Raw genomic sequence first — 57,671 nt, 5'->3', positions numbered from 1 at the left:
CGTCGCCACGGCTGCCGATGCGCATGTCCTGGCGCACGGTCTGCGCGGCGAACTGTACGGGGGCCTCGGCGGTGCCATCCTTGCGGTCCGGTGCCGGCGAGGCGGTCCACGCGGTGACCCAGACCGGTGCGGCCAACGCGCCAGGCGCGGCCGCGGCGGAACAGATCGTCAATGAAAGCAGGAGCGTCCAGCGCTGCATGGTCAGGATTCCAGTCAGGAGAAGTAGGTGCCGCCGTTGACGTCCAGATTCGCACCGGTGATGAACGCCGCCGCATCCGAGGCCAGGAATACCGCAGCGTCGGCGGCTTCGTCCGGTGTCCCTTGGCGGCGCAGCGGGGTAGCGCCGGCAACGGCCGTGCGCACTTCCGGCTTGGTGAACTCATCATGGAAGCGGGTGGCGATCATGCCGCAGCACAGTGCATTCACGCGGATGCCCTTCGGCCCCAGCTCCTTGGCCATGGCACGGGTGAAGGTCATCACTGCCGCCTTGGCGGTGGCGTAGATCGATGCCCCCGGGCCGCCGCCATCACGACCTGCCTGCGAGGCGAAGTTGACGATGGCCGCGCCGTCACGCATGTGCGGCACCACCGCGTGCGTGGTCAGGTAGGTCGAGGTCAGATTCAGGTCCATCACGGCGTGGAAGAACGCCGGGTCGATGTCGGCCAGCGGCCGACGCTGCACCATGCCACCGGCCACGTTCACCAGCAGGTCGATACGCTCGCCGAACGCGGCCTGTACCGCAGCGACCAGGCTGGCCACGGCGGCGGCATCGGTGACGTCGGCGCGATGCACGATGGCCAGGCCACCGGCCGCCTGGATCTGTGCCAGCGTTTCCTGGGCACTGGCTTCATCATGGGCGTAGTTGATGCAGACGCGTGCACCGGCGGCAGCCAGTTTGATCGAAACGGCGCGGCCGATATCGCGGCCACCACCGGTGACAATGGCCACCTTGTCCTGGAACGACATGCGGAAAACTCCTTGGTTTGCGGGGGAATGGATGCACTTGGAAAAGAAGGAGACCCAGGCTCAGCCGCCGCGACGGTCGAGCTTCCGGATAGGTCCGGTCCACCACCACAGCGCAGCCAGCGACAGCGGCACCAGCGCGGCAACGAGGATGAAGATCGGGGCGTAGGAGTGGCGGGTCAGCACCGGCACCAGCCAGGTGGTGATCAAGGTGCCGGCGACCGCCGCCAGGCCACCCAGGCCTGCCAGCGTGCCCACCGAACGGCCGTCGAACAGGTCGCCGGGCAGGGTCTGGATGTTGCCGATGGCTACCTGGAAGCCGAACAGCACCGCAGCGATCGCCAGCACCGCCAGCAGCGGCTGGTTGGCCAGCACAGCACCCAGCAGGGCAGGGGCCATGATCACGCACCCCAGGGTGATGGCCAGCTTGCGGGCGCGGTCCACGCTGTGTCCGGCGCGGATCATGCGCCCCGACAGCCAGCCGCCACTGAGGCTGCCCAGCATCGCGCCGACGAAGGGTACCCAGGCGAAAAGGCCGATCTGCTTGATGTCGAAGCCGAAGGTTTCAGCGAGATAGATCGGCAGCCAGGACACGAACAGCCACCAGATAGGATCCAGCAGGAAGCGGCAGGCGAGCATGCCCCAGCTCTGGCGATGGGCCAGCAGCTCGCGCACGCTGGCTTTGGGCGCCGCCTCTGTCTGCTGCCCGGCCTGGTCTTGCTGGATCAGTCGGCGCTCGGCATCGCTCACCCACGGATGCTTGTCCGGCCCGGCGCGGTAGACAAACAGCCACGGCAGCAGCCACAGGAAGCCGATCGCACCGACCGGCACGAAGGTGCCGCGCCAGCCCAGCCAAAGGTAAAGGCCTGCGATGGCGGGTGCGGAGACGATCGCGCCGATCGACGCACCCGCGTTGAACACGCCCTGCGCCAACGCGCGTTCGCGCGCAGGGAACCACTCGGCATTGGCCTTGACCGCGCCGGGCCACGCACCCGCTTCGCTGATGCCGAGCATCGCCCTTACCAGGCTGAAGGAGAGCATCGAATGGGTGATCGAGTGCAGCGCGATCGAGATCGACCACACGCTGATCGACAGGGCGAACCCCAGGCGCGTGCCGATCATGTCGAACAGGCGCCCGAACAGGAACTGGCCGGCGGCGTAGAACAGCATGAACACCGTTACCAGCAGGGCATAGTCGTCCTTGGTCGCGCCTACTTCCCTGGCAATTTCCGGCCACATCACCGCCAGTGCATTGCGGTCGATGTAGTTGATGACCGTAGCGACGGCGATCAGGCCCACGATCAACCAGCGCACTGCTGAACGCACCGGCACCTTGCGCAGGTTGGCCACCACGGCAGGGCCGTTCATTTTCCGTCACCCTTGCTGCGGTCCATGCGTGCATGGCTGCCGCTCCAGCGGTAGGCATGGCCGTCCACGGTGACGCTGTGCTCGCCCTTGGCGCTGCTGTCGTCGGCCACGCCGAGGGCGATGCGTGCACCGCTGGCCAGGCGCAGTTCGATCACCTCTGCATCGCTGCCCCGGCTGCGCACGATGTCCTTGATGCGGCTGTCCGCACCGTGCACATACTCGGCGGTGCCGTTGTACTCGCCATGCGGCTCCAGCACGCTGAAGAAGGTCACGTCCTTCTGGCCTTCCACGCGCTGCAGCAGGGCCGGTTCACGGCGCAGGTTGAACTCCGGATCGTTGGCACCACTTTCCACCAGCAGCGCCTGTGCCGGCGCACTGCTGCCGAAGCGGTAGGTGTAGAAGCGCCCATCCAGCAGCCACGCCAGCGAGCGCGGTTCGCTGCCGGGCGTGCTGCGCGCATCCAGCCACAGGTGCTGGTAGCCGTTGTCCTTGCCCAGCACCGGGCGCTGGGTGGGGAAGTGTTCTGCCTCGAAGCCGGTGGTGACGATGTGGCCGTTGAAGTGCAGCGGCAGGTCGTAGCGCGCGGCCTTGTCGCCGTGTACCTGCAGCAGGTCCAGCACCACCGGCAGGCCCAGCCCGGGGTGGCGCAGCAGCGCCTGGGTGCGGGTGAACACCACGCCAGGGTAGGCATCGCGCATGGTCGCCGAGGCAACCTGGGTATCGGCATCGGCCTGGAAGAAGCGCACCTGCGGGGCATGCTCCTCGCCGCGCTTCCAGTCGCCCTTGAAGTGGCTCTGTTCGTCCACCACCAGAGTGTTGTGCGCCACGGTCTGTTTGGCCCAGCTGCGGTTCTCGGCCAGGTAAATGCCACCCCGCTTGGCTTCCACGTTGAGGAAGCGGGCAGCGCCGTAGTCGGTCACCACCGGATTGCCGTTGTCGTAGAACAGCCAGTTGAGTTTGTCGAAGTGGCCATGGCCCATGCCCTGCATCGTGTCCTTCTGCACCAGCGCCTGGCCGCGTTCGCCGTTCATGCGCAGGATCGCCAGGCCACCGCGGTCGCCGTCCGGGCCATCGCGCAGCAGCATCGGACGGTAATCGAAGGGCCTGGCCTTGTTGGCGGCCAGTGCTTGCGCAACCTGCAGTCCCTCGGGGGACAACAGCAGGCGTTTCTGCTGCTGGGCCACCGACAACAGGCGGTCGTCAGCGGTGCGCGCATAGGCGATGCCGATACCGGCCACCAGTTCCTCGGTATCGATGCCCTTGTCCAGGATGGCATCGTTGATCGGGAAGAACAGGCCGTCATAGCTGGACTGCACCAGCACATCCACGGCCTTCAGCAGCACGCCGTCGCGGCGCGCGAAGATCCTGCGCTGCGGCTCGTTGCGCTCGATGGCGTTGGCGAACAGCAGGAACGGCGCCAACGCATAGCGCTGGTAGTAGGGGCCTTCCTCGTAATAGCCATCGGGCGAGAACAGCAGGTCGATCTGGCGCAGGAAGCCGAACTGGTCGTTCTTCTGGCTGCCACGCAGGGATTTCTCCACCAGCTCCGGGTCGCGCAGCACGTAGCCGGTCATGCCGGTCGCAGCCACCGCCCAGGTCGCATGGTTGTGGATCTGGTCGTAGTTCTTCGGCTCGCTCACCAGGAACTCCGCCATCGGCCGGAACACCTTCGATTCGATGGTGTTGCGATCCTCGGCGGACAATGCATCACGGATCGCGTCGTAACCCTGGATGGCGTTGACCAGCCACACCGAATCGTTGAGCACCTGCCAGAAAACGCGGCCTGGAATCTGCCCGCGGCCTTCGGGGTGCGGGCCCAGGGTGGGGTAGAGCCTGGCATACTGCAGCAGCATGTCGCGCGTGTAGTCGGCATAGGCCTTGTCGCCGGTCAGCCGGTACAGGGTGCCGGCCGCCAGCAGGGCCTGGTAGTTGCGCTTGTGCTGTTCATGGGTGCGGCCGCCGCCCTTGTCCTTCGGTACCGGCACGTCGATGCCGGCCTTCATCATCTTCTTCAGCGATTTTTCCGTGCGCGCCTGTTCCTTGGCGAACCACGGGTAGCGGTCGCCTTCGCTGGCCATCCGCTGCCACTGCGCTGCGGTCACCAGCACCGGCGCGGTGTCGGCCTGCCTCGCTGCGGCAGCGGGGGCTGCGAACAGCGGCGCGGCCGGCAGCAGGGCAAAGGGGGTGGCGAGGGCCAGGGAGACGAACAGCGGCTGCAACCTCATCGATCAACTCCATTGCGGGTGCGTGACAGGGCAACTTCGCCCACCTTGGGATACCAGTCGACGCCGGTCGCCTCGCGCGCGGTCATCGCCAGGGCAGGATCGGCGCCCACGGCGGGCAGGGCAGGCGCGGCCACCCACAATCCGCTGGCAGCCTGCTGCAGGCCGACGCCACGCCCCTCTACGCCGCCCGGGAATACGGTGCTGGCTGCCGGTGACTGCACGTTGCCACTGAAGTCGATGCCGGCCAGCGAACTGGCGGCATTCGGCGGGTTCCTGCTGGTGCGGTTGACGATCAGGTTGGCGCTGAAGCGGCTGTTGCTGGCGGCGACCACGATGCCCTTGGCCTCATCATGGCCGACGCCGAAACTGATCTTCGCCACGTCCACGAAGGTATTGCGGCTGATCGTGGCGTTCACCACCGGCGCATAGCCGGACAGCGGCGGATCGGCCTGCGCGTCCATCATCGCCAGCGCGGAACGGTTGCTGGAGCCGGCCAGCCGTTCGAAGTAATTGTTGCTGACGGTCTGGTCGGCATTGATGATGCGCACGCCGCCGGTGCCGGCCTTGTCGTCGCCCAGGAACACGTTGTCGATCACCCGGTTGCCGTTGCCATGGCGTAGCGTGAGCGCGCCGGCCGAACGGTAGAACACGTTGCCGCGGTAGGTATTGCCGCCGGACTTGTTGCTGATGATCTCGGTCTCGCCGTCGCAGCCTTCGAACCAGTTGTTCTCCACCGTACTGTTGGAATCGCTCAACGAAGTGTCGCTGGTGCCGACGCGGAGGGTTTCGCCGCCGTTGACGCCCAGCGCCGGGCGCGGTCCGAACCAGTTGTGGTCGATGCGGTGCTGGTTGTCCAGGCCTTGGGTGGCATCGCGCACCACCACTACCGTGGGCCCGGCGTTGGTCTTGCCGCGCAGCTGGCTGTGATCCAACCGGTTGTTGCTGCCATACAGCGATACCCAGTAGTCCTGGTCGCTGGCATCGGGGTTGGTGTAGTCATCGATCACCAGGCCGGTCACCCGGCTGTGGCGGGCCACCGCCTTGCTGGATTCGCGGAACGCCACCACCGCATCACCCGGCGTATAGCCGTTGCGGAACACCAGGTTGGACACCTGCAGGTAGCTACCCGCCAGGCGCAGGTCCGAACGTCCGCTGAGGACGACCTTGCCGGCGGTCTGTGCGCGCAACACGATCGGCGCGGCTGCCGTGCCCTGGCCTTTCAGCAGCAACCGCGCGTCGGTCCAGGTGCCGTCAGCCAACACGATCTCATCGCCGGGCTGAAGCGCCGAGGCGGCGGTAGTGAACTCAGCGACATCGTGGACGAGCCAGCTGGCTGCACTTGCCGCTGAAGTGGTCAGGCACATGGCCAGACCAGTGGTCAGGCAAAACAGTGATGGATTGTTGAGCGGATGTCGAGCAAGCGGACGAATGCGCATGAAATCCTTCCAGACACGGCCGGGCCGTCGTTTCAGGGTGGGTCTGCATACCACTTCCGGGTCCGTTGTAAGCCAGCTTTCGCGCAAAGTCATGCTGCATGAGCACATTAAATTGCATTCAACTGGTATGGATGAAAGGCATTTGAACATTCGCATACCAATTGGTTGACATTTTCATTGCACCGTGCCGAAGCTGCGTCCCACGCCTGGCATGCAGGCGATCCTTTGGGAGGAGGAAACCATGCGGCGACCCGCCGGAGCAGTGCACAGCATCTCGTTGTCCCCTACGCCCCTGATCGTGGCGCTGCTGGCCGTGCTGGCGGGCATGCCCGCGGCCCAGGCGCAGTCCAGCAAGGACGCGTCAGGGCAGGATCCCACCACGCTGGACCAGGTGCAGGTCACCGGCATCCGCGAATCAATGCAGAGTTCGATCAACAAGAAGCGCGACGACACGGTCATCGCCGACGTGCTCTCGGCTGATGACATCGGCGACCTGCCGGCACCGTCGCTGGCCGATGCGATCGAGACCTTGACCGGCGCCGCCTCGACCCGCGACAAGACCGGCGCCTCGGAGATCTCGATCCGTGGCCTGGGCGCCTTTCTCAGCAGCACCAACTTCAACGGCCGCGAGATCACCAACGGCAGCGGCGACCGCTCGGTGAACTTCAACATGTTCCCGGCCGAGCTGATCAACACGGTGGCCATCTACAAGACCCAGCGCGCCGACATCATCGAAGGCGGCGTGGCCGGCACCATCGGCCTGGAAACAGTGCGCCCACTGGAGTACGGCAAGCGTGCAGCGCAGCTGGACCTGCGCGGCAGCTGGGCGGAGTACGACAGCAAGTACCGTGACAAGGACGGCATCGGCTATCGCGGCACCGCCAGCTACATCGATCAGTTCGAGTTCGGCAACGGGCAGAAGCTGGGCATCTCACTGGGCTTCCAGCGCCTGGACGGCACCGATCCGGAAGAGAGCATTACCAGCGGTTCCACCTGGTATGCCTGCGATGGCACGCAGAACGTGGGCAATGCCAACTGCAACGAAGTGTCCGCGCAGGCCATCGCCAACGGTGCGCGGTACTACCTGGTGCCGAGCAGCCGCATCTACCGGCTCAAGCAGGAGCGCAACGACCGGCAGAGCGAGTTCGCCGCGCTGCAGTGGCGGCCAAATGATGTGGTTGAAGTGAACCTCGATTTCGAGCACACCGAGCGCAACTGGTATGAGAACCGCAGCGATCTGAGCCTGTCCAACGCACGACGCGGCATCACCCAGCGCGAGGTTGACGAAGACGGTATCGTGCGCCACCTGCACGGCAGCACCTCGATTGATTCCACCTCCAACCGCTACTGGCGTGGCGAGGAATACACCGGGGGTGGCCTGAACCTGATCCTGCGCCCGACCCCGGCCTGGGAGCTGTCTACCGATCTTTCCTACTCGCACACCAATCGCCTCGACAGCGAGCGCATGACGCGCCTGCGCGCCAACCAGCGCGACGTCAACAATGCCGTCGTGCCCGGTATCAGTAGTGGTGCCACCGGCTACGTGGACTATGACTGGGACTGGCACGGCGAAGTGCCCAGTGTTGCCCTGGCGCCGAACTTCGACCCCAACAACTGGGACGCCTATACGGGGGCGGCGCGGGTGACCTCCAGCGCCACCGAGAATGACCACAGGATCAAGGCCGGCCGCTTCGATGCCAGCTTCATGCCGGAGTCCGGTTTCTTCACCCGCATCAAGGGCGGCGTGCGCGCCAGCCAGGCCGACTACCGCCTGCGCGACAACACCCTGGTAACCGACTACGACCAGCGCGTGGCGGCCGACAAAGCGAAGATCATCGCCGCCAACCAGGCCTGCCGTGCACCCTTCCCGCAGGATGACTTCATGGATGCCGCCAGCGGAAACACGATCTCCTCGTGGGCGTACTTCGATCCGAACTGCCTGTACCAGTCGTTCCGCGGCAGCCTCGACAGCGGGCTGGATCCGGGTTTCCAGGATCCGAACAATGTCGATATCACCGAGAAGACACGCGCGCTCTATCTGATGGGTGAGTTCAGCAGCACCCTGTTCGGCTTGCCGGTGACCGGCAACCTCGGACTGCGCTGGGTCAAGACCGATGTTCGTTCTGAAGGCGTGCGTACCGGGCTGCGCATCGAGGACAACGGTGACGGGACGATCCGCCTGCAACCCACCGGCGAGTACAGCACGCAGGTGTTCAAGGCGGGCAACGACAAGCTGCTGCCCAGCCTCAACGCGGCCTTCGAGCTGCGCCCGGACGTGTTGCTGCGGGTCGGTGCATATCGCGCGATGTCACGGCCGGACATTGCCGCGCTGGGTGCCGGGCGCACCATCAACGTGAGCAGTGATGCCACCTACGGCAACCTGGCCGCAGCGCTGGATGACATCAGCGCCAGCGGCAACCCCGCCGCGCAGCCGCTGATGTCCTGGAACGGCGACCTTTCCCTGGAGTGGTACCCGAACCCGGACACGATGCTGGCCGGCGCGGTGTACTGGAAGCAGTTCAACGGCGGCACCGCCACTGCGCTGGTGCCGGAGACCTACACCATCGACGGCCAGAGCGTGACCGTACCGGTGCGGCAACAGGTAACCACCGACGAGAACAGCACGCTGACCGGCTTCGAGCTGACCGCCACCCATCGACTGTCGTACCTGCCCAAGCCGTTCGACGGGCTGGGTTTCAAGCTGAGCTACAACTACGCCGATGCCGACTATCAGACCCAGGACTCGCGACTGGGCGAGCAGCTGGCCAGCGATGGCACAATCATTCCGGCCATCGTGCCACCGGCTGGCCTGAGTGGTTTCTCGCGGCACGTGCTGTCCGGCTCGATCTACTGGGACGTCGGGCGCTTCAACATCCAGGCCATCGGCAAGTTCCGCTCGCACTACTACCAGGACTTCACCGGCAACACCGCGCAGCAGAACCGCTACTACGATGACAACACCAGCGTGGACCTGCGCCTGCGCTACCGGGTGAACAAGCAGTTGTCGCTGTCGCTGGAGCTGATGAACCTGACCAACGAGCCGCGCGTGGCCTACCAGCCGCTTTATGGGAACTTCCGCGAAGTGGTGACCTACGGGCGGCGTGCGTATTTCGGTGTACGATACAAGTTCTGAACAGGGCGGCGCGGCCAGTGGTCGCGCCGTCGCTCCAACCGGACCCTTGCCGGCCGCGGTGGCAGGGCAGGGACCCGGAAGGAATCGCCAAGGGTCAGCCGCATGTCCGCCAACCGCCTTTACCAGACCATCGCTGCCAAGCTCCGCAAGCTGATCGAGGACGGCGAATTTCCGCCGGGCTCGCGGCTGCCGGGCGAGCGTGAGCTGGCCGAACGGTTCGGTGTCAGCCGGGTCACCATCCGCGAAGCCGAGATCGCACTGGAAGCGCAGGGCTGGATCGCCATCCGCATCGGCTCGGGCGTGCATGTGAAACCGCGCCCGACGCAGGCGTCCGGCGGGCTGCCGGATGTCAGCGCCTTCGACCTCACCGCCGCCCGCGCGGTATTCGAGGCCGAGGCCGCCGCTCTGGCTGCCAGCAATCTGGATGATGCCGGCATTGCCGAGCTGCAGGCGTTGGCCGAAGCGCTGTGCCGTCGCGACCTGAGTGACGCGGAAGCCGGCGAGTACGACCGCCGTTTCCACCTGGCCATCGCACGGCTTTCCGGCAACCCGGTGGTGGAATTCTTCGTGCAGCAGATCTGGCGCATGCGCAGCGAACTGCCGCGGGTGACCGAGGTCTATGCCCGGGTCTGCCATGATGATGGCGCGAGCCGTGCGGACGAGCACATGGCGATCTTCGAAGCACTGCGCGCGCGTGATCCGGTGGCCGCGCGCAATGCGATGCGCCTTCACTTCCAGCGCCTGTTCGAAGCCATGCTGCAGGCGACCGAAAGCCAGGCGCTGGAGGAGATCCGCCGCCGCACGCAGCAGGACCGCGAACGGTTCATGGCAACGACGCGGATCTAAGCGCCGCGTTCAACACAATCGGCGCTGCGACCTTCAGCAGGGCAGCTCGCGCTCGAAGCCTGATGGATATGAGAAATGGGCATGACTGCGCCGATGCCCAGCCTGTCCGCAATGCCTATACTGCCCGCGGGTCATAGACGGCCCGTTGAGAAAGCTGCATACACACAAGGAGCAGGGTATGAAGTTCTCGCTGTTGGGCGCGGCGCTGCCATTGGTGCTGGCACTGAGTGGAGTCCCCGGTGGAAGCGTCAATGCAGGACCGATCGCGGGCACCGCGACCGCCACTGTAGTTGCGAAGGCCACGTACGCGTCGGATTCGCTGGAAGCCGGCTACATCGTCGATTGGATCAAACGGAATTCGCCCGCCTACGCGCCGGCGTTGCAGACGGGCGAACTGGCCATCTCGCACAGCTATCAGTCTGCTGGCAGCCTGAAGCCGGCCGGTGCAGCGGGCCCGCCTGTTCCATTGCCTGCACGTGGTGTGGAGGGCGAGGTCATCTCGATCTCCAATACCTTGCCGAGCGGTGCTTCCGAGTCGTGGACATACCGGTGGTCGAGTGGGGCGTGGAAGCTGATCAAGTACAGCTTTGATGCATGCCAGGGCCCCGCCGCCATTGGTGCGAAGGGATCCGGCACGGAGATCGCTGCGAAGGGACCCTGCATCGACTGAGGGTGACCGGTCCTGGCAGAACTGAACCAGGTCTGCTGCAGAGCAGTGGTGCCCCGGGAGATCATCGTCCCGGGGCGCCGCTTCATGCCTCGCCGTGCGAACACTGACCTCGGCGATCAAGCGGAGATCACCCACGGCCCGAGCCAGTCGCTGGGTCATGCAACCCACGCAGCTTCTTCTTGTTGATCTTGCCCACGCTGGTCCGCTCGATCGATTCCACGAAACTGACCCGTTCCGGAATCGCATACCGTGAGATGTCCCCCGAGCGGCTTCGCGCAGCGACCAGTTCTATGATCTCCGCTTCGGTCACCTCACTGCCCGGCTGCCTGACCACCAGCGGCAACGGCCGCTCGCCCCATTTCGTGTCGGCGATGCCGATCACCGCGACTTCGCTGACCGCCGGATGCAGGGCGATGATGTCCTCCAGGGCGAGCGAGGAGATCCACTCACCGCCGGTCTTGATCACATCCTTGATACGGTCGGTCACCTTCAGGTAGCCGCATTCATCGATGTTGCCGATGTCCCCGGTATGCAGATAGCCCCCCGCCCACAGTGCTGCAGATGCATCCGGATTGTGCAGATAGCCCTGGGTGAGCCAGGGTGCGCGCACGACGACCTCTCCGGTGGCGATGCCGTCGTGGGCGACATCCTTCATGCCCGGGTCGACGATGCGCAGGTCCACCAGCGGTACCGGTATGCCGGCCTTGGTGCGCAGCGACAGCACCTCATCGGCATCGGTCACGCTGTCCACGTCGATCTGGGCGATGGTGAGCAGAGGGCAGGTCTCGGACATGCCATAGCCGCCGAAGATGTCGATGCCCCGCGCCAGTGCACGCTGCGCCAGCGCACGCGGCAGGGCGGCACCGCCGATGATCACCTTCCAGCCCTCCAGGTCGGTCTGCGCCGCGTCCGGATGCTCCAGCAGCATGTGCAGGATGGTTGGCACGCAGTGCGAGAAGGTCACCTTCTCACGGGCGATCAATGCCAGCAGCGTCGCAGGCAGGTAGCGCCCCGGATAGACCTGCCTGATGCCCATCGCCGTAGCCACGTAGGGCAGGCCCCACGCGTGCACATGGAACATCGGGGTCATGGGCATGTAGACATCGTCACGATGCAGGCGGCCTTGACGGGGTGCACCGCCAAGCGCGGCCATCGCCGCCAGCGAATGCAACACCAGCTGCCGGTGGCTGAAATACACGCCCTTGGGCAACCCGGTGGTTCCAGTGGTGTAGAACACCGTGGCACGGGCGTTCTCGTCGAAGTCCGGGAAGCGGACGATCGGCGTGGCATCGCGCAACCCCGCTTCGTACTCGGTGGCGAAGCCTGGCGGCAGCGGTCCGCCTGCATCGTCCAGCAGGATGCGCGTGCGCAGGTCCGGCAGCTGCTCGTCGATGGCGTCCAGCAGCGGCAGGAACTCGCGGTTGGCCAGGATCACCCGCGCCCCGCTGTGGTTCAGCGTGTAGGCGATCTGCTCTGGGGCCAGGCGCACGTTCACCATCATCAGCACCGCACCGATCATCGGCACGGCGAAGTAGGCCTCCAGGTAGCGGTTGCTGTCCCAGTCCATCACCGCCACCGTGTCGCCGTGGCCGACTCCCAGCGAGGTCAACAGGCCGCCCAGCTGGCCGATGCGCGCCTGCAGGGTGCGGTAGTCGAATCGGACCTGGTCGCCGTAGACGATTTCCTGTTCAGGGCTCACCGCCAGCGGCATCAGCAGCAGCTGCTTGATCAGCAGTGGATAGGCAGGGGCATCGGGAGTGGGGGCGGATGACATGGCATTTCCTCGTGGGCGGCGTTGCGGTCGCCGGCCTTCTCCGCACCACACTAGCAAGCCCTTCCTGCTGCACCAGCGTACCTAGGTACCTGTTCCCGCGCGCACCCGATTTGATAATCTCGCCAGGACATGCCCACCCTGCTCATCGCCGACGATCACCCCTTGTTCCGCGCGGCACTGCATCGCGCGGCGGAAGAGGCGGTCGCCGATCTGCAGATCAGCGAAGCTGATTCGCTGGACAGCGTGCTGGAGGTGATCGAGAACCAGTCGATCGATCTGATGCTGCTGGACCTGCACATGCCGGGCAACCACGGACTGGCCGGGCTGGCCACGATCCGTGCGTTGCAGCCGGGCCTGGCGATCATCATCGTCTCCGCCAACGAGGAGCCGCAGGTCATCCGGCGTGCCATCGACCTTGGCGCCGCGGGCTATCTGCCCAAGAGCTCGGGTTTGAACGAGCTGCAGTCCGCGCTGCAGTCCGTGCTGGAGGGCGAGCGCTGGATCCCGGCGCTGCTGCGCGAACCGGTGGCGCGGGTGGCGACGTTCAGCAGGGATGCCGACCTGGCCGCACGCCTGGCCAGCCTGTCGGCACATCAGTACAAGGTGCTGGGGCTGGTGGCCGAGGGCCTGCTCAACAAGCAGATTGCCGACCGGCTGGGCGTACAGCTGCGCACGGTCAAGGCGCACATGACACGCATCATGGAGCGGCTGGGCGTGCGCAACCGCGCGCAGGCCATCCGCGTGCTGCACGAAATGGGATTGGCCGATCCGTCCCGGCAGATCGAAGAACTGCCTGAGCCCTGACCGGTCAGGGCGTGGTGCTGGCCGCCAGCAGGTGGTTGATCGCCCAGCGCAGCGCCAACGGTTTGAACGGCTTGTTGAGCAGGGACAGCCCAACGCCGCGCACCGCCTCGCGCGTATCGCTGCCGGCATCCGCACTGAGGATCACCGTCGGCCGCGGCCCATGCATGCCTACCAGGCGCTTCCACAGCGCAACACCGGTATCGCCATCATCCAGGTGATAGTCGAACAGCCACAGCGCCGCCTCGTGCGCTGACGGTCCGATGTCATCGGCTTGGCCTGCCGCGATGACATCGCAACCCCAGGAAAGCAGCAGCTGCCGCATCGCCTCCAATGCGTCCGGGTCGTTGTCGACCACCAGCACGCGGACTCCCTTGAGCGCGCTGCTGCCGGCTGCCGGCGGCGAGCTGCGCGGGGTCGCAGGGGGTGCTGCGCGTTGCACGCTGATCGAGAAGGCCGAGCCGTGCTCGGGCACGCTGCGCAGGTGCAGGGGTGCGTGCAGCAGGTCGGCGATGCGGTGCGCGATGGTCAAGCCCAGGCCCAGTCCCTGGCCGTTGCTGCGATCGACCCGGTGGAATTCCTCGAACACCACCGCCTGCTGCTCCGGAGCAATGCCGGGGCCGGTGTCATGCACACCGATCAGCAGTGCCTGTCCCTGGCGGCGCACACCGAGCAACACACCGCCATGGCGGGTGTAACGAATGGCATTGGCCAGGAAGTTCTGCAGCACCCGGCGCAGCAGCAGGGGGTCGCTATGGACCCAGGCCTGGCTCCGTACATGGCGGAACTGCAGGCCGCGCGCCGCCGCCAGTACCGCGAACTCCTGCGCGAGCGGATCCAGGACGGTCGACAGCGCGAAGGGGCGCGGATCGGCGACCAGTCCACCCGCCTCAAGCCGGGAGATATCCAGCAGCCCGGACAGCAGGTCGTCGGTGGAGTCCAGCGCACCACGGATCTGGCGCAGGAAACTGTCGAGGAACTCCGATTCGATGTGCTGCGACATCGCATCGGTCAGCAGCTGCGCCGCATGCAGTGGCTGGATCAGGTCGTGGCCGACCGCCGTCAGGAAGCGTGTCTTGGCAACGTTCGCGCGCTCGGCTTCGTGCACTGCCTGTTCCAGCCGTGCGGTGCGGTCCTGCACGCGGCGCTCCAGGGTTTCATTGCTGCGCTTGAGCGCTTCCTCGGCACGCCGGAAGGCCGTGACGTCGGTGAAGGTGGCCACGTAGCCACCGCCGGGCATTGGATTGCCACGGATCTCGACGATGGTGTTGTCGGGGAAGATCCGTTCGGACAGATGCGGCGTGCCACGTCGCATGTGTGCGACGCGACGCTGCAGGGCCTTGTCGCGAGAGTCACCAGGGCCGTCGCCGATCTTCAGTTCGGCCAGCGCCCACGCTGTCAGATTGACCACCGGCTGCCCGACCTGCAGCAACTCGGGCGGAAACTTGAACAACGCGGCGTAGCGGCTGTTCCAGGCCACCAGCTGCAGCTGCGCGTCGACCACGCTGATGCCCTGACTCATGTTTTCCAGCGCCGCTTCCAGCAGGCGCTGGTTGAAGCGCAGCGCCTGAGTGGCTTCGCCTACAGCACGGGTTACCGCATCCAAGGGCGCGGCACCGCCATCACGAGCGGCCTCCACCAGCAGGCGCGCCATGCCCGCGCCGACCACGGCGCTCAGTTCGCGTTCGATGGTGATGACCCGGTCGTCGTCCAGCAGCTGCCCTGCATGCCCATCCATCAGTTGCCGGGCCCGCTCCTGGCCGAGGAAGCGTCCGGCCGTCCTGCGCAGCGAGGCTGCCGCCACCGCATCCCGTCGTCGCGGCAACGAGGGACGCACCGCGCGCGACACCAGCGCAACCGTCAGCAGGTTGACCGCCAGACTGGCGCCCATGCTGATGGCGATATGGCCCGACTGCAGGCGCAGCGAGACCACGGACAGCCAGTGCAGGTCATCGGGGCCCGAGGCGGGCGGCGTGGCAGGGATCACCATCGGCAGCAGCACCAGCCACAGCCAGGCCAACGACCCCAGCACGATGCCGGCGATGATGGCCGGAGAGGGCGTGCGCGGGCGATACACCGCCAGCAGGACCGCCGGTGCCAGCTGCGAGAGGGCGGTGAAGGACATCAGGCCGAAATCGCTGAGTGCCTCGGTGTCGCTCATCGCCCGGCTGTACAGCCACGACATCAGGAACACGGCGAGGATGCCGGCACGGCGGAAGGCCAGCACGCGTGGACGCAGGTCGGCCGCCGCGGCACCGCCGGCAATGCCGTCCAGCAACCGTGAGCCGAAGCCATGGTTGCCGAGCATGATCGACAGGGTCAGCCCCGAAAGGATCATCATGCCGGTGGCGGCGCTCAGGCTGCCTAGATAGGCCAGCAAGGCCAGCAGGTGGTGGCCACCGGCCTGCGGCAGCGCCAGCACGTACAGGTCAGGCGACACCGATGCGGGCAGCTGCGCGGCACCGGCCAGCGCCATCGGCACCGACGGAAGCCCGATCAGCAGCAGGTAGACCGGGAACAACCAGCGTGCCGTCCTCAGGTCCGAGGTCTGGCGCAGTTCGACCACGCCGACATGGAACTGGTGCGGCAGGGTAAACGCGGAGATCGCCCCCAGCGCGACCATGGTCAGATAGTCCGGCATGATGGCCGGTGGCGGCAGCTGCGCCATCTTTTCCAGCAGCGGCGTACCCGCCTGGCGCACCGACAGCGCCGCATAGAGGCCAATGGCGAGCAGCGCCACCAGCTTCAACACCGACTCCAGCCCCAGTGCGACCACGATGCCACGATTGGGCTCGGTGGCCGATGCCTTGCGTGCACCGAACAGCAGCGTGAACGCGGCCATCGTCAGCGCGAACCAGAACGACATGTCCAGCTGCGCGGCAGCAGGCGCGAAACGATCGCCCAGCAGCGCGCCCAGGCCCTGACTGACAGCCTTCAACTGCAGGGCGATGTAGGGAATGATGCCGAACAGTGCCACCAGGGTGATGGTGAAGCCGAGGCCGCGATCGGCACGCAGTCGTGCGACGACCAGATCAGCGATGGTGGCACTGTTGTGCTGCTTGGCCAGCCGCCCCAGGCGGAGCAGGAAGGGCAGGCCGAACGCAAAGATCAACGCCATGCCGGCCAGGGTGGGTGGAATCGGGAAGCCCCATTGCAGTCCCTGCGAGGCCGCGCCGTAGTAGGTCCACGCGGTGCAGTGCACGGCCAGCGACAGCGCATAGATGAGCGGCCATGCCTTCGAAAGCCGGTGCCCCCTGCGCTCACCCCACAGCGCCACGCCAAACAGCAGTGCGGTCCATGCAATGCAGGCGAAGAGGACGATGGAGGGCGTCAACATCGCTCCAGTGTAGGGAGAGAACCGGGCAGGGTGGTGCTAGGGAGCGACCACGATCAGTGACAGCTGCTCAGCGACCAGTGCCAGCTCGTCATCGGCAACCCGCTCGACGGCCTTGCGCTGGGTCAGCAGCCACTGGCCGGGCTGGCGCGCGTCCAGCGACAGCAGCTGCGAGCGTACCCGCACCCCGGACCCGCTGGGTACCGGCGCCAGGAAGCGGACCTTGTTGAGGCCGTAGTTGAGCACATGGGCGATGCCGGGGAAGCCGGTGAGGGCGGCCACATCGTCCTGCACGGTGAGCGAGAGCAGCAGGAAGCCGTGCGCGATGGTCTGCCCGCCCGGCAGCTGCGTCTGCGCGCGGCCTGGATCGACGTGGATCCAGTTGTGGTCGCCGGTGGCGTCGGCAAAGGCATCGATGCGCGCCTGGTCCACGTGGGTCACGCCACTCACCCGCTCGCTGGCCGCCCACTGCTGCAACGCCTGCAGCGCGGGAGGCAGGTTGCTGTCTGCACTCACGCCACACGCTCCAGCAAGGTCAGGATCGCGTCACGTGCCTCTGGCTCGGACAGCATCGGAGCGTGTCCCACATCCGGCACTTCCACCAGGCGGGCACTTTCCGAGGTGGCCGCCATCTGCCGCGCGACATCGGCCGGCAGGATGTCGGACAGCGCACCGCGCACCACCAGTACCGGCACCCGTGCGGTCAGCCCACGAACCGCATGCCACAGCACCGGCCGCAGCAACCACAGCAGCCACGGACGTGTCGTTCGGATCACGGCCGGATCGTAATCCAGCTCCAGCAGTCCATCGCTGCGCGGGCGGAAGGTGCGCACCGCCATCTGCCGCCAGTCGTCGGTACTGAAGCGAGGGAACGCGGCCTTGCCGATGGATTCCACGTAAGCGGTGGCCTGCACCAGGTCCATCGGCGGCACCGGCTTGCCGGCGTACTTGCCGATCCGTGCCAGCGCCTCACGCGGCACCTTGGGGCCGGCATCGTTGAGCACCGCGGCCGCGATCCGCTCGGGCGCGCGCGAGGCAAGGGTGATGGTCACCAGCACGCCCAGCGAGGTGCCGACGAATACCGCCTTGGCGATGTTCTGCGAGCGCAGCAGCGCAACCATGTCATCCGCATAGGCACGCGGGTTGTAGCTGGACGGGTCATATGCGCGTTCCGACCCTGCGCGACCGCGCAGGTCGACCGCGATCACGCGCCAGCCCTCGGCGGTAAGCACATCGGCAAGCGCATCGAAATCGGCGCCATTGCGGGTCAGCCCGGGAATGCAGACCACCGTGCCACGCGCTGTCTGCCCCGCATCGGGTGCATGGTCGCGCGCGTGCAGGCGCAACCCATCATTGCTGTTCCAGTACAGGTCGTCGTAAGACTGCGTCATGCAGAAGCTTCCTGGAGATCGTAACGGATGCGCTAGAAATCGTAACGGACGCTGAGGCTATATTGGCGTGGCGGACCATAGAAGCCAATCAGCGTGCCGACCGCCGGGATGTTGTAGCCGGTGGTGCGGTATTCCTTGTCGGCCAGGTTGGTGCCCTGCAGCGAGAAGGTCCACGCATCATCCAGGCGCCAGATGACGCCGGCATTGACCAGCCCGTAACCCTGCTGGCGGATCACCGGGCTGAGATCAGTGGTCGGCCACACTTCGCTCTGGTAGCTGTAGCTCACCCGTGCCGACAGGTTGCTGCCGTTGGCCAGGTCGGTGCGGTACTCCACGTTGAATGCACCGGAGAATTCCGGTGCATTGGTGAACTTCATCTGCCTGGCAACGTTGACGCCACGATCCATGTACTCGTCGTACTTGGTATCCAGCCACGCCAGGTTGCCGGAAATCAGCCAGTGCTGGCTGGGCAGGTACTGGTACTCGACTTCCAGGCCTTTGACCGTACCTGCGCCGGCATTGGTGAAATCACCGAAGAAGGAGTCATCGACACCGTCGCCATTGGTATCCAGGCCGGTGAACACCGACAACTGGATGTCCTTGTACTTGTTGTAGAAGGCCGACAGATTGAGGAACAGGCGCTGGTCGAGGAAGGCCATCTTGCTGCCGACCTCGTAGCTGTCCACGGTCTCGTCGTCGAACGGCTCGGCCGAGCGTGGCACGGCCACCGCGTTGGCGCGGATGTTGTAGCCACCGGACTTGAAGCCACGCGTGGCCAGGCCGTAGACCATGATGTCCGGAGTGATCTGGTAGTCCAACGAGACCTTGGGCGAGACGTTCTTGAAGTTGGTCTTCTTGTCGAAGTCCGCGGTCACCGCTACCGGGCGGCTGAAGGCCGGGTCGGCGTACAGGCGGTTCAGCACGATCGCGCGCTTGTCCTCGTCGGTGTAACGGGCGCCTACATCCAGCTTGAGTTTGCTGGTCAGGTCGAAGGTCCAGTCCGCGTACAGCGCGATGCTGTCGGTCAACACCTTGCCCTGGTTGTCGGCGAACTGCGCACTGAAGTAGTTGTTCTGGATCTGGCCGCCCGCCTCGCCACTGAACTGGTACAGGCCGACCACACCGCGCACCCGGCCGCCGGCATCGTAGTTCAATTGCACTTCGTTGCTGACCTGGTCGTCGTGATAGGTGCCGCCCACGTCGGCCAGCTTGACCGGCGCGGTATCGAAGTCGATGTTGGCCTCGCTGTCCGATTCACGCTTGGCGACCACGTACTTCAGCGCAATGTCCTCGTTCGGCCGCCAGTTCACCGTGGCCGAGGCACCCTTGCTCTCCACGTTGTTGAGGTTGCGCATGCCCGAGCGGATGTCATAGCGGCTGTCCATCGGCGGGTATGCGCGCAGGAACGGGTTGGGCGCCAGCATCTTCGAACCGCGCATGCCGGACTGGTCATCGATCCAGTCCAGTGCGAACTGCACGTCGAAGTCATCGCCCGCGTACGCGCCGACGTTCAGTCGTGCGGCATTGATCTGCTTGTCACTGACCGGCTGGCCGTTGAAGGTGTTCTCGCCAAACCCGTCGTGGTTCATGCTGGCCACCGCCACACGGGCGCGCAGGCCACTGTCGGCGCCGCCAATCGGGCCGCCGATGGCCGCCTTCGCATCCAGCTGGCTGTAGTTGCCCACGGTGATCTGGGCGAAGCCCTCGGTCTGGGTGGGCAGGCCGCGCGAGATGTACTTGATCGCGCCGCCGATGGTGTTCTTGCCGTAGAGCGTGCCCTGCGGGCCGCGCAGCACCTCGATACGCGAGACATCGAACACATCCAGCAGCGCACCCTGCGGACGTGCGATGTAGACGTCATCCAAGTAGATGCCGACGCCCGGGTCCGCGCCCCAGGCGGGGTCGGACTGGCCGATGCCACGGATGTAGGCGGTGACCGTGCTGCTGGCGCCGCGCGCCGCGTAGATGGTCAGGTTGGGCACCTGCGCATCGAGGTCGCTGATGTCCTGGACATTCATCTTGTCCAGCGCCTCGGAGGTAAATGCGGTGACTGCCACCGGCACCTCCTGCAGGGTTTCCTCACGCTTGCGCGCGGTGACCTTGATGCTGTCCAGGTTGGTCGGCGAAGCGGATCTGCCTGCCGTCGGTGATTCCTGTGCCAGTACCGGCCCCGTGGCCAGCAGCGCGCCGATCATGAGACTCAAACAATTCCGTTTCATTCGGTCCTCCCCCAGGCATGAGCGTGCGGATGGCCCATTGCCACCCCTGCAGCCAAGGCTAGCGGTGTCATGGGCAAGCAGCGAGTGGACCTAGGTCCAGTCGGCAGCGGCCCGTGGATGCGGATACTGGGCGCGCCCCCAACCGGAAGCGGTCCCCGGTACTCCTTCATCCACGACTCACGCACGAGGATCTGGCCATGAAATCCGGAATCGATTCGATCAAGGCGGTACTGCTGGTGTTGTGCAGCTGGCTGGCGATGGCGGGCAGCGCGGTTGCCGCTGGCCCGGCCGGTCATTGGGATATCGGCCTGTACGGCAATCTGTTCGGCGCCCGCGAGTACCAGGTCTGGGTGCCGGCCGGCTACGACGCGGCCCAGCCACTGCCGCTGCTGCTGGTGCTGCACGGCTGTGTGACCGGGCCGAACCTGATGGGCGAGGCCTCCGGCTTCAACGATGTGGCCGACACTGAGGGGTTCATCGTGGTCTACCCCCGGCAAAACGTCACCTCCAATCCGGCCCGCTGCTGGAACTGGCAGCTGCCGATCAACCAGGCCCGCGACAGCGGCGAAGCATCGATCCTGGCCGGCATCGTGGACAAGGTGAAAGCGGGCTACAGCGTGGATCCGCACCGGGTCTATGTCACCGGCATTTCCGCGGGCGGCGCGATGACCTCGATCATGCTGGCCTGCTATTCGGATGTGTTCGCTGCCGGCGCCATCCACTCCGGTGGCATGTTCAAGGGTGCGACCACGATTTCGGGTAGCGCCTACGCGTTGCTGGCCGGCAGCATCTATTCGCCGGACAGCAATGGCCGTCTGGCCTGGCAGTGCTCGGGATCGCCGTCGCCCCGACCGCTGCCGGTGCTGGTGTTCCATGGCAGCGCCGATCTAACTGTCAATCCGGTGAACGGCCAGCAGGCCGTGCGCCAGTTCCTGCAGACCAACGATCTGGCCGACGACGGCCTGGACAACGACTCGGTGAAGTACGTGCCGACCAGCAGCTATCACGGCCAGGTGCCGGGTGGGCGTGCGTATACAGTGGATACCTACGCCTACGGTGGCAGGACGCTGGTGCAGCACTATGTGGTGCAGGGCATGGGCCATGCGTGGAGCGGCAGCCAGTCCGGCCTGCCGTTCACCGACCCGAAGGGGCCGGATGCCACGCTGATCACCTGGTTGTTCCTGAAGGACTACCAGCGCTGAGGGGAAGGACAATCCTTGCCGGTGCGGGAGCCACGCGCTCCCGCATCCGTCAACGTGGCTCCTGCGGCCGCTGATCGTCGGCGTCCGATGCCCGCTGCCGAGTGCCTCGCTCCGCGAGGAAGCGCTTGGGTGGTGCACCCACGGTCTTGCGGAACATGGTCACGAACGCTCCGGCACTGTCATAGCCCAGGTGGTCCGCAACGGCCTGTACTGTCCTGCCTTTGGCCAGCAGCGGCAGCGCGACCACCACATGCAGCTGCCTGCGCCAGCGCCTTACGCTTAAACCGGTTTCTCCAGAGAACAGGCGCGACATGTTGCGCTCGCTCATTCCAATCCGGCTCGCCCAGACTTCAAGCGTTGCCCGTTCGGCTGGCGTGTCCAGCATTGCGTTGGCAAGCCGGCGCAACCTTGCATCGGATGGCATGGGCAGATGGAGCCACTCCGGTGGCGCGGCGATCAGCTCATCCAGGAACACGGCCATCAGGCGGTCCTGCGCGCTGCCGGGCTCGTAGTGCCCGGGAAGGGCGGACGCCCGCTCCAGCAGGGCCTGCATGAACGGGGTGATCGCCATTGCAGCGCAGTGCGTCGGCAGCCCCGGCACGACACCGGGTTCCACGAACACCACGAACCCGTGCGGCCGCCCACTGCTGCTGGCCCGATGGGACAGGCCACCGGGAATCCAGATCGCACCCTGTGGGGGAACCACCCACAGGCCGGCTGCAGTCTCCAGCATGATCAAGCCGCGCGTGGCAACCAGCAGCTGTGCCTTCCGGTGCGCATGGAAGGGCATCTGCCAGGCATCTGGAATGGGGTCCAGCCCAAGCACCATCACCGGAAGATCGACACGGTCCGGGTAGTCGGGCCCAATCTCGCTCAGCCCTGCAATCGAAATCTCCACGGCGGCGCCTAGGTCCGAGAGGGACGCCGCACAGCACGGTGGCGCTCACTGGTCATCGTGTGCCGACCCCGGTTGGCGCCGGTGCCAGACACAGATCAGTCCCATCAGAACATGGACGATCGGCGCGTCCTTTCCTGTGGTTTCGGTGGTCCGTGGCTGTTCAATCACGCTGACATCCTCTCTTGTTGAGGATGGGAAGCGTATGCGGCAAGCCCGCAGGCGTCATTCGACAGTTCCGCCAGGTGATTCACCAATCCGGCCATGTCGACCGCACGACATCGAAGCAGCTGGACAGCCTGGCCTACAAGGCCGGAACCGTGATCCTCTGCAGGTCGAGCTTGGCCCTCAGAGCGTAGTGCTTGCGGGTGACCGGCACGACGCAGGTCAGGCGAGGATCGACATAGTCCTTGAACAGCGGCGGACGCGGGGAAGACAGGTAGAACCCGCGATCCTGCTTGACCGCCGCCGGCAGCAGAACTTCGCTGAGGTCGCTGTCGGAGGCATCGGTGACGAGGCAGGGCGCATGGCGGAACCCGAGCCGGCGCAGCAGGTACAGGCGGTGGGAGCCATTGGTCAGCACCATGCGCCTGCCGAACCGGGTGGCGCTGATCAGGTTGTCACTGAAACCCAGATAGATGACGACGGCGTGGCTGGCTGCGCCGAACGGCTCGTAGTCGGCGATGGCAGCCGGATCGAGGGTCGCCACATCGAGGAAGCGCAGGTCGTTCGAGGTGGACGCGAAGGTGTAGCTGCCATCGGACTGGGTGAAGCGCACTTCCGGATGTGCATGGCTGCCGCTGCGCGCGACAAGCTGCATGACCTCCTGCGCGCTGGGCGAGGCGGTCAGGGATGCCGCCAACTGATCGATGTGACGCAGGTTGATGCACTCCTGGAAGATCACCAGTCGATCGATCTCGACCATCTGCCAGCTGCGTGGCAGAACACTCGTCATGCGGTGCATCGAGGGTTGTCGCAGCGCCTGCTCAGCCAGCGGCAGCATCTCATCCGGTAACGCATGGACATTGATGGCGTCGGCCTCACCGGCTTCCTCCTGCCGCAGCCTCAGCACCTCGGCACGTGCCGTCCGCCATTCCTCCACCAGCGCAGCCTCGTCGAAGCGTCCCGGTGGGCAACGCTCCCGTACGAAACGGATGAACTTCGGCAAGGGAAACATCCCTTTCAGCAGAAGCGTGGGATCCAGGCCGTCGTCTCTGATCTCGCTGCTCATCCCTCTCGCCTCTCGTAGGTCATATCGACAACGGGCCACTGGCGTCATTCGTCACGCCAAAATAATATGTTATATCGTAACATTCAGGTGCCTTGGCGGCAATCGCCCTGCAATGTCGCGGCGATGGTGGCTTGGCTGCTCCGTATCCAATGCAACGCGATCCAACGCAATGCGCGGGTACATCCACTGACGATAGGAGATGTTCATGAACGAGCTGATTGAGCTGGGTGTAGTGGCAGGACAGCAGAACCCTGAGGATCAGGGCATGGGTGGCGAACTGATCGAGCTGGGCTCGGTGGTTTCGGAAACGAAGGCGCACAACCACGGCACGTTGTGGGATGGCGTGTTCCCGACCACGTCGCCCTGATCTACCGCGCAATGTCGCATCTGCGGTGCATGCCCTGCATGCACCGCTTCTCCGGTTCCGGCGCAGGAGCGCATGATGGAGCAGGCTGCCGCCCCGTATTTCCTGTCAAAGCACGCCCACGTCTGTGTCACCGGCGATGCGATGGTGATTCTGGACCAGGCCACGGGAAAGTATCTTTCCCTTGAAAAACGCGGCGCCGCAGGCCTTGGCAAGCTCGTTCTCGATTGGCCCCTGCAGTCCGATGACGCAAGCACGCCCAGGCTTCTGCAGGCCTTGATCGACCGCCGCCTGATCACCGCGGATCCGCAGCAGGGGAAATCCGCTGCCAGCCCTGCCATTGCGCTGCCTCGGTACTGGGCGCGCGAAGGCGCGCCGCGAGGCCGTCCGCCCATCATGGCGCGCGACCTGCGTCGATTCATCGCCTCGTGCGCCTATGCCGCCTGCAGCAGAACGTTCCTTCCTTTCAGTTCCACGGTGTCGGCCGTGCGCCGTCGGGCGGATCGCGGCCACAGCCGGCCGGTAAGCGCTGAAGAACTGGCCCTGCGGGTGCGGGTGTTCGACTGGCTTCGACCCCTGGCCTTCAGGAAAACCGATGAGTGCTTTCTCTACTGCCTGGCGATGCGCGGATTCCTGTCGAACTACGGCATCGTTCCGGCCTGGGTGTTCGCCGTCAGAACCCAGCCGTTCGCCGCGCATTGCTGGCTGCAGCACGGCGATCAGGTGTTGACCGACATTCCCTTCAACCTGCGCCGGATGGTTCCCATCCCGGTGCTGTAACGAAACCTGCCATGTACCGATACATCGCCGTGCTCTGGAACACCCACTCGGAATCCGCGACGGCGCAGGCGGAACGCATCGTGGAAAGGATCGGCGCCAGGCTGCCCGGCATCGCCTGCGTGTTGAACGACAACGGCGCGGCGATCCATGTGCATAGCGACAACCACGGCTATTTCGAATGCAATCGCTCGAACGCGCTGGTGGTACTGGGCAAGCTGTTCGACAAGACGTTCGGCGAAGGCAAAGTGCCTTGCTGCGTGAACCTGGATCCCGCCACAGCGGACGCCGCCTGCAGCAGCCAGGGCCGCAGCATCGTAGAACACTACTGGGGCCGCTACGTGGCGTTCGGCTTCCAGCAGGAAACGTCGAGCTGGTTCGTCCTGCGCGATCCCACTGCGGAGATCCCGTGCTATATGACCACGGTGGGCCAGTTGACGCTGGTCTTCTCCAACATGGAAGACTGCCTGATGCTGGGTCTGCGCGAATTCAGTGTTGACTGGTCCTTCCTGTCGTACTCGCTGCTGTACCCGTTTCGTGATGGCCTGCAGACCGGCTTCGAGGAAGTCACTGCGGTCGAAGCGGGTGAAGCGGTTTCAATCCGCGATGGAGAGCCGGTGGGCCGGCACTGCCAGTGGGACGTGGTGCGGCTGGCCCGCGACGCGCCGATCGAAGATCTTCAGCAAGCCGTGTCGCTGGCGCGTTCCACGCTGCTGGGCTGCATCGGTGCACTGGCCAGCCCGCACCGGCGCATCCAGCTGCAGCTGTCAGGCGGGCTGGATTCCTCGATCATCCTGGCCGGCCTGTTGCAGGCGCCGTCGGCACCGGAGGTGACGTGTGTCCACCACTACGATGATGGCATCGGTGCCGACGAACGGCTGTTCGCGCGGATGGCAGTGCAAGGGGCCAGTGATTCCTCGGGCAGGCGTTGCGAATACATCGAGTATCGAAGGCAACCTCACTGCGCGCTGGAAGAGATCATGACCTTCCCGCGTACAGCCCGGCCGGCGCATTGTTCCGGCTATCTTCTCCACCGCCGTGAAGTGGCCTTCGACGGTGACACCGTGCAGTTCACCGGCGTTGGCGGTGATGCGGTGTTCCTGCGTTTCAAGGGCAATGCCGCTGCGATCGACTACGCCTGGCGGCGCGGCATCGACCGGGATTTCTTCCGCGTCGCCTTCGAAACCGCGCAGTCCGGCGATTCACTGTACGGCGTGCTGAAGGATGCGATGGTCCATGGTCTGCTCAAGCGGCCAGGCCGCATCAATGGCCGTTGGGGCAAACCGTGCCCATGGGTGCGGGTGGACCGCGCCGAACAGGATGGCCTGCAGCCGGCCTGGTTGCGGCACGCGCAGGCGCAGGGGCATCGCGTATCACCCTACAAGCTGGCCCATATTGGCCGCATGGTGTTTCCGACCAGCGTCCTTGATCCCTTCGAAGGTGCAGGCCACTGGCATGGCGTATCGCCGATCAGTGCGCAGCCGCTTGTCGAACTGTTCGCGCGTGTTCCGCTGCACCTGCTCATCGCGGACGCGGAAGACCGCACCATCGCGCGGCGTGCAATGAAGGGACTGTTGCCGGAGGTGCTGCTGTCGCGGAAGGTGAAATCCTATCTGGATGATCACTCCGTGGCGGTCACCCAGGGGCACCAGCAGTTCATCAGGAATCTGCTGGTTGACGGTATGCTGGCCAAGCGCGGCTATCTCGACAGCGCGCTGGCCGATGCGGGCATCCAGCAGGTCGGCCCGGACCACTCGTCGCAGGTGCTCGGCATCTTCGGCCCGCAGATCAACATCGAAGCGTGGCTGCGGCGCTGGTCCGGCCAGCGTGGCGCGCAGGCGGCCGCCGTGGCCTAGGCGCTGCGGCTCATTTCTTCCAGGTACAGGCTCTCAAGATCGTTCGCGGTGATTGTGCTGGCATCAAGCGTCCTGCGCAGGCGGCCGGCCCGCATCAGGCCGATCGTGGTCGCCACTTCCCGGGCGCGGAACAGATCGTGGGTGGCCATCAGGATCGCCGTGCCGCGATCGCGTTCCCGCACGATCAACTCATGGAATTCGGCTGACGCCGTTGGGTCCAGGCCCGAGGTGGGTTCATCCAGCAACAGGGCCCTGGCTTCCTTGACGATGGCCAGTGCGATGCCGACCTTCTGCCGCATGCCCTTGGAATAGAGGCCCACGCGTCGCCCGAATGCGTCGGTCGCCAGGCCGGCGGACCGGAGTGCGTCCTTCAACCGCGCTGGCGAGCGTTCCTCGACACCGGCCAGGCGGGCGAAGTAGTCCAGATTCTCGTAGCCGGTCAGCTCGTCGTACAGCGCCACGGTCTCGGGGATGTACAGCAGCCGCCGGCGTACCTCCCGCGGCTGCTGGTGCGCACTGAGACCGTCCACTTCGGCCGCACCGGAGGTGGGTTTCAGAAAGCCAAGGAACAGCTTGATGGTGGTCGACTTGCCGGCGCCGTTGGCGCCCAGCAGGCAGAAGATCTCGCCGGGCTTCACCTCGAAGCTGACGTCATCCAGCGCCCGATGTGCACCGTGTTCCATGACCAGGCTTTTTGCAGACAGCATGTGGACGTCTCCTCAGGGCGTTGCCAGCCGGCTGCGCAATGCACCGGCTGCAAGCAGGACAAGCAGGGTGGCAATGATCAGTGCGGCGAGATCGGCGAGGACACCACGTTGGGCGACGCCGGCTGTTTCGTGGAACTGGAAGCGGGGCAGGGTGTCGTACTCTTCGAAGGTCTGCGGCGCGTCACGATCCAGATAGGCCTTGTGCAACAGCCGCCGCGCCTGCCAGAAGGAGTGGACCTGTCCCTGGAAGTCGAGCGCGCGGTCGGCATCCGAGCCTGCGATGCGGTCGAGCGCGTCCTGTGTCGCGACGGCCGGCAGCAGCAGCCGCACCTTGTCCAGAACCTGGCGATGTGCGGCCTCGGCCTGCGCATGCGAGGCGATCAGGCGTTCCAGTTCCCGGTCAGCTGCAACCCGATCGGCGTAGGCCTGGCGCACAGTGTCGGAGATGACGGGGGACGGCGAATTCACTGGCGCCGACGTCGCATGCTCGCGCCGCTGGCGCGTGGCGATGTCGGACTGCATCGCCTTTACTTCGGTGGCGAACTGCATCTGTGACGGCGGCGGCGCGATCAGATTCACCGTGGCCAGCGCCAGCGACGGCGCCATGACCACGATCAGCAGCCACAGCGCGCCGGCGGCGATGGCCGCTTCGGTGGTGCGCCGGGCAAGGCAGCCGATCAGCAGTGCAAGGGCCAGCCAGAACGCGCCGTACAGGAGGACGGTCAGGGCCAGCATGGCCAGGCCCGCAGGACTGCGCGCCGGCCCCGATCGTCACCGCCAGGAGGATGGCCAGTGCGGGCAGCAGCACCATCAGGCCACGGGCCAGCACCTTGACCACCAGCAGGCGCGTTGCCGACACCGGCTGTGACAGCACCAGCGCCGCGATGCCGCGCTCGCGCTCACGGGACCACAGATCGTGGGTGGCCACGAGAATGACCAGCGGCAGCAGGAAGACGATGACGAAGGCGAGGTCGAACCGTCCCGCAGCCCGTGCCGCTGGATTGCCGATGTCGGCCCAAACGTGCTTGAGCAGCTGGGTCGGATCGCCCAGCGCGACCACATCGGCGGTGTAGGGGTAGGCGTCTGCCTGGCCGATCGACAGCGGTGCCATGGCGGTAGGCGCAAGCACCGGCTGGGCGCGGGGCAGCACCGAGGGCGCCTTGCCGACGAATGCCCGGCTGCGTTCCTTCGTCTGTTGTTCTTCCTGCTTGATCAGGGCGATGGCCGCCTCCCGCTGGTCCACCCATGCGCGGCCGTTCCACGCGGCGTAGGCACCCAGCCCGAGCAGCAGGACAAGCAGCACCGGCAGCGCTCGATCGCGCAGCAATCGGCGGATCTCATAGCGGGCAATCGATACAACGTTCATGGCGATCTCCCCAGCTTCCGAGCGGAGATGAGCACCACCACGCAACCCAGCATCAGCCAGACCAGCAGAATGACGAGATTTCCGCGCTGCGCGGTAGCGGTACCGGCCAGGGTCTGTTGCGGTGGCCGGTAGTGCACTGAACGGGTGATGCCGGCGATGTCGGCCACATGCTTCCCGCCTTGTGGTGCCTTGTGCAGTTTCACTTCCTGGTTGAGTGCCTGGATCAACCGATAACGGTAGTCCTCCACGCCGCGCAGGAACGCCAGATGCGCCGGGAAATCCGTGCCGGCGAAGGCGCGCGACCAGGACTGCAGCGCCAGCGTCGGCGAGGCAAGGCCAAACAGGCGCTGGGTGGCGTCCTGCTGCTGGTAGGTGGCATGCAGGCGATCGAAATGGCGGTTGTAGACGCGCGTCGAGTTGGCCTCGGCAAACTCCAGCGCCACACCGCGGAAGTTCAGCGGCAGGTCGTCAACGCTGTCGACCCGGTAGCGCGCCATCAACGCCGTGCGCAGAGCATCAAGGCGTTTGTCGGCCGGGTCATGGCCATCCGCGCCGTTCTCCGCTTCTTCGGTCACGCCGGTCCTGAACGCCGGTGCCGAAGGGGTCGGGTACAGGGATTCGGCAACCGCAGGCGCCACCCTCGGCAGCAGCAGTGTGGACACCACCCAGAAGCCGAGCAGCACGACCAGTGACGTCCGTGCCGAGCCGGCAAATGCCGACACCCCGACGGTAAGTGCACAGAACACCAGCAGATAGAGCAGGTAGGCGGCCGCCAGTGCGAGCAGGGCGGCAAGATCCGTGGCGTCGCCGTACTGGATGGACAGCCCCGGAAGACTGATCAGCAGCATGGCCAGCACCAGCAGCAGCGACGCGGCCGCCAGGGCAATCAAGCGTCCACAGATCAGCACGCCGGCCGAGGCGCCGGTGCCGAGTTCCTGGCGCAGCGTCTCGCGGGCCACATCGCCGGACAGTGTGGCGAACCCGGCGAGGATGATCAGCAGCGGCGCCACCACCTGCAGCGCCCACGCCGCAGAGAAACCCTCGAAGCGGCTGAGTGCGGTGCCACCATCCACGGCACGGTGCCGGGCCGGGTTCTGCGCGTGGCCCTCGATGAACACCGAGGTTCCCAGGTAATCCGTCAGCCCCGGGTCCAGTGCAGCCAGTGGCCGCACAGGGGCAGCAATGGCACGCCCCACATGTGCGGCGCTATGCGGGTCGATTGTGCCCTGGCTGTCCCAGAGCCGCGCCTCTTCCTCGCTCATTGCCTGGCGCTCCTGCGCCTGCAGGGTCAGGCGTGCAGCACCACCGAGCACCGATGCTCCCGCAATCAGCAACAGGGCAAGGGCGAGCCACAGCACGCGCCGCTCGCGCCACATCAGCGTGAGCTGGGTTGCCGCAACAGCAAACGCCTGCTGGATGGCCATGACGGACCGGGACAGGGCAGGGGCTTCGGCGCGCATGGCGGCTTACCAGCGGTGGGTCAGCGACATGGACAGGAAGCGGCCCAACGCTGTCGCATTGGTGGGGTCGTAGCCGGTGTTGATGCTGTTGACGATGAACGGCGGATCCCGGTCGAACAGGTTCTGCACGTTGAACGCAAGTGAGGTGCCACGCTGCGGGTCCGCCGATGCACCGAAGTGGTAGGCGAGGTTCAGATCGACGGTCGTCCAGGAGCTGACGTGGGGCCGGGCGACATTTGCGGGGTCGCGATAACTGTCCACGTAGTTCACGAAGATCCCCGCCGCGGCCTGCTGCCGGCTGAGCGCGATGCCACCGCGCATCTTGAGGTCCACCGGGTAGTACACCGAATTCACCGCATCCACCTCGGGCGACGTACTGGTCACGCGCCGCTTCGACTCGATGATGTACTGCCCGGCCAGGTTCAGCCCGATGTGGGTCTGGCCGGCATCGAAGCCATACGATCCGCTGAAGTCGACACCACGCTGCCGGGTGAAGGCGTTGTTGCGGAAGCGGTTGTCGAGGATCACCTGGCTGTTGGTTTCGTCCATGCCTGGCGGCAACGCATACGGCCCCACGCGCGAGACGAACAGGCCCAGCCCCGATACGCCCAGCTGGCGTGCCTGCTGGATCTGCTGCTGCGTGGGATTGGTGGTCAGGATGTCTGCGTAAGGTGCGGTGGACTGCAGGAACAGCGACGGGAAGCTGCCGCCGAAGCCGCTGCCGATACGGTCGGCGTATTCGATGTGGTAGTAGTTCGCATCGATCTTGAGCCCCGGCAGCGACGGCGGCGCGAACGAGAAACCGCCGGTCCAGGTCTTGGCCCGTTCGGGGCCCAGATCGGGATTGCCATTGGAGAGCATCATCAGGATGGTGTTGCCATTGGCTGCACTCGGGTTGGGCACGTTCGCCACCACCACGGTGTTGTTCAACTGCATGTCCTGGTACACCGGCGCCCGGTAGGAGCGGCCGTAGCTGGTACGGAACGAAAGCCCCTGGGTCGCCTCCCACAGCAGGCCGAACTTGGGGTTCAGCGTGGAACCGAAATCGCTGTAGTCGTCATAGCGCGCTGCGGCGGTCAGGGACAGGCTGCGCACGCCTGGCAGATCCTTCAGCAGCGGAACGTTGAGCTCGGCAAAGGCGGATCTCACGGTGCGCTGCAGGTCGAGCGGCTTTTCCAGGCCGCGGTGATCGATCAGTTCATAGCCATCGCGGCGGTAGCCCGCGCCGAATGCCGCGCGAACCCCACCGGCGGGCAGGCTGAACAGCTCACCGTCGGCGACCAGGTCCAGGTAACGCGATTCGGAGTTGGTATTGGTGGGCGGCGCGGTACTGGCCGAGCTGCCGGTGATGGTGGTGCGCTGATAGGACACATCGCTCCTGCCGAACCCCGAATCCAGGCGCGCCTGCCACTGACGCGGAAGGTCCAGTGTCAGGCCGGCGAACAGGTCGAACTGGCGCGTATGCGGGAACAACCGGGTTTCGTCGGCCGTGCCGGAAATGGTGGTGTCCATCTCGCGCTTGGCGAACGAGCCGGTCACGTTCAGGGTCAGCACATCGCTGAGCTGCTGCACGCCGTCCACGTACAGGCTGTGGCGCTTCGAACCGGGGTAGAGGTCGTACGGCTTGACCCGCACGTTCTTCGAGAAATCCTTGTCCACCGCCGGCAGGTTGCTCTGCTTCAGGAACTCGTAGCTGGCCAGCACATGGCCACCATCCCACGACCAGCCTGCCGACTGCGAGGCCTGGTATTCCTCCATGCCGCCGGTGGTCACGGCGCCGTAACGCACAGCGGTCTCATACCCGGTGAAGTCGCGGCGCAGGATGATGTTGACCACACCGCCGACCGCATCGGTGCCATAGATGGCCGAGGCACCATCGGTGAGGATCTCCACGCGTTCCACCGCACTCAGCGGTATCAGCGAGACATCCACGTACTGGTAGCGGTTCGACGAGGTCACGCGGTGGCCGTTGATCAGGGTCAACGTGGTGCCGGTTCCCAGACCGCGCAGGTTGATGGCGGTGCCCTGGCCGAAGTTGTTGCCGGTATCGCGGTCGACGCCAAGGTTGGCGACGTTGGCACCATTGGCGCCACCGCCGAAGTTCTGCGGCAGTTTCTCGAACAGCTGCTGCACGGTGGCCACGCCGGTGCGGTCGATGGCCTCCTTGTCGATCACGATCACCGGCGAGGCGCCTCCGCCAATGGCATCGCGGATGTTGCTGCCGACCACCAGCACCTTGTCCAGGGTGGCGGTCGGCGCCTCGGGTGCTGCGCCTGCGGCCCGCGAGCGCCGGGCATCGCCGGGGTTCTGGGCGATCGCAGGCACGCTGGCCAACAGTGCAGCGGCAATGCTGAGGGCCATGAGCGCGCGTGGTATGGCAGCGGATACGTTCGTCATTCCCCGGTCCATCGATCCCATCCGAAAGTGGCCTGCGACGTGGCTACGTCGCTCCTGAATGGATATGTTATAGCATATCATTATGGGGTTGAGTCCACGCCGGAACCAGGCCGATGAAGAAGACTGCTGTTCCGCCGCCCGTCGCTGAAATCCTGGGCACGTACTGGAAGGCTGACCGCAGGCTGCTGCTGCTCATCGCCGGCAGTGTCGTGCTGTCCAGCCTGGCCAATGTTGCGGCGCCCTATCTTTTCTCACGTCTGATCGACCGGTTGCCCATCGACGGGGCCAGTGCCCTGGCGTGGGGATTCCTGCTCTACGCCTTCATCCTGGGCGCTGGCAGCGCCCTGCAGAACACCGTGCAGTACCTGTCGTTCCTCAGCGGCGAGAATCTTGGCTTCATCACCAGTACCCGCTACTTCGCCCGTCTGCTGAAGAAGACCAACAGCTTCTTCCTGGAGTACAACGCCGCCGAGCTGCAGGTTGCAGGGGAGAAAGGCCGTGGCGCGCTGAAGATCGTGGTGCAGCTGGGGCTGGTGGCCTTCATTCCCAGTGCGCTGCAGATCCTGCTGACGCTGATAACGCTGGGTGCGTTGATCAACCTGCAGGTGGTGGCCATCGTGCTGGCCTACGGCACGGTAGCCGTCACGCTTTCCGCCATCGCTACCCGGCGCGCACGCATCCATCGCGAAGCTGCGGTCGAGGCCGGCCAGCAGAACGCGCGCTTCGTCGGCAATGCCATGAATGCCATGGAGACGCTGCGCCAGTTCGGTGGCAGCGCCTGGATGGTGCAGCGCTTCGAGCAGAAGGCCCAGGAGGTGCGCGACAGCTGGCGCGCCTACGTACTGCAGCGGATCGGCTTCATTGCGCTGCTGGGCATCGGCCTGGCGGTCGAGTTCATCGTTACCTTCCATCTGTTGCTGCCGCGCTACCAGAGCGGCGGTCTGAGCGTCGGCGACATCGTCCTGTTCAATCTGCTGCTGCTCCAGCTCAACATGCCGTTCGAGATGATCGCCCGTTCGATCGATGACGTCGCGCGCTCGTGGAGCATGCTGGCTCCGCTTTCCACCTTGTGGGCGGCGCCCGAGGAGCAGCAGGTGGCCGATGCCCAGCGCTTTGCGGGTGAAAGCGGCCGGCTGGCGTTCGAGCGGGTCAGCCACCGCTATGGCAACGGTCGCGGGGTAAGCGATGTGTACTTCGCGGCCGAACGTGGCGGCATCAATTTCCTGATCGGCCCGACCGGTGCAGGGAAGTCGACCCTGTTCAAGCTCGCCCTGAAATCGATCGATCCGCAGCGTGGCCGGATCCTGGTCGATGGCCTTGACCTGTCCCGGATCGACCGTGCGGCCTGGCATGCCGCTGTCGCGGTGGTTCCGCAGGATGTCATCCTGCTCAACGAAAGCCTGGCCGACAACATCCTGCTCGGGGCGCGTGATGATGATCGGCTGCGGCATGCCGCACGCAAGGCTGCGATCCTGCCGTTGATCGAGGCGCTGCCCGAGGGGCTGGAAACCACGGTGGGCGAGCGGGGCCTGAAGTTGTCCGGCGGGGAACGCCAACGCATCGCGATTGCCCGTGCACTGTATGGCGAGCCGGCGATCCTGTTTCTGGACGAGGCAAGCTCCGCGCTGGATGAGGCCACTGAACGCGAGATCATGGACCATATCCGCGCACTGGCGAACGATGTAACCGTGGTGGCCATCACCCATCGGCGGGGCATCGTGAGCCCGACTGACCGGGTGATTGATCTCGGGGGCGATGCTTAGGGCCAGGAGGCGCTCCGCAGCCAGCGTGTTCGTCTCGACAATCGGCTATCGTGAGCGCTCTTTCCTGATCGCCCTTCAAGCGCCAACGCATGGAAGCCACTTCGATGACCGTTCGAAACAGACGTTGGTTTCATGCCTTCGTCGTGTCCGTCGTACTCCTTGGTACCGGATGCACGGGCGGAAAGACGCCATCGAAGGAACCGTGGGCAGAGATCGACGAGGTTGCGCAGACCCTGATCGAGCAGCCCTTGCTGCACTCGGCCTCCATTGGCGTGGTGTACCGGGGCAGGACCTTCATCCGCCATCGCGGCGATATGGTGGCCGGTACAGCCGGCGCGCCGACCGATGCCACGCTCTATGAGATCGGCTCACTGAGCAAGACGCTGGCCGGCACCTTGATGGCCAATGCGGTGCTGGAAGGCAGGGTGGGCCTGGAGGATGACGTTCGCACGTACCTGCAGGGCGACTATCCCAACCTGCAGTACCAAGGCCAACCCATCCGCGTCCGCCACCTGCTGTCGCACACCAGTGGCCTGCCGAACATGCTGCCGGAGCGCGCGAACACGGTACTGGAGGACTTTACCGATCACCGCACGCCGGGCGAACTCAATGCGCTCTACGCGCACTACGGCAAGACGGATTTCCTCCGGGACCTGCACGCCGTACAGATCCCGCGGATGCCAGGGAAGGAGTACGCCTACTCCAGCGCAGGGACCGAGCTGGCGGCGCATGTTCTGGAGGTGGCCTACAAGACCGACTACGCGTCACTGCTGCGTGGCTTCTTCAGCGACTCCGCGGCGATGACCGGCCTCCGGATCAGGTTGGATGATGCCGAAGCGCCGCGGTTGGCGGCCGGCTATCACAGCGACAATCCCGTACCGACCACGCCGATGCCGCAGTTGCCATGGGGCGCTTCCGGCAACGTCAAAGCAACCGTCCCGGACATGGTGAAGTACCTTCAGTTCCAACTGGCCAATGGGCCGGTGGTAAAGCAATCGCATCGCGCCCTGGCCAGATTCGACGACGAGTTCAGCATCGGCTACTTCTGGAACATCGTCGCCGGCGATCGCCAGAAGGGCGTCTACTATGCCCACCACGGTGGCGTACCGCGCTCACAGTGCTACATCTACATCATGCCCGAGCACGATCTGGGCATCTTCGTGATCACCAACCAGAGTGGCGACCAGACCGCGCATGCCATGGAAGCGGCGATCGATGCCCTGGTAGGGAAGATTGCTGCAGGCAAGACCCCATAGTCCGGGGGGGCGCCCGGCAGCCCCCGACTAGAGCAGCAACAGTGCCCCGATCAGCGCAGGCGGCATCACCAGCGCGCCGACGCGCAGGAAGTCGAGCGCGCTGACATGCTCGCCCTCGCGGCGCAGCGCCACCAGCCACAGCATCGTGGCCAACGAGCCGGTCACCGACAGGTTGGGGCCCAGGTCCACGCCGACCAGCAATGCGGCGCGGGTCTGTGCCGGCAGGTCGGCCATCTGGCCCAGCGAGCCTGCGGCGAGGCCGACCGGCAGATTGTTGGCCACGTTGCTCAGCAACGCCGCCGCGCCACCGGCCAGCCAGCTGGCCTGGTGTGGCGATGCCTGCGCTACGGCCTGCAGCGCGCTGGCCGCCGCCTGGATGACACCGGTCTGGGCCACCGCTTCCACCAGCACGAACAGGCCGGCCACCAGCGGCAGTACGCCCCATGACACATGGCGCAGCAGCGGCAACGGACTGCGCCGCTGGCGCATCGCCACCACTGCCACGCTCAGCGTGCCTGCGCAGAACGTGGCCAGGCCGAGCGGGCCGTTCAGTGCGGAGGTCACCAGCAGCACGGTGCCGGTGAACAACACGCCCAGCGCGCTCAGCCGGCCACCTTCGGTCAGCGGGCGATGCGCCGGCGCCGCCACCAGAGGCTGCGCGATCTCGCGCCGATGCACCCAGCGCAGCACCAGATAGGTGGCACCGATCGCGGCCAGTGACGGCATCGCGAACTGTGCCAGCCACTGCATCAAGGGCGGCATGTGCTGGCCGTACACCACCAGGTTGGCCGGGTTGGAAATGGGCAGCACGAAGCTGGCCGCATTGGCGATGAACGCGCAGACGAACAGATAGGGCAGGGGATTGGTACGGGCGGCCTTGCAGGCGGCGTAGACCGCCGGGGTCAGCACCACCGCCGTGGCATCGTTGGAAAGAAACACGGTCACCAACGTGCCGACCAGGAACACGAGGTCGAACAGGCGTCGTCCCGAGCCGCCTGCGTGGCGGACCGCGTACAACGCCAGCCAGTCGAACAGGCCTTCGCGCCGGGCCAGCTCGGCCAGCACCATCATGCCGACCAGGAACAGATAGACATCGCGCCCCTCGGCCACCGCGTGCAAGGTCGTGCCGAACGACATCGCTCCCAGCAGTGGAAGCAGAAGGGCAGCCCCCAGTGCCCACACATATTCCGGAATGCGGAACGGCCGGAACAGCAGGCCGACGGTGGCAACGGCCACGGCCGCCCAGATGAGGAAAGAGGAGTAGGAAACGAGCATCGGGCGGGGTGTATCAGCGGCGCCGACGCGTACCTCGCAGGAGCGCGCCCGCTGCAATCACGGCAGTTCGGGGAAGGCGGCATCATACTCCGTGAGCTGCGCCCGAGTTGTGGAGCCCAGTCCATGCTCGTCTGCTTGCCGCATGCCCCCGGCACCCACGCTCCGCGAACGTTTTCTTCGGGCGCTCTTCACCGTCGCTCCGCTTAGAGTGAAGGCCACTCAAAGTGTCACGCATGGAATCAACGATGTCCGAATACCGGGACTGGATCTTCAATGCCAACGGCCGAACCCTGGTAGCCCGGGTGGAGCTGGATGGCGACGGCGGCGGCACCATCAACCGCTACCAGTTGACTCCGGGTCCCGCGCAGTCCGGGCTGTGCATCAAGGTAGCCTCGCAGGCCGAAGCCGCAAAGAAGCTCGAAACCGAGGTGGAGAAGCTGCTCGGCCCAGAGTGGTGAGAGGGCTTCGCTACGGCAGAAGCGTTGAGAGGTCGCCAGCGCAAATCCACAATCTCATTCCATGCGACGGCCGACCGTATTCTTCGGGCCATGCATTCACCCTCCAGCCCTCCCGATTTCATGACCGCTACTCGGCCCTCCGGCTGGGTGCAGAGCGGTGACCGCTGGGACCTGTGGTGGAACGGCCGCTGCGTGGCCAACATCGTGCCGCATGCCGTGCTCGGTGTCCGCCTGTTCCTCGACGCGCGGAAAATGTCACAGACCAAGGTGGTGGCTGCCGCAAATGCGCGGCAGGCCAAGCGCTACGCCGAACGCTGGTGCGCCGCCCGGCTCTGCCCGCAGTTGCGGTTGCGCGATGCGGTGGCGCGGCTGTTGGATGCCGGTACTCCACCACCTTCCGCGCTCACGCGGGAGCAGCGGCAGCAGGCCCGCCGCCTGGCCGAGGCCGGGTCGCGTGAGATGGGCCGGATCAAGGAGGCGCTGGCGCTGAGACGGACCCCTGCGATGTCGCGAGCGCAGGAGCAGGCACGCCCGCTACCCAGATAGAACCTCGGCCACGTGGTCCTGCGCGCACCTATAATGCCGCCCCCAGCCTCGATCACTTGCTGATCGAGGCACCTGCCGGGTCTACCTGCGGCATCCATCTGGAGTTGATCAAGAATGCAGACGTTCACGGAAGAATGGATTGGCGCCCTGCGGCGCGTTGCACTCTGTGCGGGGCTGGCTGCCCTGGCCTGTAGCACGCCTGCGCTTGGCAATGACAACGCAGCCGAGCGGGATCGCGTGATGGCTGCGGCGAAGACCGGCAACGCGGAAGCCCAGAATGAACTTGGGGACAGGTATCTGCGCGGCGCAGGCGTCGACAGGGACGCAGCGAAGGCAGCGGACTGGTACCGCAAGGCGGCCGATCAGGGCTATGCGCCGGCACAGTCCATGCTGGGTGTGCTGTATCTGCGAGGCAATGGCGTGCCGAAGGATTCCGCTCAGGCCCTGCACTGGGTACGCAAGGCTGCCGATCAGGGCAATGCGGACGCACAGTCCGATCTCGGGATCATGTACCTGCAGGGCCTGGGCCCGCAGCAGGATGATGCCCAGGCTGTCCTGTGGCTCCGCCGAGCCGCTGAACTCGGCTCGCCGGCCGGGCAGTACAGCCTTGCCAATCTCTATCAGAAGGGACGCGCCGGCCTCACGAAAGACGAGGCCCAGGCCATGCAGTGGTATGCCAGGGCAGCCGTGCAGGAGCTCGGCCTAGCGGGAGTCAAGGAGGCCCGTCTGGAGCTGTGCCTGAATCGCAAGGAGAACGAGGTGTGGTGTGCCGAGATGGACACGCCCGGCGCGTTTGGCCCGGTTGAAGCATTCACAGCGGCTGCCGATGGCGGTGATGTGGAGGCGCAGACCAGGCTCGCCCTGATGTATGCCAAGGGTATCAGCGTACAGAAGGATGAGGCCCGATCCGCCGACCTGTATCGCAAGGCGGCAATGGCGGGCTACGCGCCTGCACAGGCCGAGCTGGGATACCTGTACTCCATCGGGCGCGGGGTGCCCAAGGACCAGGAAGAGGATATCTACTGGACCTGTGAGGCTGCAGCGCAGGGAAACCGCAGGGCGATCCGCAATCTGGCCATCAAGCAGACCTACGATCTGTTCGATCCGAAGGAGTGCCCCGAGCGGCGCGCGCAAGCGCTGAGTGCCGATGCGTCCGGACCCCGCACAGAGGTCCGGACGCAGATCGCTTGCAGCGGTTACGCCGAGAGCTCCTCGCGCACGATCCTGGCCCCTTCGCTGAGCGCACGCAGCTTGCCCCGTGCCACGTCACGGGCCAGCGGCGCCATGCCGCAGTTGGTGCTCGGGTAGAGCTTGTCGGCATCCACGAACTGCAGCGCCTTGCGCAGGGTGTTGGCCACTTCCTCAGCCGTCTCCACCGTGCTGGAAGCCACGTCGATGGCGCCCACCATCACCTTCTTGCCGCGCACCAGCTCGATCAGATCGATCGGCACGTGCGAGTTGTGGCATTCCAGCGAGATGATGTCGAGGTTGGAGGTCTGCAGCTTCGGGAACGACTCTTCATACTGGCGCCATTCCGAGCCCAGCGTCTGCTTCCAGTCGGTGTTGGCCTTGATGCCGTAGCCGTAGCAGATATGCACGGCAGTCTCGCACTTCAGTCCTTCGATCGCACGCTCCAGTGCGGCCACGCCCCAGTCGTTCACTTCGTCGAAGAACACGTTGAAGGCGGGCTCGTCGAACTGGATGATGTCGACGCCAGCGGCTTCCAGCTCCCTCGCTTCCTCGTTGAGGATCTTCGCGAATTCCCAGGCCAGCTTCTCTCGGCTCTTGTAGTGCGCATCGTACAGGGTGTCGATCATGGTCATCGGCCCGGGTAGTGCCCACTTGATCGGCTGCGTGGTCTGCCGGCGCAGGAACTTCGCATCCTCCACGAACACCGGCTTGGGGCGGCTCACGGCGCCGACCACGGTCGGCACGCTGGCGTCGTAGCGGTTGCGGATGCGCACGGTTTCGCGCTTCTCGAAATCGACGCCGTTGAGGTGCTCGATGAACGTGGTAACGAAGTGCTGCCGGGTCTGCTCACCGTCGCTGACGATATCGATGCCGGCGTGCTGCTGTTCCTGCAGGGACAGGCGCAGGGCATCCTGCTTGCCTTCGGTCAAGCCTTCATCCTGCAGTTTCCAGGGCGACCAGAGCTTTTCGGGCTCCGCCAGCCAGGAGGGCTTGGGCAGGCTGCCGGCGGTGGAGGTGGGGAGCAGTTTCTTCGTCGACATTGCGTTCTGTGTCCTGGGGCGAATGGAGAATCGATGGATCAGCGGGCAGCCCACTGCTCAAGCACGGCGCGATACGGCTTGATGAAGTGCTCTTCGGTGAATTTGCCCTGCTTGACCGCCAGCTGGCTGCGCTCTTCGCGGTCGTAGACGATGCGGGTGGAGGAGTAGTCCTGGTGCTTCAGGCTGGGCTGGTAGACCTTGCCGGCCACGGAATTGGCGTTGTAGATCTCCGGCCGGTAGATCTTCTGGAATGCCTCCATCGTGCTGATGGTGCCGATCAGTTCCAGGTTCGAGTAGTCGCCCAGCAGGTCGCCCTGGAAGTAGAACGCCAGCGGCGCGACGCTGCCTGGCGGCATGAAATAGCGCACCTGCAGGCCCATCTTGTCGAAGTACTGGTCGGTGGGGGAGAACTCGCCCTGGCGATACTCCACCCCCAGGATGGGATGGTGGTTCTCGGTACGATGGTAGGTCTTGCTGCTGGAGACGCTGATGCAGATCACCGGCCCCTTGCTGAAATTGGCGCGGTAGGCCTCCGATTCCAGGAAGTGCTGGAACAGCTTGCCGTGAAGATCACCGAAGCCTTCCGGAATGCCGAAGGTGGCCTTTCCCTCGTTGCTGGCCGGCAGTACCACGCTGAAGTCGTAGTCGCGCACATAGGACGAGAAGTTGTTGCCGACGATGCCTTCGGTGCGCGTGCCGGTACGCGTGTCGACGATGGTCGGCCGCAGCACTTCGATCAGCGGGAACGGATCGCTGCCGTCGGCTCCATCGATGTGCATCTCCACCGAGATGATGTCCAGCTCAACGGCGTAGCGGTCCGCACTCGGGTTGTCCCAGTGCGCCAGGTCGTTGAAGCGGTTGTTGATCATGCTGATCGTGTTGCGCAGGTTCTCCTGGCGGGACTCGCCGCGAGCCAGGTTGGCGAAGTTGGTGGTGATGCGCGTGCCGTCAGCGGGCTGGTAGTCCTCGTTGAAAGGGATGCGCGTGATGCTGAAGGTGAAGTTCTCGGTCGTCATGGGCGGCGTTCCGGGTTGCGGAGGTGACATCCGAATGCGGGTCGCTGGCATTCGGCATTCAAAGGACTGCAGCGGTCTCGGCAGTGGCAGGCGCTGCGCGGTGGGACAGGGCAAGCAGGGGCAGTGCCCGCTGCACTGCCAGCCGTGCGCGCTGGATCAGGGCCTCGTTGTGCACGCGGCCCTCGGCGAAATCGCGGTCGGTGGCGTAGACGCCGAGGGGCAGGGTGCGCGCCTGGAAGAAGCTGAAGAGCGGCCGCAGCTGATGATCGATCACCAGTGCGTGGCGCTCGCTGCCGCCGGTGGCGGCCAGCAGGATGGGGGTGTCGACCAGCGCATCCTGGTGGATGAAATCGAAGAAGTGCTTGAACAGGCCGGTGTACGAGCCGCGGTAGACCGGCGTGGCCACCACCAGTACGTCTGCCTGTTCAACGGCCACCAGCTGCCGCTCCACAGCCTCGGGCAGCTGCGAGCGCCACAGTGCACCGGCCAGCTGCGGCGCCAGCTCGCCCAGCTCGATCAGGTGCGGCTCGCAGGCAACGTCCTCGCCGATCAGGTCCAGCAGGTGCTCGGCCAGGGTTGCAGCCCTGGAGGGGCGCTGCAGTCCGCCGGAAACGGCGACGATACGGAGGGGGCGGGTCATCTGTTCGCTTTCACCAGGGGAGGGGCTCCTTCGGGCAATCTGCGGGGGGCGCAGTCCTGCAGGCCGGCGAGGTGACCGGGCTGGCAGGCAACCGAAGGTATGACCCGATCCTAGTCATGCCCTTCCATGACGTAAAATGGTATTACTTCACCAATCCATGAGCAGAATTCATCGTCATGCTGGAACGGATCCACCTCAGCATCGTGCAGCAGGTCGAGCAGCAGGGCTCGCTGACCGCTGCCGCCGGCGTACTCAACCTGACCCAGTCAGCCCTGAGCCACAGCATGAAGAAGCTGGAGCAGCAGCTCGGCACCGACGTCTGGCTGCGCGAAGGCCGCAGCCTGCGCCTGACCCAGGCCGGGCAGTACCTGCTGGCGGTCGCCAACCGGGTGCTGCCGCAGCTGGACCTGGCCGAGGAACGGTTGGGCCAGTTCGCGCAGGGCGAGCGCGGCGCGCTGCGCATCGGCATGGAATGCCATCCCTGCTACCAGTGGCTGCTGAAGATCGTCTCGCCGTACCTGGCCGCCTGGCCGGACGTGGATGTGGACGTCAAGCAGAAGTTCCAGTTCGGCGGTATCGGCGCGCTGTTCGGCTACGAGATCGACCTGCTGGTCACGCCCGATCCGCTGCTGAAGCCGGGCCTGAAGTTCGTGCCCGTGTTCGACTACGAGCAGGTGCTGGTGGTGGCCAAGGACCATGCACTGGCCAATGTGGACCACGTAAAGCCGCGTCAGCTCGGCCAGGAAGTGCTGATCAGCTACCCGGTGCCGTTCGAGCGCCTGGACATCTACAACCAGTTCCTGCTGCCGGCCGGCATCACGCCGCGGCGCCACAAGACCATCGAAACCACCGACATCATGATGCAGATGGTGGCCAGCGGTCGCGGCGTGGCCGCGATGCCGCGCTGGCTGGTGGAGGAATATGCCGCGCGCATGGACGTGGTGCCGGTGCGCCTGGGGGCGAAGGGCATTCCCAAGCAGATCTACCTGGGCGCGCGAGGCGGATACCGGCATCGACTACCTGCAGGCCTTCGTCGAACTGGCCCGCAACAGCTCGCCGCTGGCCGGCAATGTGCGCGGAGCGCGTTGATGCCGGCCGGTACCTCATCGCAGGCGGACGCCTTCATCAACGCCTTTTCATTGGAAGTCAGCGCGAAGGCCATGCCGGCACTGCGCGCCGAGGCGGCCCGCATCCGGCGCGGCACGGTCATCTCCATTCCCTGGCTGGCCAGCGAGGACGACGATGCACGCCTGGCCGCCGCACGCACGGTGCGCGAGCTCGGCTTCGCGCCGATGCCGCATCTCTCCGCCCGCCGCATCGGCTCGCACGCAGCGCTTGAGCGCTTTCTGGAGCGCGCCACCAGCGAAGCCGGGATCACCCGCTGCCTGCTGGTCGCGGGTGACCTGGCCACACCCGCCGGGCCGTTTGCCGACAGTGCTTCAATCATCCAGACCGGTCTTCTGGAGCACTCCGGGATCAAGGTCGTTGGTATCGGCGGGCACCCGGAAGGCCACCCGGTGATGAGCGCTGACGATCGCTGGGAGGTGCTTGGGCGTAAATGCCAGGCCATCGAAGCGCGCGGCATGGCCCCCTTGGTCGTCACCCAGTTCGCCTTCGATGCCGATACCGTGCTGGCCTGGCTGGATGCACTGCGCGCGTGGCATCACGGTTCCAGTGCTGGTCGGCGTACCGGGGCCGGCCAGCATCACGCGGCTGCTGCGCTACGCCGCGATGTGCGGCGTGGGCGCCAGTGCATCGATGCTGGCCAGGTATGGCATCTCGATCGGACGGCTGCTCGGCACGGCGGGGCCGGAGGTGTTTGTGGATCGGTTGGTGAGTGGGCTGACGGCCGGGCACGGCCAGATCAGCCCGCACCTGTTCCCGTTCGGCGGCATTACCCCATCATTGGACTGGATCGAGCGGTACCGGCGGCGCACGTCGGTCGCCAGCGTCTGATGCTCTATCGATGATCGCGTGGCCGGGCCCTTCAGCCCGGCAGTTCGCACTTCATCCTGCCGTCCACGTAGTACGGCTTGGGCACGTTCGGGTTCTCGCTGGTCTTCTCGAAGACCACCTCGAACGAAGACGCATCGGGCAAGCCCTTGCGGTCGGTGCACGCCTCCTGCAGCTTCTTCTTGACCGCAGCGATGCCCGCATCGCGGTTGGCGCCGTCGGCACTGTTGGTCAGGTTCACGGTTTCGGCCGAGGCCAGTGGGCTCAGTGCCAGCAGGCAGCCGGTCAACATCAGGGTGTGCAGCTTGGTCATGGGTCGTACCTCATGGGTCTCCAATGAGGCACCAGCATAGATCGGGGCTGTTAACGCCCTGTGGCCGCCCCGGCTTCGGGGCCGGTTCTGCGGCATTCGTCGTCGAACATGGGAGGTTGGTCGGACGTTTCCCCTTCGCCGGAGGTGTTCGGCTAGGCTGCAGCGACTGACCGCAAGGATGAGGCACCCATGATCCGCTGGCTGTTTCTGGCGCTTGCCGCGCTGCCGCTCGCTGCTGGAGCCGTGGTCATCCGCCACGATGTGGACGATGCCCGCTACCGGATCGATGGTTCCGGGTTTCCGGCCCTGGCTGACATGCCGGGCGAAGGGCAGGGCGTTCTGATCGCGCCGCAGTGGGTGCTGACAGCAGCGCATGCCGCACCGATGGAGGGGATGGGGCAGACCATCACCATCAATGGGAAGGACTACGGCGTGGAACGCGTATTCCTGCATCCCGGTTACCGGAGACTGCCTGACGCGTTGGGCAAGGAGGCATTGGCAACGGGAAATCCTGGGAAGATCCACGCGTTCCTGGCCGGGTCGGATGACATTGCATTGATCCGGCTCGCCATCCCGGTGAACGATGTGCAGCCCGTAGCACTCTATCGCGGCACTGCCGAGGTCGCGCAGGTCGCCGCCTTGATCGGTAAGGGCGCCACTGGCAATGGGGCGGTTGGACTGGTGCTGGACGGCCCGCATCGGACCACTTTGCGGCGGGCATACAACGCCATTACCGGCGGAAACGATCGTTATCTCTGGTATCGGTTCGATGCCCCGCCACAGGGCCTGCCGCTTGAAGGCGTGCTCGGTAACGGGGACAGCGGCGGCCCATTGGTGATCAAGGATCACGGCGTCTGGCAGCTGGTGGGGCTGGGCTCCTGGATCACCGCCGTTCCCGAGCATGCCCTTGAGGCCGGCTTCTACGGGCAGGTGGTGCACAACGTTCGGGTATCGCGCTATGTGGGCTGGATCGAGAGCGTCCTGGGTGCGCCCACTTATCGTCCCGTAACCCTCGAAGACTGACAGCTGTCACTGGTTGCAACCCGGGCGGAAGCGAATAGTGGGCGCCAAGGCGAGGGCACCTCGCCACCACCTACCAAGGCGACCGCTCATGAATATGCTCCAGCAACTCACCTCGCAGACGCCGATCTGGGTCTGGCTGCTCCTGGCGTTCCTGGTCACGCGTGGCATCGCCGCCATGAAACCGGGTGAGACTTCGTTGCAGAAGCTGGCGATCGTGCCCGTCCTGTTCGCCGTGTGGGGCGCGTGGTCGATCAGTCATCGCTTCGGCACCTCGCTGACCGCCTGGGGCGAGTGGTTGGCCGGCATCGGCACCGGGGCGGCACTGGGATGGCTGCTGCTGGGCCACGTGAAGCTGACACTGGACGGCGCCACCGGAAAGCTCTGGCGCAACGCGGACTTCAGCCTGCTGCCGCTGCTGCTGGTCACCTTCCTGGTGAAGTACGGTTTCGAAGTCGCATTTGCGGTGTCGCCGTCGCTGACCGGCAACGCCGGCTTCAGTGCCGCCTACCTGCTGCTGGCAGGCGGATTCACCGGCATCTTCGTCGGCAAGTACTGCCGCTACCTGGCCTCGTTGCGACCGGATGCGGCAGGTAAAGGGGTTGGGGTCGCAGGCTGAAACCAGCTTCGTCGTGATGCGTCACATTAATAGCCCCGAAGGATGGTGCTGGCCCCTGGCCGGCAACCCTGTCCCTACAGGCTCCAATCAACCCGCATGCCCGCGATCTGCGCATACGGCAGGTCTCGCTGGCGCCCAGCACCATCATTGGCGAGCTGCTGCTTGCATTTCATGACGTGGCCGGGACGGGGCAGGGAGTTCCAATTGCAAATGACTCTCACTACACTTGCGGCATCCCACCCCTTCCGCCTCCTATGGCGGCCAGAACTCCGGCTCCCAACGTGAATTCCCCGCCCCACCTGTGCAGACCGCAGGCATTTGCCCTGAGGGTGATGTGTCCACGCTAGGCCGGGGCACGGGCAGCAACGCGGATCGGGCCTCGTCCACGGAGGAGGGCATTCCGGAAGGCGCCTCGCCAATGGGCGGGAACCTCCTTGCGAAAGCCTATGCCCGCTGGCGAGGGCCCATTCTGCGCAGCCTTGCGCGTGTCAGAGGTGCGGACGGTGAGGACGCCCTGCACGACGGTGCAGTCAAATGGCTGGCGGCAAACCCTGCACTGGCCTCGTGCGACCAGCAAGGCGCCTATTTCCGGCGAACGGTGATGAACACCGTGGCCGATGAATATCGTGAGCACACCGCAGGCCGCCGTCTCCAGACGCTGCCGCTGGCAGATGCAGAAGATGCGGGTCAAGCCATCGCCAGCGATGAATCACAGTGCCCGTTGCAGCTCAGCGCCCAGCGGCAGCGCCTGGAGCGCCTGCGAGAAGCACTGGCCGAGCTGCCGGAGCGTCAACGCGAGGCCTTCGTGCTCTGCCGCTTCGATGGGCTGACCCAGGAGGACGCGGCCGCTCGCATGCAGATCTCCCGCCGCATGGTGGTCAAGCACCTGTCGCGAGCGGTTGCCTACTGCGAAGTGCGGGTACGCTATGCGTCTCTGGCACAGATGCAGGAACTGCATCGTCCGACCAAGGCGGGCGAGGCGTTGGCGCCTGCCATCGATGCTGATTTTCCCTGCCGATGACCGATCTCCCTTCTGCCGCAGGTTCCGACCCGTTTGCCCTGCATGAGGCGGCCGCCGCGTGGCTGGTACGGCGGCAGGATGCGGATTGGCAACCGAAGGATGAGGCGGCCCTGCAGCACTGGCTGGTCGAGAGCGAAGCGCACCGACAGGCGTTCGCCGATGTGACCAGAACCTGGCACGACCTGGGCCAGCTGCCACGCCCCGTACTGGCCTCGGACGCGCACGCGGTGATCACCCCAGCAGTACCTGCACCTGCGGCTCTACGGCGGGGCAGGGCGGCGCGGCGTGCACGGTCGTGGCGCCTGCCACGCGTTGCGGCGGCTGCGGCCGTGGCGATGCTGGCCTTGGGGTACGTCGGCTACGGTTGGTACACCGCGCCCAGCTACGTACAGGACGTGGCCACCGGTGCGGGCGAGATACGCGATCTTCAATTGCCGGACGGCTCACGGATTTCACTCAATGCACGCAGCACGCTGGCGGTGCATTTCTATCGATCCCGTCGTGAAGTGGTGCTCAGCCAGGGCGAGGCGTACTTCGAGGTCGCCCCGGCGGCCGACCGGCCCTTCACCGTCGATGCCCAGCGCAGCCGGGTGACGGTGGTCGGCACGGCCTTCAATGTGCGCAATGGGCCGGGCGAAGTCGTGGTCAAGGTGCTGCATGGGCACGTGCGGGTACAGCCGGATCGCGCCGAAGGCACCGCGCCGGTCAGCCTGCACGCTGAACAAGGCCTGGCCGTTACCACGCTTACAGCCGCCTACCGCTCCATTGCCGCCAGCGCAGACAGCATTGGCGGCTGGCGCAACGGGCGCCTGGTGTTCCGGCGCACCCCGCTGGACGAAGTGGCGCAGGAGGTCGGGCAGTATCTGGGCCATCCCGTCACGTTGGGCCAGCCAGGGCTGAAGTTCCTGCCGGTCTCCGGCTACGCAGCCACCGATGCCCCGGCCACCTTCCTGGAAGCGCTGCCGGATCTGTTGCCCGTGCAGGTGACCCGCACTGCCCAGGGCGGCTATCGCATCGACGAACGGCCTGTCACCCGCTGACGCCGGAACGAAAATTTCTTCCGGCGCGGGTTCCCACCCCACCGCCATTTTCCGTTTACCCCAGTGAGGCCAGTAGCGGCCAAGCATGATGGAGCGGTAATGGGGTACATGAAGATCAAGCGCGCACTTGTTGCTGGCGCGTTCTCTACGGGGGTACACGCCAAGCGGCTGCCGTTGCTGGCACTGTGCATTTCCAGCGCGCTGGCAGCGCCAGCCATCGCACAGGCGCAGCCGGCTGCGCGCGTGCAGTTCAATATTCCGGCGCAACCGCTGGATGCCGCACTGCGCCGCTTTTCCGAGCAGTCCCGGCAGCAGGTGCTGTTCAGCGAATCGGCGGTGGCGGGCCGTCGCGCCCCGGCCTTGACCGGCAGCTACACGCCGCAGGAGGCACTGGCGCGCCTGCTGGAGGGGAGTGGCGTGCGTGTCAATGCCACCCGTCCGGGCGTGTTCACCCTGGCCCAGGAAGCAGCAACACCTGCGCGCAGCAAGGAGGCCCAGACCACCCTGCAGACGGTGAACGTCACCGCCAATGCGCCAAGCGATGGCGCTTACACGGCACGTGAGCTGAGCCTGGGCAAGCTGGGGCAGAGCATCCGCCAGACCCCACAGTCGGTCAGCGTGATCACCCGCCAGCAGCTGGACGACCGCAACCTCACCACGCTGGACGAAGCGCTGGCACAGACCACCGGCGTGACCAAGACCGCCCGCAACTTCGGCAACCACAAGTTCTCGATCCGCAGCTTCACCGTGGACGACAGCAACTATCTGGTCGATGGCGTGGCCGGCATTGTCTATGCCCCGGTGGGCTGGCTGCCGATCGACACCGCCGTGCTGGAACGGGTTGAAGTGCTGCGCGGTGCCGGTGGCATGATGCTCGGCGCGGCCGACCCCAGCGGAGCAATCAACATGGTGCGCAAGCGCCCGCGCGACCAGGCTCATCTGGATCTGGCCGCCACCGTGGGCTCGTGGGACAACTACCGCGTCGAGGTGGATGGCGGTGGCCCGCTCAATGCTACCGGCAGCGTGCGCGGCCGACTGGTCGCCGCCTATCAGGATCGCGACTACTTCCAGCGGGGCACCTCATCGAAGACGCCGGTGGCCTATGGGGTGATCGATGCCGATCTGGGCACGGATACCACGCTGACCTTCGGCCTGCGCCATCAGGCCAGTAACACCGACGGCTACTGGCTGTTCGGCCTGCCGCGCTACACCGATGGTGGTGCGCTGGACATCAAGCGTTCCACCTCGCTCATCCAGGACTGGAACCGGCAGGAAGGCTCCGTCGACGAAGCCTTTGCAGAGGCGGAGCACCGCTTCAACGAACGCTGGAAGGCACGCCTGTCGCTGAACCGCACCGAGTCGGACCTGGACCAGCGTGTTGCAGTTCCGCTGGGCGGGGTGGATCGCGCCACCGGCATCGGTTCGCGCTTCTATGACATCTATTTCAACCGCTCGCGCGTGCGCAGCGATGGCATCGACCTGCACACCACCGGCAGTTTCGACGCCTTCGGCCGCAGCCATCAGCTGCTGCTGGGCGCGATGTGGTCGCGCCAGCGTACCCGCCAGAGCTCGGCGGACCTGGCCATCGACGTGCCGATTGATGTCTACGCACCCGACCACAGCGCCATCGCGCAGCCGCTGCAGCCCGCGTGGGACTGGTCGGAAAACGCACGCGCCCAGCAGAGCGGCGTGTACAGCAACCTGCGCCTGCAGCTGGCAGAGCCGCTGCACCTTACGCTGGGCGGCCGGCTGAGCTGGGTGAAGTACCAGTCCAGCGATGGCTTCACTGGCGCCAAGAGCCGCGACTACGAACAGAAGCACGAATTCACCCCGTACGCCGGCCTTGTCTACGACCTGGGTCCGCAATGGTCGGTCTATGCCAGCTACGCCGATACCTTCCAGCCGCAGAGCTCGTACGTCACCGCGTCCGGCTCGGTGCTGGATCCGGCCATCGGCGCCAACTACGAGCTGGGCGTGAAGGGTGAGTTGAACGATGGCCGCCTGAATGTCTCCGCCGCAGTGTTCTCCATCCGCAAGACCGGCAACGCCGTGGTGGACGAATCCGACCCGGGCAGCTGCCGTGGCTCGCTGGCGTCGTCCGATTGCTACCGCAATGGCGGCAAGCTGCGCAGCAAGGGCTTTGAGCTGGAGGCTAGCGGCGAACTGGCGCCGGGCTGGCAGATGATGGCGGGCTATACCCACGTCACCAGCCGCGACGATGAGGGCGCGACCATCAGCGCCGAGACGCCCCGCCACCTGCTGCGCCTGTCGACGTCCTACCAGCTGCCGGGCAAGTGGAACGCGTTCTCCGTGGGCGGTGGCGTATCGGCACAGAGCAGCTATTCCTATCCGGCCTACGACGACCCGGACTGGCGCATGGGCGCAGCGGGACGTGCCGTGTGGGACCTGCGCGCCGGCTACCGGATCAATCCGCGCTGGAGCGTGGGCCTCAACGTAGCCAACCTGTTCGACACGCGCTATTACGCGATGATCAGCCAGATCCGCCGCGGCAACTTCTTCGGCGAACCGCGCAATGTAATGCTGACGCTGCGCGGCTCGCTGTGATCTTCCGAAACCGGCGGGGCAACGGCCTGCCCGCCACGGGGCAGGCATGAAGGCAGGCTTCCGGCAGAGCATGTCGTGGCTGCACACGTGGTGCGGCCTTACCTGCGGCTGGCTGCTGTGCGCGATCTTCCTGACCGGCACGCTCAGCGTGTTCCGCGAGCCGATCACGCGATGGATGGAGGCCGGCCCCGTGCCGGCCTCCTTGCCGGCGGTGGACACCGCAACGCAGGCGGTGCGTGCGCAGCACTGGCTGGCCGCAAACACCACCGATGCCCGGGCATGGCAGATCCGTTGGCCTGCGCAGCACGGCTGGCCGCTGGAGCTGTCATGGGAGGATGGCGACGGCAACGCGCACGAACGCTGGGTGGATGCCAGTACAGGCATGCCACAGCCTCCACCTCGTCTTCGGGAAACCGAAGGCGGGCGCCACTTCATGTCCTTCCATTACACCCTGCACGGTGGCATGGCCGGCTACTGGCTGGTCGGCTGGATCACCGCCTGCATGCTGCTGGCGCTGGTGTCCGGCGTGGTAGTGCATAAACGCATCTTCAAGGACTTCTTCACCTTCCGCCCGGGCAAGGGACAGCGCAGTTGGCTGGATGCGCACAACCTGAGTGCCGTGCTGACCCTGCCATTCCTGTTCATGATCGGCTACACGGGGCTGACCTTCTTCTACAGCAGCTATCTGCCGTGGCCGGTGCACACCGCCTATGGCGATGCGGATGGCGCCTATGCGCGCTACGAAGCCGAGCTGGCGCCTGCACCGTTGGCTCCGCCCGGCATCCTGGTATCCACCGCGCAACTGCCGGACCTGCCGCAACTGCTGGCACGCGCGCACGCCATCAGCGGGCAGCCACCGGCACTGGTCGTGATCCAGGCGCCCGGCACCGTGCACAGCGTGGTGGAGGTGATCGGCCGCAAGCCCGAGGGGGGCGCGGACAGGCATCTGCTGACCGAAGCCAGCCGGGTGACGTTCGATGCTGCCAGCGGCACGCTGTTGCAACAGCATGGCGCACGTCCGCATGCCATTGGCGCCGTACAGGTGCACGAAACCATCGAAGCACTGCACAAGGCCGATTTCGGCGGCTGGCCGATGAAGTGGCTGTACTTCATCAGCGGCCTGCTGGGCACGGCGATGATCGCCATCGGCACGCTGCTGTTCTCCATCAAGCGGCGCAAGCGCAGCGAGCATGAGTTCGGCGCGGCCACGGCGGGCATCTACCGCTGCGTGGAAGCGTTCAACGTCGCATCGCTGGCTGGGGTGGCGCTGGCAAGCATCGTCTACCTGCATGGCAATCGGTTGCTGCCATTGGAAATGAGCGGTCGCAGTGCGTGGGAAATACGCATTTTTCTTGCGGCCTGCGCTGCCTCGGTGCTGCACGCGCTTTGGCGCCCACCTCGCCTGGCCTGGATCGAGCAGCTGTGGCTGGCCGCAGCGCTGTGCCTGGCACTGCCGCTGGTGAACATGGCAACCACCGGTCAGGGCATGCTGATGTATCTGCAGCGGGGCGCATGGCAGCAGGCCGGCGTGGAGCTGGTCGCACTGGCATTCGGGTTGATGCTGGCAAGAATGGCCCTGATGCTGCAGCGCCGCTGGCCACGGGCGCAGGAGGCGGCGCGCCCGGCCAAGCCTCCGGCCGGGCGGGAACCGGCCTATCGCTGGCAGGTGGCGAGCCGTGTGCTGGCCGCCTCGCTGGGCGGCTACGTGTTCACCGCCGTTACTGCCACGGCACTGGCGTTGCTGTTGCCCGTGCTGGTGGGGGTAAGGACAGCCGTTTCGGTCCTGGCCAGTTCACTGCTGGGGTTCGTGCTGTTCATTGCCGCTGCTGTGGGCGTTTTCAGCGCCCGCAGGGTGGGGAGGGTGTGGCTGAGTCTGGCGGCAGGGAGTGCCCTGATGGGGGTGTTGGTGGCGATCCTGCGGACTGGGTGAGGACGCTCCAAAAAGGGCAGGCGCCTGCGGCTGCTAGTGCGAACGATTTGCATTTGGTATTATTTAACGCGAAATTAACGCCGCCGCAGCTGCCGCCTAGGGCGCACTTCCTACCGTAGGCCTCCAAATGAACAAGATCGCCACTACTTCCCGCGCCCCGAGGCGCTCTCTGTTGTCCGTGTCCGTTGCCCTGATGCTGGCCTTCCCGCTGGCCGGTCACGCTGAAGCACCCCCCTCGCCAGAAGTCCCCGATGGCAGCGCCACGACGCTCGATGCGGTGCGCGTCAACGCCTATCGCACAACCACACACACCTCCGGCGCTACCAAGACCGACACGCCGGTTGCGGAAATGGCCAAGTCGGTCTCGGTCATTGCCCGCGAAGAGCTCGATGCCCGCGGTGTGCAGAACCTCAACGAGGCGATGCGCTACGTGGCCGGCGTGGTTCTGGAGAGCGGCGGCATCGACAATCGCGTCGATGACTTCCGCATCCGCGGCTTCGACGCCGGCAGCTGGAGCAACAACGTCACCGTCGACGGCATGCGTGCGCCGCAGGGTGGCCAGTGGAACCGGACCATGGTGGACAGCTGGAACCTGGACCGTGTCGAGGTGCTGAAGGGACCGTCGGCCGTGATGTATGGTCAGGTGGCTCCGGGCGGCATGGTCAACCAAGTCAGCAAGACCCCGACACCTGACCAGCAGCAGGTGCTGCAGGTGGGTCTGGATGGAAACGGCCAGTACAGCAGCGCGTTCGATCTGGGCGCGGCATCGGACGACAAGCGCCACCTCGGGCGGCTGGTAGGCCTGTATCGCGACGGTGACACCCAGATCGAGCATACCCAGCAGCAGCACTGGTTCCTGGCCCCCAGCTATACCTTCCAGATGGCCGAGCGTACGCGGCTGACGGTGCTGGGCCTCTATCAGCGCGATGACGGCGGCTCGACCTACCAGTTCCTGCCGATGGACGGCACGCTCAAGGCCACCCCCTATGGGCGCATGAAGAACACGACCTTCATTGGCGAACCGAACTGGAACACCTACGACCGCACGATCTGGACGGCCGGCTGGCTGTTCGAACATGCCTTCAACGAGAACTGGACCCTGAGCCAGGGTGCCCGCCGCACCAACGTGGAATCGACCTTCCGCACCGTGGTGACCAACGGTGGCCTGAACCCGGATGGCCGCACGCAGAAGCGACGTGCCACCTGGGGCGAGGGAGACTCTCAGGGCGACACCATCGACACCCGCGTTACCGGCAAGTTCCAGACCGGCTCGGCTGAACACACGCTGCTGGTGGGCGTGGATTGGCAGAAGGCCGATTGGGATGCGGCACGCGGTGCGATGCGTGATCCGGCGCCGATCGACATCTTCAATCCGGTCTACACCGGCTATGTCCCGGTGACCAACAGCATCAGCTACTCGGGAGGCGTCAACCGCCAGACGGGTGCCTACCTGCAGGATCAGATCGCGCTGGACAAGTGGCGCTTCACCGTGGGCGGCCGTTACGACTGGACCAAGGACGACACCTGGACGCAGTCGTACACCGTGGCTACGGATCGCTATGGCGCACGCGCGCCGAGCCGCATCAAGAACGAGGCTTTCAGCGGCAACGCGGGCATCCTGTTCGTGGCTGACAATGGCCTGACGCCATACCTGAGCTATGCCGAGTCGTTCCAGCCCGCAGGCAGCACAGCTACACAGTCCTTCGACCGGACCCCGTTCGACCCAATCACCGGCAAGCAGTGGGAAGTGGGCGTGAAGTATCAGCCGTCTGGATTCGATGGCCTGATCACGCTTTCAGCCTACGATCTGCGCCAGCAGAACATCCTCACCAACGACCCCGATCCCAGCCACAACACCTGCGGCACGACTGGGTCCAGCCAGTGCCAGGTGCAGGATGGCGAGGGTCGCGTGCGTGGCGTGGAACTGGAAGGCCGCATCACCCCCCTCGATGGCTTCAGCGTGATCGGCGCCGCGTCTTGGATGGACTCGGAAGTCACCAAGAGCAACAACGGCTACCAGGGCAAGCAGCTGGCGATGGTTCCGGACTGGACCGCTGCGCTGTGGGGTGACTACACCTTCCAGGGCGGGGCACTCGCAGGCCTGAGCCTTGCCGCAGGCGTCCGCTACAACGGTGAAAGCTACGGCGACAGCGTCAACGTCTACCTGATTCCGTCCTACACGATGTGGGATGCAGCTATCCGTTATGACGTCGGTGCGATCGGGAGTGTGGGCACGCAGTTCGCACTGAACGTCAGCAACCTGACCGACAAGCGATTCGTGACCACGTGCAGCGGTGTCTCCTCATGCTTCTTCGGCACAGGACGCACCGTCACGGCCACCGCCCGGTTCACCTGGTAACCCTTCTGCCCCGTGACCGGCCAGCCAGGTCACGGAGCCTCCAAATGAGACTTCCAGAATGTCAGTCGTGATGGCGTTGCTGGCCTCAGCCACGGGTGTGGTAGGGGCGTGGCTGTTCTATCTGGCCTCACCGAAACAGCAGTGGCGGCGCGCCGGACCCTGGCCTGTCCGTGGGAAATGGATTCCCGGCAGCACCTTGTCGCTGGTCTCGCTTGCCTTGTTCCTGTCTTTGATGGGAAGTGGTGCGGCCTTCTTCACCTGGTTGACGATTCTGATGCTGGTCTGGTCAGTGGCGCCGTTCCTGGGCGTCTGGCGTGGCCGTCGAGGCGGAGGCCCGCATGGCCAAGCCTGACAAGCTGCAGAGCCGGCACTGGTTCGGAAAGACCTGCGCCGGCGTGTTCCTGGGTTTCGGGCTCTCCCTGGCCTTGTCCGGCCTCTTTGCCTGGTTCGGACCCGGCGGCATTGATGGCGGCGGTGGCAAAGCCCAGTTCAACATGTGGCTGGTCGCGCTGCTGTGGGCGCCCCTCCTGTCATTCGTCTTCTTTTTCCGTAGCAGCGCAAGCGCCTGGCTGTGGCTGGGTGCTGCCAACCTGGTCGCCTTTGGCGCACTCTGGCTGGCGCGAAGCCAGCTGGGCTGATTGGACCCCGCATGAAGATCCGCAACGACATCATCAAGGTCTACAAGGACGTGCACATCTGGGTCGGGATCTTTGCCGGCCTGATGCTGTTCATTGCCTTCTATGCCGGCTCGATCACCATGTTCGAGAAGCCGCTGGAACGATGGGCAACGCCGCCGTCCGCGCTGTCTGCGCCGGTCCCGATGGAACGTGCACCTGACCTGCTGGCGGCGGTGCTCAAGAAGCATCCGGAAGCCGCGAAGAACTACACCGTGATGGTGCAGACATCACCTGAAGCGCCTGCCCGCGTGATCTGGCGGGTACGTGGCGACAAGCCACGGCAGTTCACTGAGTTTGGCGCAAGCTTTGACGAGAAGGGCCACCTCCAGGTGGAGCAGCTGCGCAAGGCACCAGTGGCGCAGCTTGTCGACACCTTGCATCAGTTCGTCGGCCTGCCGTTCCCGGATGCGGTTTCGCGCCCCGTCATGGGCATCATTGCGCTGATGTATGCCGTGGCACTGATCTCCGGCGTCATCGTGCTGCTACCGACGCTGGTGAAAGACTTCTTCGCCGTGAGGGTAGGCAGGAACATCAAGCGCATGTGGCTGGATGTGCACAACGCGCTGGGCATTGTCAGCCTGCCGTTCCACCTGATCATGGCCGTGACCTGCGTGGTATTCGCGTTCCACGATCAGATCTACGACATCCAGGACAAGGTGGTCTATCCCAACGGCATCCAATGGGGCGAAGAGCACGATGCCAGGCCCGCTCCGGGCGCCCAGCCTCTGCCTGCTCCTGCACTGCTGGAAAAGGTAAAGGCACAGCTGCCGGGCTTTGAGGTCTACAGCCTGGGCTTCCAGCAGAAGGGGAGTGTGGTCGAGGGGCGTGTGACCGGCCTGGATATCCGTTACGGGACGCGTGCCCGCACGTACATGAGCACCCATCTCGATCCCTACACCGGCGTGGTGGACACGCATGATCTGCCCGGGCACATGGATGGCTGGGATACGGCGGTCAATGCCTTCTTCATGCTTCATTTCGGCAGCTTCGGCGGAAACCCGGTGCGCTGGATGTACCTGTTGCTTGGACTCGGCGGCGCAATCGTGTTCTACACCGGCAACCTGCTGTGGATCGAATCACGACGCAGGAAGCAGCGCGATGCCAACCTGCCGGCGCAGAAGCGATCCACTCGCGTGCTGGGATCCTTGACGATCGGCGTGTCCCTGGGCTGCGTAACCGGCATCTCGGCGACACTGGCCGCCACCAAGTGGCTCCCTGGGCTGGTGGCCAATGTTTCGGCATGGCACGAAGGCATCTACTATGCGGCCTTCCTGCTGGCAGTCGCCTGGGCATTCCTGCGTGGGGCCGCGCGCTCCGCTTACGAGCTGCTGTACGCTGGCGCCATGGTGACGGCACTGATTCCGGTCGGCAGCCTTGCAGCATTGGTCGGCGTGCCAGGCACCTGGAACCATTCAGGTGCCGGCGTGGCTGTGGACGCGACCGCAATGATCGCCGCTCTCATTCTCTGGCAGCTGGCGAGGCGTTCCAGGAAGCGCGCAAACGCGGGTCACATGGACAGCGTTTGGGCCATCGACGGAAAGGCAACCACAAGGGCAGTGCACACCCAGGCGGCCGGGGAGTAGATCCGCCCCTGAAACGATTGCCGAGGCGGGCAGGTAGGCATTGGATGGAAAAAACAGCCGTTGCCCAAGCTACCCTGGACGCAGCAAGAATTCGACCCGGCCATGAACAGGCCTGAACGGCCCGCTCTTCAGTTCGGCGAGGCACGCGTCATGGGTACTTTGCACGTACCAGGTACGCCGCATTCACGGCCACCGACAACCGCACTCACCACACTCCCCCTTCATTACACACAAAGGGGTGCCACATGGCCACCTGTGATGTCTGCGGCAACAACTACGACAAGAGTTTCACCCTGCAGCAGGGCGGACGCAGCGGAACCTTCGATTCGTTCGAATGCGCGATCCATGCATTCGCGCCGCGCTGCGCACATTGCAACTGCGCGGTTATCGGGCATGGCGTTGAAGGAAAGGGCCAGATCTTCTGCTGTGCACATTGCGCCGGTCATGCCGGTGTACAGGGTGTAGCGGACCGGGCCTGAACTGCCTCGATTTGATCCTGCCGATTACGCAGAGACCAGCGACGAAAGTCGGACGACCCGGGCTGCGCCCGAGTCTGCCAGCACTGCCAGTGCACGCCGTTTCTGCGAGGGCATCGCCGCCACAGCTTCCAATGCCACCACGACCTCGAACTCCCTGGCGTTGGCGTCCAGCGCCGTGGCCAGGACACACGAGTCGGCCGTCATGCCAGTGAGGCAAAGACGGCGTACTCCCAGCTTGGCCAGCAGAATCGGCAAGGGACTGGCGAGGAACGCCGAGTGCTTGGGCTTGAGCACGAAATAGTGGCCGGGCAGGGGGGAGAGGGTGGTGGCAATTCGGGCAGCCGTCCCCCCGTCCCGCTGGCACTGCTCCACTTGTTGGCGGAAGTCCCGCTTCCAATCTGAGAAGTTGTCATTGGCATAGATGACTGGCCACCCTTGGTCATCGAAGTGGTCTCTCAGGCGGCGGATCTGCCGGGCCGCGTTCTCTGCCGCTGGCGCCAGCGCGTCTGCAC

46 protein-coding genes and 3 pseudogenes (2 of these 49 cut by a window edge) are annotated in these 57,671 nt (G+C 65.4%); 26 read left to right on the top strand and 23 right to left on the bottom strand.

All coding sequences use genetic code 11. The annotated features are described in order from the left end of the window. The 5 genes in view from ACZK2V_RS12030 to ACZK2V_RS12010 are tightly spaced (at most 60 nt apart) and all read right to left on the bottom strand, a layout consistent with a single transcriptional unit that may run on beyond the window. Positions 1–199, bottom strand: partial view of a GDSL-type esterase/lipase family protein gene (locus tag ACZK2V_RS12030; RefSeq protein WP_049422237.1) — the start only. 989 nt of this gene lie to the left of the window's left edge; 199 of the gene's 1,188 nt are visible here — the first part of the coding sequence; it begins with the start codon at positions 197–199; its stop codon lies off the left edge, out of view. Positions 200–213: 14 nt separating this feature from the next. Continuing rightward, positions 214–966, bottom strand: coding sequence for an SDR family NAD(P)-dependent oxidoreductase (locus ACZK2V_RS12025; RefSeq protein WP_049422238.1), 753 nt, complete (start codon positions 964–966; stop codon positions 214–216). Between the two features lie 60 nt (positions 967–1,026). Continuing rightward, positions 1,027–2,331 carry an MFS transporter gene (locus tag ACZK2V_RS12020; protein ID WP_486322373.1) on the bottom strand — a complete coding sequence of 435 codons (1,305 nt, stop codon included), beginning with the start codon at positions 2,329–2,331 and terminating at the stop codon, positions 1,027–1,029. Continuing rightward, the gene (locus tag ACZK2V_RS12015) at positions 2,328–4,556 is read right to left on the bottom strand and encodes an oligoalginate lyase (protein WP_486322372.1); all 2,229 of its coding nucleotides are present in this window, start codon (positions 4,554–4,556) and stop codon (positions 2,328–2,330) included. The genes ACZK2V_RS12020 and ACZK2V_RS12015 overlap by 4 nt, the downstream gene beginning before the upstream one ends. Next, positions 4,553–5,992, bottom strand: a complete 1,440-nt coding sequence (locus tag ACZK2V_RS12010; RefSeq protein ID WP_201119262.1) for a polysaccharide lyase 6 family protein — start codon at positions 5,990–5,992, stop codon at positions 4,553–4,555. Before ACZK2V_RS12010 ends, ACZK2V_RS12015 begins: the two co-directional genes overlap by 4 nt. A 241-nt stretch (positions 5,993–6,233) precedes the next feature. Between ACZK2V_RS12010 and ACZK2V_RS12005 the strand changes: the two genes are divergently transcribed. The 3 genes from ACZK2V_RS12005 to ACZK2V_RS11995 all read left to right on the top strand — a co-directional run bounded on the left by ACZK2V_RS12005 (position 6,234) and on the right by ACZK2V_RS11995 (position 10,641). Beyond that, positions 6,234–9,125, top strand: coding sequence for a TonB-dependent receptor (locus tag ACZK2V_RS12005; protein WP_486322371.1), 2,892 nt, complete (start codon positions 6,234–6,236; stop codon positions 9,123–9,125). A gap of 102 nt (positions 9,126–9,227) precedes the next feature. Beyond that, complete coding sequence (locus ACZK2V_RS12000) at positions 9,228–9,971, top strand: FadR/GntR family transcriptional regulator (protein WP_049401514.1); 744 nt, start codon at positions 9,228–9,230, stop codon at positions 9,969–9,971. Positions 9,972–10,149: 178 nt separating this feature from the next. After that, a complete protein-coding gene (locus ACZK2V_RS11995) occupies positions 10,150–10,641 on the top strand; it encodes a hypothetical protein (protein WP_049422243.1) in 492 nt (163 codons plus the stop codon). Positions 10,642–10,768: 127 nt separating this feature from the next. On the opposite strand, the gene ACZK2V_RS11990 is transcribed toward ACZK2V_RS11995, so the two are convergent. Then, the gene (locus tag ACZK2V_RS11990) at positions 10,769–12,415 is read right to left on the bottom strand and encodes a fatty acid--CoA ligase (protein WP_486322370.1); all 1,647 of its coding nucleotides are present in this window, start codon (positions 12,413–12,415) and stop codon (positions 10,769–10,771) included. Positions 12,416–12,544: 129 nt separating this feature from the next. Here ACZK2V_RS11990 and ACZK2V_RS11985 point away from each other — a divergent pair, with 129 nt between their 5' ends. Beyond that, positions 12,545–13,219, top strand: coding sequence for a response regulator transcription factor (locus ACZK2V_RS11985; protein ID WP_032127250.1), 675 nt, complete (start codon positions 12,545–12,547; stop codon positions 13,217–13,219). Between the two features lie 4 nt (positions 13,220–13,223). On the opposite strand, the gene ACZK2V_RS11980 is transcribed toward ACZK2V_RS11985, so the two are convergent. The 4 genes from ACZK2V_RS11980 to ACZK2V_RS11965 are packed head-to-tail and all read right to left on the bottom strand — an operon-like array spanning position 13,224 to position 20,136. Next, positions 13,224–16,553: a hybrid sensor histidine kinase/response regulator gene (locus tag ACZK2V_RS11980; protein WP_486322369.1), complete on the bottom strand. Its 3,330-nt coding sequence runs from the start codon at positions 16,551–16,553 to the stop codon at positions 13,224–13,226. 36 nt (positions 16,554–16,589) lie between these two features. Continuing rightward, entirely contained in the window at positions 16,590–17,066 is a 477-nt protein-coding gene (locus tag ACZK2V_RS11975; protein ID WP_049422246.1) for a MaoC family dehydratase, read from the bottom strand. Continuing rightward, positions 17,063–17,941 (bottom strand): alpha/beta fold hydrolase, encoded by an 879-nt coding sequence (locus ACZK2V_RS11970; protein WP_049422247.1) that lies wholly within the window; start codon positions 17,939–17,941, stop codon positions 17,063–17,065. Before ACZK2V_RS11970 ends, ACZK2V_RS11975 begins: the two co-directional genes overlap by 4 nt. A gap of 32 nt (positions 17,942–17,973) precedes the next feature. Continuing rightward, positions 17,974–20,136 (bottom strand): TonB-dependent receptor, encoded by a 2,163-nt coding sequence (locus tag ACZK2V_RS11965; protein WP_486322368.1) that lies wholly within the window; start codon positions 20,134–20,136, stop codon positions 17,974–17,976. Between the two features lie 221 nt (positions 20,137–20,357). On the opposite strand from ACZK2V_RS11965, the gene ACZK2V_RS11960 reads away from it, so the two are divergent. Then, entirely contained in the window at positions 20,358–21,362 is a 1,005-nt protein-coding gene (locus tag ACZK2V_RS11960; protein ID WP_458074379.1) for an extracellular catalytic domain type 1 short-chain-length polyhydroxyalkanoate depolymerase, read from the top strand. A 49-nt stretch (positions 21,363–21,411) separates the two neighbouring features. Here the strand turns inward: ACZK2V_RS11960 and ACZK2V_RS11955 are convergent, their stop codons facing one another. Continuing rightward, positions 21,412–21,933, bottom strand: coding sequence for a helix-turn-helix domain-containing protein (locus tag ACZK2V_RS11955; RefSeq protein WP_478467697.1), 522 nt, complete (start codon positions 21,931–21,933; stop codon positions 21,412–21,414). A 628-nt stretch (positions 21,934–22,561) separates the two neighbouring features. Beyond that, positions 22,562–23,536: a hypothetical protein gene (locus ACZK2V_RS11950; RefSeq protein WP_486322367.1), complete on the bottom strand. Its 975-nt coding sequence runs from the start codon at positions 23,534–23,536 to the stop codon at positions 22,562–22,564. A gap of 157 nt (positions 23,537–23,693) precedes the next feature. On the opposite strand from ACZK2V_RS11950, the gene ACZK2V_RS11945 reads away from it, so the two are divergent. The 3 genes from ACZK2V_RS11945 (at position 23,694) to ACZK2V_RS11935 (ending at position 26,485) form a co-directional block, all read left to right on the top strand. Beyond that, the gene (locus ACZK2V_RS11945) at positions 23,694–23,855 is read left to right on the top strand and encodes a hypothetical protein (RefSeq protein WP_162292259.1); all 162 of its coding nucleotides are present in this window, start codon (positions 23,694–23,696) and stop codon (positions 23,853–23,855) included. Positions 23,856–23,927: 72 nt separating this feature from the next. Beyond that, entirely contained in the window at positions 23,928–24,632 is a 705-nt protein-coding gene (locus tag ACZK2V_RS11940) for a lasso peptide biosynthesis B2 protein (protein ID WP_486322366.1), read from the top strand. Between the two features lie 11 nt (positions 24,633–24,643). Then, positions 24,644–26,485 carry an asparagine synthase-related protein gene (locus ACZK2V_RS11935; RefSeq protein ID WP_486322365.1) on the top strand — a complete coding sequence of 614 codons (1,842 nt, stop codon included), beginning with the start codon at positions 24,644–24,646 and terminating at the stop codon, positions 26,483–26,485. Here ACZK2V_RS11935 and ACZK2V_RS11930 read toward each other — a convergent pair. The 5 genes and pseudogenes from ACZK2V_RS11930 to ACZK2V_RS11910 form a co-directional block, all read right to left on the bottom strand. Then, positions 26,482–27,192 (bottom strand): ABC transporter ATP-binding protein, encoded by a 711-nt coding sequence (locus tag ACZK2V_RS11930; RefSeq protein WP_049422253.1) that lies wholly within the window; start codon positions 27,190–27,192, stop codon positions 26,482–26,484. The genes ACZK2V_RS11935 and ACZK2V_RS11930 overlap by 4 nt on opposite strands. 12 nt (positions 27,193–27,204) lie before the next feature. Beyond that, positions 27,205–27,927, bottom strand: coding sequence for a DUF3526 domain-containing protein (locus tag ACZK2V_RS11925; protein WP_486322364.1), 723 nt, complete (start codon positions 27,925–27,927; stop codon positions 27,205–27,207). Positions 27,928–28,024: 97 nt separating this feature from the next. Further along, positions 28,025–28,558: pseudogene (locus ACZK2V_RS11920) on the bottom strand (ABC transporter permease subunit); the annotation flags it as partial. After that, positions 28,555–30,018, bottom strand: coding sequence for a DUF3526 domain-containing protein (locus ACZK2V_RS11915; protein ID WP_486322363.1), 1,464 nt, complete (start codon positions 30,016–30,018; stop codon positions 28,555–28,557). The gene ACZK2V_RS11915 and the pseudogene ACZK2V_RS11920, both read right to left, overlap by 4 nt. Positions 30,019–30,024: 6 nt before the next feature. Beyond that, positions 30,025–32,379: a TonB-dependent receptor plug domain-containing protein gene (locus ACZK2V_RS11910; protein ID WP_486322362.1), complete on the bottom strand. Its 2,355-nt coding sequence runs from the start codon at positions 32,377–32,379 to the stop codon at positions 30,025–30,027. A gap of 149 nt (positions 32,380–32,528) precedes the next feature. Here ACZK2V_RS11910 and ACZK2V_RS11905 point away from each other — a divergent pair, with 149 nt between their 5' ends. Together ACZK2V_RS11905 and ACZK2V_RS11900 are read left to right on the top strand one after the other, a co-directional pair. Next, entirely contained in the window at positions 32,529–34,178 is a 1,650-nt protein-coding gene (locus ACZK2V_RS11905; protein ID WP_486322361.1) for an ABC transporter ATP-binding protein, read from the top strand. Between the two features lie 104 nt (positions 34,179–34,282). Then, entirely contained in the window at positions 34,283–35,434 is a 1,152-nt protein-coding gene (locus ACZK2V_RS11900; protein WP_329810053.1) for a serine hydrolase domain-containing protein, read from the top strand. 27 nt (positions 35,435–35,461) lie between these two features. On the opposite strand, the gene ACZK2V_RS11895 is transcribed toward ACZK2V_RS11900, so the two are convergent. Then, positions 35,462–36,709, bottom strand: a complete 1,248-nt coding sequence (locus ACZK2V_RS11895; RefSeq protein ID WP_329810054.1) for an arsenic transporter — start codon at positions 36,707–36,709, stop codon at positions 35,462–35,464. 245 nt (positions 36,710–36,954) lie between these two features. Here ACZK2V_RS11895 and ACZK2V_RS11890 point away from each other — a divergent pair, with 245 nt between their 5' ends. The 3 genes from ACZK2V_RS11890 (at position 36,955) to ACZK2V_RS11880 (ending at position 39,021) form a co-directional block, all read left to right on the top strand. Then, on the top strand, positions 36,955–37,167 hold the full coding sequence (locus ACZK2V_RS11890; protein ID WP_012511105.1) for a hypothetical protein: 213 nt from the start codon (positions 36,955–36,957) through the stop codon (positions 37,165–37,167). Positions 37,168–37,191: 24 nt separating this feature from the next. Continuing rightward, on the top strand, positions 37,192–37,713 hold the full coding sequence (locus ACZK2V_RS11885; protein WP_486322360.1) for a hypothetical protein: 522 nt from the start codon (positions 37,192–37,194) through the stop codon (positions 37,711–37,713). Positions 37,714–37,827: 114 nt separating this feature from the next. Next, positions 37,828–39,021 carry an SEL1-like repeat protein gene (locus ACZK2V_RS11880; RefSeq protein WP_486322359.1) on the top strand — a complete coding sequence of 398 codons (1,194 nt, stop codon included), beginning with the start codon at positions 37,828–37,830 and terminating at the stop codon, positions 39,019–39,021. On the opposite strand, the gene ACZK2V_RS11875 is transcribed toward ACZK2V_RS11880, so the two are convergent. From ACZK2V_RS11875 to msuE, 3 genes are read right to left on the bottom strand one after another with little or no spacing between them, the layout of a single operon-like run. Further along, complete coding sequence (locus tag ACZK2V_RS11875; RefSeq protein WP_049422263.1) at positions 38,910–39,944, bottom strand: methionine synthase; 1,035 nt, start codon at positions 39,942–39,944, stop codon at positions 38,910–38,912. The two genes, ACZK2V_RS11880 and ACZK2V_RS11875, sit on opposite strands and share 112 nt — an antisense overlap. A gap of 38 nt (positions 39,945–39,982) precedes the next feature. Then, positions 39,983–40,960 carry a DUF1852 domain-containing protein gene (locus ACZK2V_RS11870; protein ID WP_189719415.1) on the bottom strand — a complete coding sequence of 326 codons (978 nt, stop codon included), beginning with the start codon at positions 40,958–40,960 and terminating at the stop codon, positions 39,983–39,985. 58 nt (positions 40,961–41,018) lie between these two features. Continuing rightward, positions 41,019–41,600, bottom strand: a complete 582-nt coding sequence (msuE, locus tag ACZK2V_RS11865) for an FMN reductase (RefSeq protein WP_277778415.1) — start codon at positions 41,598–41,600, stop codon at positions 41,019–41,021. 176 nt (positions 41,601–41,776) lie between these two features. Between msuE and ACZK2V_RS11860 the strand changes: the two are divergent. Both ACZK2V_RS11860 and ACZK2V_RS11855 read left to right on the top strand, forming a co-directional pair. Next, a pseudogene (locus tag ACZK2V_RS11860) lies at positions 41,777–42,689 on the top strand (LysR family transcriptional regulator). Further along, positions 42,689–43,556: pseudogene (locus ACZK2V_RS11855) on the top strand (methylenetetrahydrofolate reductase). The pseudogenes ACZK2V_RS11860 and ACZK2V_RS11855 overlap by 1 nt, the downstream one beginning before the upstream one ends. A 31-nt stretch (positions 43,557–43,587) precedes the next feature. Here the strand turns inward: ACZK2V_RS11855 and ACZK2V_RS11850 are convergent. Next, positions 43,588–43,866, bottom strand: coding sequence for a hypothetical protein (locus ACZK2V_RS11850; protein WP_486322358.1), 279 nt, complete (start codon positions 43,864–43,866; stop codon positions 43,588–43,590). A 189-nt stretch (positions 43,867–44,055) separates the two neighbouring features. On the opposite strand from ACZK2V_RS11850, the gene ACZK2V_RS11845 reads away from it, so the two are divergent. The 11 genes from ACZK2V_RS11845 to ACZK2V_RS11795 all read left to right on the top strand — a co-directional run bounded on the left by ACZK2V_RS11845 (position 44,056) and on the right by ACZK2V_RS11795 (position 57,159). Beyond that, a complete protein-coding gene (locus ACZK2V_RS11845; RefSeq protein WP_486322357.1) occupies positions 44,056–44,889 on the top strand; it encodes a S1 family peptidase in 834 nt (277 codons plus the stop codon). An 88-nt stretch (positions 44,890–44,977) separates the two neighbouring features. Further along, on the top strand, positions 44,978–45,505 hold the full coding sequence (locus ACZK2V_RS11840) for a DUF6622 family protein (RefSeq protein WP_486322356.1): 528 nt from the start codon (positions 44,978–44,980) through the stop codon (positions 45,503–45,505). A gap of 334 nt (positions 45,506–45,839) precedes the next feature. Next, positions 45,840–46,526 carry an RNA polymerase sigma factor gene (locus tag ACZK2V_RS11835; RefSeq protein WP_486322355.1) on the top strand — a complete coding sequence of 229 codons (687 nt, stop codon included), beginning with the start codon at positions 45,840–45,842 and terminating at the stop codon, positions 46,524–46,526. Beyond that, on the top strand, positions 46,523–47,566 hold the full coding sequence (locus tag ACZK2V_RS11830) for a FecR family protein (RefSeq protein WP_486322354.1): 1,044 nt from the start codon (positions 46,523–46,525) through the stop codon (positions 47,564–47,566). Before ACZK2V_RS11835 ends, ACZK2V_RS11830 begins: the two co-directional genes overlap by 4 nt. Positions 47,567–47,674: 108 nt before the next feature. Continuing rightward, positions 47,675–50,131, top strand: a complete 2,457-nt coding sequence (locus tag ACZK2V_RS11825) for a TonB-dependent siderophore receptor (protein WP_486322353.1) — start codon at positions 47,675–47,677, stop codon at positions 50,129–50,131. Positions 50,132–50,177: 46 nt separating this feature from the next. Continuing rightward, a complete protein-coding gene (locus tag ACZK2V_RS11820; protein WP_486322352.1) occupies positions 50,178–52,061 on the top strand; it encodes a PepSY-associated TM helix domain-containing protein in 1,884 nt (627 codons plus the stop codon). Between the two features lie 178 nt (positions 52,062–52,239). Further along, on the top strand, positions 52,240–54,420 hold the full coding sequence (locus ACZK2V_RS11815) for a TonB-dependent siderophore receptor (RefSeq protein WP_486323324.1): 2,181 nt from the start codon (positions 52,240–52,242) through the stop codon (positions 54,418–54,420). A 67-nt stretch (positions 54,421–54,487) separates the two neighbouring features. Then, a complete protein-coding gene (locus ACZK2V_RS11810; RefSeq protein ID WP_154352615.1) occupies positions 54,488–54,772 on the top strand; it encodes a hypothetical protein in 285 nt (94 codons plus the stop codon). Next, on the top strand, positions 54,759–55,058 hold the full coding sequence (locus ACZK2V_RS11805; RefSeq protein WP_486322351.1) for a hypothetical protein: 300 nt from the start codon (positions 54,759–54,761) through the stop codon (positions 55,056–55,058). Before ACZK2V_RS11810 ends, ACZK2V_RS11805 begins: the two co-directional genes overlap by 14 nt. An 11-nt stretch (positions 55,059–55,069) precedes the next feature. Further along, positions 55,070–56,680 carry a PepSY-associated TM helix domain-containing protein gene (locus ACZK2V_RS11800; protein ID WP_486322350.1) on the top strand — a complete coding sequence of 537 codons (1,611 nt, stop codon included), beginning with the start codon at positions 55,070–55,072 and terminating at the stop codon, positions 56,678–56,680. 245 nt (positions 56,681–56,925) lie between these two features. Beyond that, a complete protein-coding gene (locus tag ACZK2V_RS11795; protein WP_049463413.1) occupies positions 56,926–57,159 on the top strand; it encodes a hypothetical protein in 234 nt (77 codons plus the stop codon). A gap of 24 nt (positions 57,160–57,183) precedes the next feature. Here ACZK2V_RS11795 and ACZK2V_RS11790 read toward each other — a convergent pair whose 3' ends face one another. Beyond that, positions 57,184–57,671: the 3' portion of a cysteine hydrolase family protein gene (locus ACZK2V_RS11790; protein ID WP_329810064.1), read on the bottom strand. It continues 64 nt past the right edge of the window; only the last 488 of its 552 coding nucleotides appear in the window; the start codon falls outside the window, past its right edge — the gene reads right to left on this strand; it ends in the stop codon at positions 57,184–57,186.

The sequence above is a fragment of the Stenotrophomonas sp. 93052_Sma genome (assembly GCF_056481145.1).
This window is presented reverse-complemented; position numbering and strand designations above follow the sequence as displayed.

Bases quoted from the DNA above. Each gene is read 5' to 3' on its own strand.
- ACZK2V_RS12025 (WP_049422238.1), bottom strand. From the start codon at position 966: ATGTCGTTCCAGGACAAGGTGGCCATTGTCACCGGTGGTGGCCGCGAT.
- ACZK2V_RS12020 (WP_486322373.1), bottom strand. From the start codon at position 2,331: ATGAACGGCCCTGCCGTGGTGGCCAACCTGCGCAAGGTGCCGGTGCGT.
- ACZK2V_RS12015 (WP_486322372.1), bottom strand. From the start codon at position 4,556: ATGAGGTTGCAGCCGCTGTTCGTCTCCCTGGCCCTCGCCACCCCCTTT.
- ACZK2V_RS12010 (WP_201119262.1), bottom strand. From the start codon at position 5,992: ATGCGCATTCGTCCGCTTGCTCGACATCCGCTCAACAATCCATCACTG.
- ACZK2V_RS12005 (WP_486322371.1), top strand. From the start codon at position 6,234: ATGCGGCGACCCGCCGGAGCAGTGCACAGCATCTCGTTGTCCCCTACG.
- ACZK2V_RS12000 (WP_049401514.1), top strand. From the start codon at position 9,228: ATGTCCGCCAACCGCCTTTACCAGACCATCGCTGCCAAGCTCCGCAAG.
- ACZK2V_RS11995 (WP_049422243.1), top strand. From the start codon at position 10,150: ATGAAGTTCTCGCTGTTGGGCGCGGCGCTGCCATTGGTGCTGGCACTG.
- ACZK2V_RS11990 (WP_486322370.1), bottom strand. From the start codon at position 12,415: ATGTCATCCGCCCCCACTCCCGATGCCCCTGCCTATCCACTGCTGATC.
- ACZK2V_RS11985 (WP_032127250.1), top strand. From the start codon at position 12,545: ATGCCCACCCTGCTCATCGCCGACGATCACCCCTTGTTCCGCGCGGCA.
- ACZK2V_RS11980 (WP_486322369.1), bottom strand. From the start codon at position 16,553: ATGTTGACGCCCTCCATCGTCCTCTTCGCCTGCATTGCATGGACCGCA.
- ACZK2V_RS11970 (WP_049422247.1), bottom strand. From the start codon at position 17,941: ATGACGCAGTCTTACGACGACCTGTACTGGAACAGCAATGATGGGTTG.
- ACZK2V_RS11965 (WP_486322368.1), bottom strand. From the start codon at position 20,136: ATGATCGGCGCGCTGCTGGCCACGGGGCCGGTACTGGCACAGGAATCA.
- ACZK2V_RS11960 (WP_458074379.1), top strand. From the start codon at position 20,358: ATGAAATCCGGAATCGATTCGATCAAGGCGGTACTGCTGGTGTTGTGC.
- ACZK2V_RS11955 (WP_478467697.1), bottom strand. From the start codon at position 21,933: ATGGCGATCACCCCGTTCATGCAGGCCCTGCTGGAGCGGGCGTCCGCC.
- ACZK2V_RS11950 (WP_486322367.1), bottom strand. From the start codon at position 23,536: ATGACGCCAGTGGCCCGTTGTCGATATGACCTACGAGAGGCGAGAGGG.
- ACZK2V_RS11945 (WP_162292259.1), top strand. From the start codon at position 23,694: ATGAACGAGCTGATTGAGCTGGGTGTAGTGGCAGGACAGCAGAACCCT.
- ACZK2V_RS11940 (WP_486322366.1), top strand. From the start codon at position 23,928: ATGATGGAGCAGGCTGCCGCCCCGTATTTCCTGTCAAAGCACGCCCAC.
- ACZK2V_RS11935 (WP_486322365.1), top strand. From the start codon at position 24,644: ATGTACCGATACATCGCCGTGCTCTGGAACACCCACTCGGAATCCGCG.
- ACZK2V_RS11930 (WP_049422253.1), bottom strand. From the start codon at position 27,192: ATGCTGTCTGCAAAAAGCCTGGTCATGGAACACGGTGCACATCGGGCG.
- ACZK2V_RS11925 (WP_486322364.1), bottom strand. From the start codon at position 27,927: ATGCTGGCCCTGACCGTCCTCCTGTACGGCGCGTTCTGGCTGGCCCTT.
- ACZK2V_RS11915 (WP_486322363.1), bottom strand. From the start codon at position 30,018: ATGCGCGCCGAAGCCCCTGCCCTGTCCCGGTCCGTCATGGCCATCCAG.
- ACZK2V_RS11910 (WP_486322362.1), bottom strand. From the start codon at position 32,379: ATGGCCCTCAGCATTGCCGCTGCACTGTTGGCCAGCGTGCCTGCGATC.
- ACZK2V_RS11905 (WP_486322361.1), top strand. From the start codon at position 32,529: ATGAAGAAGACTGCTGTTCCGCCGCCCGTCGCTGAAATCCTGGGCACG.
- ACZK2V_RS11900 (WP_329810053.1), top strand. From the start codon at position 34,283: ATGACCGTTCGAAACAGACGTTGGTTTCATGCCTTCGTCGTGTCCGTC.
- ACZK2V_RS11895 (WP_329810054.1), bottom strand. From the start codon at position 36,709: ATGCTCGTTTCCTACTCCTCTTTCCTCATCTGGGCGGCCGTGGCCGTT.
- ACZK2V_RS11890 (WP_012511105.1), top strand. From the start codon at position 36,955: ATGTCCGAATACCGGGACTGGATCTTCAATGCCAACGGCCGAACCCTG.
- ACZK2V_RS11880 (WP_486322359.1), top strand. From the start codon at position 37,828: ATGCAGACGTTCACGGAAGAATGGATTGGCGCCCTGCGGCGCGTTGCA.
- ACZK2V_RS11875 (WP_049422263.1), bottom strand. From the start codon at position 39,944: ATGTCGACGAAGAAACTGCTCCCCACCTCCACCGCCGGCAGCCTGCCC.
- ACZK2V_RS11870 (WP_189719415.1), bottom strand. From the start codon at position 40,960: ATGACGACCGAGAACTTCACCTTCAGCATCACGCGCATCCCTTTCAAC.
- msuE (WP_277778415.1), bottom strand. From the start codon at position 41,600: ATGACCCGCCCCCTCCGTATCGTCGCCGTTTCCGGCGGACTGCAGCGC.
- ACZK2V_RS11850 (WP_486322358.1), bottom strand. From the start codon at position 43,866: ATGACCAAGCTGCACACCCTGATGTTGACCGGCTGCCTGCTGGCACTG.
- ACZK2V_RS11845 (WP_486322357.1), top strand. From the start codon at position 44,056: ATGATCCGCTGGCTGTTTCTGGCGCTTGCCGCGCTGCCGCTCGCTGCT.
- ACZK2V_RS11840 (WP_486322356.1), top strand. From the start codon at position 44,978: ATGAATATGCTCCAGCAACTCACCTCGCAGACGCCGATCTGGGTCTGG.
- ACZK2V_RS11830 (WP_486322354.1), top strand. From the start codon at position 46,523: ATGACCGATCTCCCTTCTGCCGCAGGTTCCGACCCGTTTGCCCTGCAT.
- ACZK2V_RS11825 (WP_486322353.1), top strand. From the start codon at position 47,675: ATGAAGATCAAGCGCGCACTTGTTGCTGGCGCGTTCTCTACGGGGGTA.
- ACZK2V_RS11820 (WP_486322352.1), top strand. From the start codon at position 50,178: ATGAAGGCAGGCTTCCGGCAGAGCATGTCGTGGCTGCACACGTGGTGC.
- ACZK2V_RS11805 (WP_486322351.1), top strand. From the start codon at position 54,759: ATGGCCAAGCCTGACAAGCTGCAGAGCCGGCACTGGTTCGGAAAGACC.
- ACZK2V_RS11800 (WP_486322350.1), top strand. From the start codon at position 55,070: ATGAAGATCCGCAACGACATCATCAAGGTCTACAAGGACGTGCACATC.
- ACZK2V_RS11795 (WP_049463413.1), top strand. From the start codon at position 56,926: ATGGCCACCTGTGATGTCTGCGGCAACAACTACGACAAGAGTTTCACC.